The organism is Phocaeicola sp. RTP21198st1_B8_RTP21198_201120, assembly GCF_040929485.1.
Classification (GTDB): Bacteria; Bacteroidota; Bacteroidia; order Bacteroidales; family Bacteroidaceae; genus Phocaeicola; species Phocaeicola dorei.
This window is the reverse complement of sequence record NZ_JBCOCI010000007.1, coordinates 73,032-114,438: the sequence shown is the minus strand read 5'-3', so window position 1 is coordinate 114,438 and position 41,407 is coordinate 73,032. Positions and strand designations below refer to the sequence as shown.

36 protein-coding genes and 1 pseudogene are annotated in these 41,407 nt (G+C 47.7%); 11 read left to right on the top strand and 26 right to left on the bottom strand.

All coding sequences use genetic code 11. The annotated features are described in order from the left end of the window. Window positions 1-29: 29 nt before the first annotated feature. From AB5935_RS05840 to AB5935_RS05810, 7 genes and pseudogenes are all read right to left on the bottom strand, one after another. Window positions 30-2,786: a PL29 family lyase N-terminal domain-containing protein gene (locus AB5935_RS05840; RefSeq protein ID WP_368327361.1), complete on the bottom strand. Its 2,757-nt coding sequence runs from the start codon at window positions 2,784-2,786 to the stop codon at window positions 30-32. A gap of 64 nt (window positions 2,787-2,850) precedes the next feature. Next, complete coding sequence (locus AB5935_RS05835; protein ID WP_007855205.1) at window positions 2,851-3,321, bottom strand: helix-turn-helix domain-containing protein; 471 nt, start codon at window positions 3,319-3,321, stop codon at window positions 2,851-2,853. Between the two features lie 426 nt (window positions 3,322-3,747). Further along, window positions 3,748-4,521 carry an IS21-like element helper ATPase IstB gene (istB, locus tag AB5935_RS05830; RefSeq protein ID WP_368327360.1) on the bottom strand — a complete coding sequence of 258 codons (774 nt, stop codon included), beginning with the start codon at window positions 4,519-4,521 and terminating at the stop codon, window positions 3,748-3,750. Continuing rightward, a pseudogene (istA, locus tag AB5935_RS05825) lies at window positions 4,508-6,172 on the bottom strand (IS21 family transposase). Before istA ends, istB begins: the two are co-directional and overlap by 14 nt. 59 nt (window positions 6,173-6,231) lie before the next feature. Further along, the gene (locus AB5935_RS05820; protein ID WP_309296073.1) at window positions 6,232-6,459 is read right to left on the bottom strand and encodes a hypothetical protein; all 228 of its coding nucleotides are present in this window, start codon (window positions 6,457-6,459) and stop codon (window positions 6,232-6,234) included. Between the two features lie 226 nt (window positions 6,460-6,685). Next, the gene (locus tag AB5935_RS05815) at window positions 6,686-6,931 is read right to left on the bottom strand and encodes a hypothetical protein (protein ID WP_244058140.1); all 246 of its coding nucleotides are present in this window, start codon (window positions 6,929-6,931) and stop codon (window positions 6,686-6,688) included. Between the two features lie 8 nt (window positions 6,932-6,939). Further along, on the bottom strand, window positions 6,940-7,881 hold the full coding sequence (locus AB5935_RS05810) for an amidoligase family protein (protein WP_244058076.1): 942 nt from the start codon (window positions 7,879-7,881) through the stop codon (window positions 6,940-6,942). A gap of 615 nt (window positions 7,882-8,496) precedes the next feature. Here AB5935_RS05810 and AB5935_RS05805 point away from each other — a divergent pair. The 3 genes from AB5935_RS05805 to AB5935_RS05795 all read left to right on the top strand — a co-directional run bounded on the left by AB5935_RS05805 (window position 8,497) and on the right by AB5935_RS05795 (window position 11,318). Then, window positions 8,497-9,048, top strand: a complete 552-nt coding sequence (locus AB5935_RS05805) for a BfmA/BtgA family mobilization protein (RefSeq protein WP_368327359.1) — start codon at window positions 8,497-8,499, stop codon at window positions 9,046-9,048. Next, window positions 9,038-9,988 carry a DUF5712 family protein gene (locus tag AB5935_RS05800; protein ID WP_244058078.1) on the top strand — a complete coding sequence of 317 codons (951 nt, stop codon included), beginning with the start codon at window positions 9,038-9,040 and terminating at the stop codon, window positions 9,986-9,988. Before AB5935_RS05805 ends, AB5935_RS05800 begins: the two co-directional genes overlap by 11 nt. Before the next feature lie 286 nt (window positions 9,989-10,274). Beyond that, window positions 10,275-11,318, top strand: coding sequence for a fimbrillin family protein (locus tag AB5935_RS05795; RefSeq protein ID WP_368327358.1), 1,044 nt, complete (start codon window positions 10,275-10,277; stop codon window positions 11,316-11,318). A gap of 104 nt (window positions 11,319-11,422) precedes the next feature. Here the strand turns inward: AB5935_RS05795 and AB5935_RS05790 are convergent, their stop codons facing one another. The 3 genes from AB5935_RS05790 to AB5935_RS05780 form a co-directional block, all read right to left on the bottom strand. After that, window positions 11,423-11,806, bottom strand: coding sequence for a hypothetical protein (locus AB5935_RS05790; RefSeq protein ID WP_244058080.1), 384 nt, complete (start codon window positions 11,804-11,806; stop codon window positions 11,423-11,425). A 136-nt stretch (window positions 11,807-11,942) separates the two neighbouring features. Next, on the bottom strand, window positions 11,943-12,401 hold the full coding sequence (locus tag AB5935_RS05785; protein WP_244058081.1) for a DUF5119 domain-containing protein: 459 nt from the start codon (window positions 12,399-12,401) through the stop codon (window positions 11,943-11,945). A gap of 275 nt (window positions 12,402-12,676) precedes the next feature. After that, window positions 12,677-16,666 carry an ATP-binding protein gene (locus AB5935_RS05780; RefSeq protein ID WP_368327357.1) on the bottom strand — a complete coding sequence of 1,330 codons (3,990 nt, stop codon included), beginning with the start codon at window positions 16,664-16,666 and terminating at the stop codon, window positions 12,677-12,679. 289 nt (window positions 16,667-16,955) lie between these two features. Here AB5935_RS05780 and AB5935_RS05775 point away from each other — a divergent pair, with 289 nt between their 5' ends. Continuing rightward, window positions 16,956-17,849 (top strand): fimbrillin family protein, encoded by an 894-nt coding sequence (locus tag AB5935_RS05775; protein WP_368327356.1) that lies wholly within the window; start codon window positions 16,956-16,958, stop codon window positions 17,847-17,849. A gap of 209 nt (window positions 17,850-18,058) precedes the next feature. Here AB5935_RS05775 and AB5935_RS05770 read toward each other — a convergent pair whose 3' ends face one another. The 8 genes from AB5935_RS05770 to AB5935_RS05735 form a co-directional block, all read right to left on the bottom strand. Continuing rightward, entirely contained in the window at window positions 18,059-19,042 is a 984-nt protein-coding gene (locus tag AB5935_RS05770) for a DUF5119 domain-containing protein (protein WP_368327355.1), read from the bottom strand. Then, window positions 19,039-20,325, bottom strand: a complete 1,287-nt coding sequence (locus AB5935_RS05765; RefSeq protein WP_177795372.1) for a DUF3575 domain-containing protein — start codon at window positions 20,323-20,325, stop codon at window positions 19,039-19,041. Before AB5935_RS05765 ends, AB5935_RS05770 begins: the two co-directional genes overlap by 4 nt. Before the next feature lie 259 nt (window positions 20,326-20,584). After that, window positions 20,585-22,189, bottom strand: a complete 1,605-nt coding sequence (locus tag AB5935_RS05760; protein WP_177795374.1) for a type IV secretory system conjugative DNA transfer family protein — start codon at window positions 22,187-22,189, stop codon at window positions 20,585-20,587. A gap of 412 nt (window positions 22,190-22,601) precedes the next feature. Next, window positions 22,602-25,160, bottom strand: a complete 2,559-nt coding sequence (locus tag AB5935_RS05755) for a hypothetical protein (protein ID WP_177795377.1) — start codon at window positions 25,158-25,160, stop codon at window positions 22,602-22,604. Window positions 25,161-25,294: 134 nt separating this feature from the next. Continuing rightward, window positions 25,295-26,656, bottom strand: coding sequence for a hypothetical protein (locus AB5935_RS05750; protein ID WP_177795379.1), 1,362 nt, complete (start codon window positions 26,654-26,656; stop codon window positions 25,295-25,297). Between the two features lie 5 nt (window positions 26,657-26,661). Further along, entirely contained in the window at window positions 26,662-27,066 is a 405-nt protein-coding gene (locus tag AB5935_RS05745; RefSeq protein WP_177795381.1) for a hypothetical protein, read from the bottom strand. A 178-nt stretch (window positions 27,067-27,244) separates the two neighbouring features. Continuing rightward, the gene (locus tag AB5935_RS05740) at window positions 27,245-28,087 is read right to left on the bottom strand and encodes a DNA adenine methylase (RefSeq protein ID WP_177795383.1); all 843 of its coding nucleotides are present in this window, start codon (window positions 28,085-28,087) and stop codon (window positions 27,245-27,247) included. Between the two features lie 91 nt (window positions 28,088-28,178). Next, a complete protein-coding gene (locus tag AB5935_RS05735) occupies window positions 28,179-28,421 on the bottom strand; it encodes a hypothetical protein (RefSeq protein ID WP_177795385.1) in 243 nt (80 codons plus the stop codon). 474 nt (window positions 28,422-28,895) lie between these two features. On the opposite strand from AB5935_RS05735, the gene AB5935_RS05730 reads away from it, so the two are divergent. From AB5935_RS05730 to AB5935_RS05715, 4 genes are all read left to right on the top strand, one after another. Then, window positions 28,896-29,708 carry a ParA family protein gene (locus AB5935_RS05730; RefSeq protein ID WP_177795393.1) on the top strand — a complete coding sequence of 271 codons (813 nt, stop codon included), beginning with the start codon at window positions 28,896-28,898 and terminating at the stop codon, window positions 29,706-29,708. After that, entirely contained in the window at window positions 29,705-29,986 is a 282-nt protein-coding gene (locus tag AB5935_RS05725; RefSeq protein WP_177795387.1) for a hypothetical protein, read from the top strand. Before AB5935_RS05730 ends, AB5935_RS05725 begins: the two co-directional genes overlap by 4 nt. A 62-nt stretch (window positions 29,987-30,048) precedes the next feature. Beyond that, complete coding sequence (locus AB5935_RS05720; protein ID WP_177795389.1) at window positions 30,049-31,884, top strand: fimbrillin family protein; 1,836 nt, start codon at window positions 30,049-30,051, stop codon at window positions 31,882-31,884. A gap of 1 nt (window position 31,885) precedes the next feature. Further along, the gene (locus tag AB5935_RS05715; protein ID WP_177795391.1) at window positions 31,886-32,644 is read left to right on the top strand and encodes a Fic family protein; all 759 of its coding nucleotides are present in this window, start codon (window positions 31,886-31,888) and stop codon (window positions 32,642-32,644) included. A 203-nt stretch (window positions 32,645-32,847) separates the two neighbouring features. Here the strand turns inward: AB5935_RS05715 and AB5935_RS05710 are convergent, their stop codons facing one another. After that, entirely contained in the window at window positions 32,848-33,282 is a 435-nt protein-coding gene (locus AB5935_RS05710; RefSeq protein WP_177795395.1) for a polymer-forming cytoskeletal protein, read from the bottom strand. Between the two features lie 218 nt (window positions 33,283-33,500). On the opposite strand from AB5935_RS05710, the gene AB5935_RS05705 reads away from it, so the two are divergent. Continuing rightward, a complete protein-coding gene (locus AB5935_RS05705; protein WP_368327354.1) occupies window positions 33,501-34,259 on the top strand; it encodes a hypothetical protein in 759 nt (252 codons plus the stop codon). Between the two features lie 46 nt (window positions 34,260-34,305). Here AB5935_RS05705 and AB5935_RS05700 read toward each other — a convergent pair whose 3' ends face one another. Beyond that, entirely contained in the window at window positions 34,306-34,842 is a 537-nt protein-coding gene (locus AB5935_RS05700; protein ID WP_368327353.1) for a hypothetical protein, read from the bottom strand. Between the two features lie 70 nt (window positions 34,843-34,912). Between AB5935_RS05700 and AB5935_RS05695 the strand changes: the two genes are divergently transcribed. Both AB5935_RS05695 and AB5935_RS05690 read left to right on the top strand, forming a co-directional pair. Continuing rightward, on the top strand, window positions 34,913-35,803 hold the full coding sequence (locus tag AB5935_RS05695) for an Rpn family recombination-promoting nuclease/putative transposase (protein WP_244058090.1): 891 nt from the start codon (window positions 34,913-34,915) through the stop codon (window positions 35,801-35,803). Window positions 35,804-35,848: 45 nt separating this feature from the next. Next, entirely contained in the window at window positions 35,849-36,469 is a 621-nt protein-coding gene (locus AB5935_RS05690) for a hypothetical protein (protein ID WP_244062475.1), read from the top strand. 64 nt (window positions 36,470-36,533) lie between these two features. On the opposite strand, the gene AB5935_RS05685 is transcribed toward AB5935_RS05690, so the two are convergent. The 6 genes from AB5935_RS05685 to traN form a co-directional block, all read right to left on the bottom strand. Beyond that, window positions 36,534-37,694: a tyrosine-type recombinase/integrase gene (locus AB5935_RS05685; protein WP_244058088.1), complete on the bottom strand. Its 1,161-nt coding sequence runs from the start codon at window positions 37,692-37,694 to the stop codon at window positions 36,534-36,536. 264 nt (window positions 37,695-37,958) lie between these two features. Next, window positions 37,959-39,461, bottom strand: coding sequence for an InlB B-repeat-containing protein (locus tag AB5935_RS05680; RefSeq protein ID WP_244062476.1), 1,503 nt, complete (start codon window positions 39,459-39,461; stop codon window positions 37,959-37,961). A 2-nt stretch (window positions 39,462-39,463) separates the two neighbouring features. Then, the gene (locus AB5935_RS05675) at window positions 39,464-39,832 is read right to left on the bottom strand and encodes an HTH domain-containing protein (RefSeq protein WP_368327352.1); all 369 of its coding nucleotides are present in this window, start codon (window positions 39,830-39,832) and stop codon (window positions 39,464-39,466) included. Further along, on the bottom strand, window positions 39,775-40,104 hold the full coding sequence (locus AB5935_RS05670) for a hypothetical protein (protein ID WP_368327351.1): 330 nt from the start codon (window positions 40,102-40,104) through the stop codon (window positions 39,775-39,777). Before AB5935_RS05670 ends, AB5935_RS05675 begins: the two co-directional genes overlap by 58 nt. After that, window positions 40,076-40,639 carry a M23 family metallopeptidase gene (locus AB5935_RS05665; RefSeq protein WP_177795368.1) on the bottom strand — a complete coding sequence of 188 codons (564 nt, stop codon included), beginning with the start codon at window positions 40,637-40,639 and terminating at the stop codon, window positions 40,076-40,078. Before AB5935_RS05665 ends, AB5935_RS05670 begins: the two co-directional genes overlap by 29 nt. Next, window positions 40,636-41,407: conjugative transposon protein TraN (gene traN / locus AB5935_RS05660; protein WP_368327350.1), on the bottom strand; the 772-nt coding region annotated here is incomplete at its 5' end. The genes AB5935_RS05665 and traN, both read right to left, overlap by 4 nt.

The following is a 41,407-nucleotide window of genomic DNA, read 5'->3' as shown; positions in this document are numbered from 1 at the left end:
TGGCAAAATCCTGAGCAACTTTTTGTTGCTCAGGTACTTAAAAAGTTTAATTTATAATAGTGTTGCGGAATTAAGGTATTCAAAGTTGTCTTGATATCAACAGAGCTATTCAACGTGTAACCCCAGATATCTGTAATAGCAACTTTCAACTTAGCTGTGTTTTCAGAAACACCTTCTACTTCTATGTAAGAATCAGTTGTTACCTTACCACCAGTAATTACCTGATCAGTCGGAGTATCAATAACCATTTGGAATACATTTACATTTCCTGTGGCAAATTTCACATTTCTAATATCATCTCTAGACCACTTATTTGTATTCTTGAAGATATCATACTTCACATCGTTGTTGTAAGTTTTAGCCCAAATATCCTCTCTGTAAATCTTAGTTTTACCAGTAGCAGAAACTTCAACTACATTGTTAGCAGCCATAGCTTCACCTTCAAGAATCGGAGACATTACGCGGAATTGATAAGTTTCGCCATATTTATAAGAATCATCCTGTACGGCTAAATAATGACCTGTGAACTTGACATTCAAATCTCTCTTATAGCCATCCTTGATACCATCTCCGTTATCATCCACATTCTTCAACTCAACATAGCTTCTTACTGCATAGTCTGGTTGAACTATAGCAGTTTTTACAACTGTATTAGTTACAGCGTAATAGCTGCTTGGTTTAGAAGGATCATCATTAGTTACGATATCGAAGCTATAGTCACCAACTTTCTTCAAGTTTTCATACATATTGGTAAACGCTCTATCAATGTAGTAACGAGAAGTTGATGAAATTCCGCCTGTAGCCCATTTAGCATCCACTGCATTCATATAAGCATGAGCCAAATTATTACCATCAACAAATACACCACTTTCCTTAACCAAAATAGAATTCAATTCAGGTTTGCTCAATTCAAACGGAACTGTAATAGTATTTAGAACCACACTGCTTGTTTCCTTGCTCTTGAATGTCAGTCTAATATAATATTCTTTACCAATCTTAACAGGAGCGTTTACTGCAACTGTTGGAATATTGAAGCTGAAGCGAATATTAGCCAAGGTAGCAGGAGTTGCAATCTTATTATCTGAAGTCAAGAAAGCAACATGACCATTAGCTTGACCATTAGGAGCAACAGTATTGGCTACATCCAGAATACCATAGAAACTTGAATTACCTTCTGTTGCAGCAACCAAATCACCAGCAGAATTCTTTTGCAGTAACTCAAATTTAGTTTTGCTCAAATCTACAGATTCTTTCCAGTCATTAGCTTTACCTGCTAAAGAAGTAAATAATGGTTCAGCTGGAACTGCAAATGTATCGGTCAACTTAGTCAAAGGCTTTTCTTGTTTGTCGTATGCAGATTCACCCATCGTTCTATTTACTGTTACTGTAACTACCTTTGAATATTGCTGTCCAGCATTGTCCATAACTTTCACAGTCAAATCAAATGTTGCGTCAGTCAAGTCATCAGGGCTCTTTGTTGCAATAATTGTTCTCTTTTCATTGTCAATAAGCAAACCGAATTTATCTTTTGCCGCATCAGTTACCGTCATATACAAGTCATACAAATTGTACGGCTCTTTTGCAGTTACAGGAGCTTCCACACCTACTTTGATAGTTGCTAATCCACCTGATGTAGACAGACTTGAAGACCAATCATAAGAATTGGCATTATTATCCACACCAGTAATGATGATATGGGTTAGTGTTGCAGAAGGATTCTTTGTTGTGTTTACTTTAATTTGGTAGGGAGATCTTACGTTTGCTCCATCAACATTTGGAGTCAAAGCAAAAATAACATTTCCAGATGTTTTTAGCAACTGGCTAGTAAAATCACTTTCGTCATTGCTATATGTGAAAATTTTAGAACCTTCTCCTATTCCTGTAGTAAAAATACCGTTATTATAAGTTGCAGAACGTCTTGTTATCAATTCCTTATAATCTGCCGGTGAAACCAGTTCAAGAGGAGCGACTCCATCTTGAGAATTTATTAGGGCAAAACTCATTTCAGTCGCATCCACATTGGATGGATCCAAATTGAAACAGATATCAGCATCACCTGCTTTAGCAGAATACAAAATACTTTTCGCAGCAATCTTGCCTCTAGGACCAGCCCAATCAGCAGAAGCGTTTGAATGTACCCAATATTTAATGCTTAGTGCCTGATCTTGAGTTGTCGGTTTTGTATTTCCATCCAAAATATTGATACCAGAAATAAGGGATGCGGCAGTAGGCAATTTGATAGTCTGCATCACACCATTTGCATCTGGCATATACAGTGTAAACACACCACCGGCATTTACAGCATAAGCAGCTCCAATTGCTTTGTAAGGAGATTTTTCAGCCTCACCTTTATCATTGTAGAAATACCAGTAACCATCTTCTTCGCTAATGTAAGGTACTTTCACCTCTTTCAGGTCTTCGGAAGTAACAGCCAAGTAATCGGTTTTTTCACCGTCAATGTACCAATAACCGTCTTTTACTGCCACTTCGGTACCTTTTCCGTCTTCACCTTTGTCACCTTTCTCACCATCCTTACCATTTACAATGGTATAAGTGTTGCCATCTTTGAAAACTACGGTAAAACCACCTTCAGTAGGTGTCACGCTAGTAACCCAGTTACCGTTGGCTACTTCTGTTTGTAAAGCCGCAATCTGAGACTTCAGATCGTTCAACGTATTGTCGATACGATCAATGTCATCATCGTAGTCTTTACAAGACACAAATGTTCCTGTTGACGAAACCATTAAGGCTCCGAACAGAACTGCACTTAAAAACTTTTTGTTCATAATGAATTTAAATTTATAAATTTAAAAAAAATAAAAATTGGTTGTACATATTATTCAAAAGGACTTAATCGCTTTGTCTGAATTTTATCATATATTTTAAAGGTGTCATCCCAACCATTTTCTTAAAAGTCGCATAAAAAGGACTTCTGGATGCAAAGCCACATCGTTTCGGAATTTCGTCCAAAGAATATATCCCTACGTTTAACAGTTCCTTCGCATATTCTATCCTGTAGTTGTTTACCAGTTCTTTCAAATTACAATCAAAATACCTGTTCACCACATTGGAAAGATAGGTCTGGTTCGTATCAATCATAGCACACAGCTTTTTCAAAGACAATTCCGGATCCAAAAACACTTTCTTTATTTCCAACTGGTAAAGCAGATTCTTGTAGATCAGACAATCTATTTTCCTCTTGCATCTACCTTTCATGACAAATTCCTCCTCCCAGTGCTTTTCAGCAGCTTTGAAGAGCAAATTCTTCTGTCTTTGAGAAGTGGATCTGGTCTCCCTACGTCTTAGAAATAGATATTCCATACTGTCTTTATCCCTTTAAATTTCCTCCGCCATACACCATTGTTAAATGTTGTCTACGGATTCGTTTTTTCCTGTTTTTTAATAGGCTGAAACATTATTTCGGTGCAAATATACATGTTTTGTCGAAACTTTGTGCATTTTTCCTATAAAAAAATATAGAATCCCGTAAAATAATCGTTTTTCAGGTTGTTTTCAGGCTGTTATGTGAAACAGGATAAATACGACATATTAAGAATCCATACTTTATAAGCTGGTGCATCTTTCATAAAAATAAGGTAGATTTTTTCCTCATTTGTTATATAAAAATTGTATTTGTCTATATTTATATAGCTATTTCTGTACCTCGCAAATTTGGATACCACATTTTTATGTAATTTAATATATCCCACTTTTGTTGCATTGGTAGTTTACAGACATTAACTCTTTTTACGTCCCTATGTCCTGTTCATGATTGCTAAAAATTGTTTTCCTGTTCTCCATCCGGTAACTTGTTCCCGACAACCTGATTATCTCACAGCAATAAAGCAGTCTGTCAAGCAGGGCTGCCGTGACCGCTTCATCCTCCAAAGGTTCCAGCCACTGTACGAGTGGCTTGTTTGCCGTGATGACAAGTGATGTCCTTTCCTGGAATTCATTCACCAGTTTGAAAAGCAGCAGTGCGTCTTCTCTTTTCAGGGGAAAGAGTGTGGCGTCGTCAATAGCCAGCAACTGTGCCTTCATTATGCGTTTGTAAGTTTTCATGGCATGGCGGGAGAGCTCCTTTGTCTTCAGACAGGTGAGCAGTTCCTCCAGTGTCACCATGTATGCCTTGTACCCCGCCTTCACAGCTTCATGGACAAGCCCGGCGGCAATGAAAGTCTTGCCTGTTCCGGAACAGCCTGTCAAAAGAATGTTGTATGCTTGGCCCACCCATACCAGCTCACGCAATTCGCGCAGCCTTCTTGCGTCCATGCCGTCCGTCCTTTCAAAGTCATATGTGTCTAGGTCATACCTTGCGGGAAGCCCCGCCGCCTTGAGCCGGCACAGGTAATTTTTTCTCTCCCTGTCGCGGACCTCCCGTTCCAGACATGCAAGCAGGAACTCCGGATAAGTCGGCTGCTTTTCCTGCGCCTCGTGAAGTATCGCTCCCATATGTTCCGCCAGGTTCGGCAGCTTCAGGCGCCTTGCATATTCCACCAATTCCTTCCTACGCTTTGTCATGGCCCGCAAAGATTTCGTTATATGACCGCATCGCCCCGGACTGTACCCCCGGATAACCGTCCGGATATGCTGTTCCCTTATCCTGTCCCCGGCTCCTGCACACATGCTCACACAGGTTCCTGACAGACTCGCCGTTGTAGATGCCCTTGTCAAGACATATCCGAACAGCCTCTATCAGGGTACTTTTGTCAAATCCCGGAATGATCCGCAGGATCACTTCCAGGTTGTCCTTGTAATAGCGCTCCTTCCTTCTCTTGAGATTCTCCATCCATAAGGCGACTTCCCGGTTTCCGGACACATAAATAAGGATGCGTTCGGCCAGCTTGCCGGCCCCGGTATTTCTCGGTTTCCTGTGCTCCTCATCATAGATCGTCTTTCCTTTCCTGGTGCAGAGCTCGTGCCTGCCCACCAGCTTCCCCGTATTCTTGCTGTAAAGTTCCACATGCCCGTCAGTTTCCTGAAGCCAGAGCGTCGTCTCCCCGCTGCGGTAGGTTCCACACGGAACACTGTAGTAATTCCCCCGGTATTGCACGGTATTGTCCTTGCGCACATGGTATTCCCTCATCTCCTCCTGCGGCTGCTGCGGGATGCCGTGGTAAGGTGTGAGATACCCCTGTTCCACCGCGAACTCCTCATGCGGAACCAGATGTGTCGTTCCGTGCACCTTTCCGTTCCCCGTCCTTTCAAGCCACAGGAGAGCCTGCCCGTTCAGTGTGTCCACATCGTGGTACACACGGGCCGCCAGAAAGTTCTCCTTCACGTATTTCACAACGTTCTCGACCTTCCCCTTCGACTCGGGATCAGCCTTGTGGCAGAATACCGGCTGAAAATGCTGCTCCCTGACGAACGCCTGGAACTTCCTGGTCAGTATCAGGTCGCCCAGGTTCTCCCGCGCTATGAGCACCCTGTCCTGGTCATAGACGATCTTTTCGGGCTTGCCCCCGAAATATGCGAATGCCAGTTCGTGTGCATACACCGCCAGCTCCGTGTCGAAGGGCCTGCGGCTGAAATGTACAAACTTGTAGCGTGAACGTGCCAGCACGATGGCGAAAAAATACACCTTCGTGCTCCTGCCGTCCCGTGCCGGCATCCATTTTTCTCCGAAATCCGCCTGGGCGTACTCCCCGTAAGGGGTGTCCGGCAGTTTCTCATAATCACGGCGTATGCGCGCCTCCGACTTTTTCCCGATTCCGTACTTCAGGCGTACCCTCTCCACAAAATTGAATACGGTCTTGTCACACACAACCGGGAAATCAGGATAACATTCCTTGAGCCAGTCATGCATCCGGGCGGATGAGATGTACGGGTATTCTTCCAGCATGCCCCGTACGTATTCCTCATACTTTCCCAGTTTCAACTCGTACTTGCGGTGTGTGCTCTGCTTTCTGACGAGCTCTTCCCGGCTCATCTGCAGATACCTCCGTACGGTGCTCCGGTCCACACCCAGATATTTTCCGGTCTGTGTCTTGTTGAGTCCTTTGGACTGAAGTTCTCTTACCTTGTACCACATATACAGTTTGTCTTTAAAAAATCGGCTCATTGTTTCCATTACGATGTCGGTTTCTTTGTTGAGCCGGCAAAGATACAGACATTCTTACAGTGTGGGACAGTGCCGCCGTCTCCCGTGGAGGTGCGACACCGCCTTTTCCATTTTTCCACCGGTAAAGTTACAATTCACATGCCTTGCCGGACTTCCCCATGGCCGCAGTATTATGGTACGTTTTCTCTTCCGCCCCTACCGGCACGGAGAAGTCTTCCGATCCTGACGACGGCCCTGGGTGTCGTGTGGACTGACGTGTCCTTCCAGCGTACATTCCGGAGCGTGTTGTAGCTGGCTCCGACCCGCTGCGCGTCCAGATGGTCATAAATGGCGGCTATGCTGCCGAAAAAATAATCCTTCTTCTCAAAAATCAGATGTACATAAACCACTTTGTCCATATTTCATTGTTCATTTTTACAAATATATGCAATAATAAGTATATGCATTTTTCAAACGGATGTTTTACATTATACTTATAAAGTAACTTACTTAATTCTATATAAAAGTATTTTCCACATTCAAGTATCATAGAGAGTCTTCCTCCGTCACCCGCGGGAACAAAAAAATCCCCATTCCCTTGAAAGGAGAATGGGGACACGGTAATAATAAAGGAGATGCCGTCCGTTATATTTCCTTGGCATATCCGGTCCGGATGAGATCGGAAAGGAAATGTTCCGGAGTATCGGTGGCAATCCTCACCCCGGCCTGTATCACATAACGTTCGGCAAAATTGCACATGTACTGTTCGTCGGTACAGTCGGAATCCATCCAGCTGCCCGTACGGAGCTCATGCACAAACTCTTTGGCGTCACCGGCGACGATACGCTCGTCGCCCGGTAACATATATGTCTTCTTGTTCACATTATTCATACTGTCGTTCATATTGCTAATTTTTTTGTTCTTAATTTATAATACAACTTTTGTTTCTCTCCCAGGAAAGGAAAATTTTCCAGTCTGATTCCTGCAGGCAGAGAACCTACGGATGCAAAGGTAATCATTCTGTCGAGAAAACGCACCCAGTTTTCTATTTTTGTAAAACTGATGGTTCCCGAATGCTGTCTGAATTCCACCGTCCTGTGGCGTGAATAGGCTTGAAGGTTCACTTTCATGTACCTGCTGGGAAATATGCTTTGAAGCTCCCTGATATTCCGTGCCGAGCGTATCCGCTCATCGGGGAAGCATGTGAGAGAGGCGCAGTAGGTGTTCGCGCCGCCCCTGCGTGAGGCGGGCATGAACCTGTCTATTTCCGCTTCGGCATGCTTGTAGGAAAGCAGCAGATTCCGCCATGTGGTGATGTTGAAGTCCTCCGCATTCATGTGCACGTGCAATCCGCAGCTTCCATTAATCTTGACATTGCAGGAGTCCAGCACCCAGCAGACTTTCTCCAGTTCCTCCAGTCCGTCCTCTCCCTCCAGTATGGGACTTACGAGCTCGAATGTGTCATTCCCGTTCAGGCTGCTGTCCGTTACCAGTTTCCAGTGCGGACGGAGGTCATGGTTGTATCTTTCCGAGGCCACCTGGATTCCCGCTTCTGCCAGCTCGCGTACGAGCCGCTGGCATGTGCAGTTGTAGGCTTCTATCTCGACACCGAACTTTCTTCTGAAAGAATAATCAAGTTCGGGTGTGGCGGTGGTGGTTCCTGCGGATGCGATCAGCCCCTCGTCCCTCATTCTCTTGTAGACGTTCCATACAAACCCACGGTTTCCACGGGTTACAAGGTCGGCAATCTCACGATGGGTGAGTCCGAGCAGAAGAAGTTTCCGTATCTTTGAAGTCTTTGTGCCGTTTTCCGCCAAAATGTTTCTAACTTGTTCATTCATAAAATGTTATCTCCTTTATTATTATACTTCAAAGGTAACGATTTTTCTTCACTTATCCAAATATCAGCACGCTCTTTATCAGCATGTTAGCTTACTTTTGCTTCTGCTAAAAGTTGTATCCGGCTGCCCCCGGGAAGGCGTTTTTCTTCTTTCATGGGGGGGATTTGCCGTCTCTCCAACCGTCTTCCGCCCCTGGTACGTGTCCGTTGTTTTCATGGGAGGCACCTTCCGTTTTCCGGTAACTCTCGCCAATACCGCCGGACCGTCCTTACCCGGGAGGGCTAAGGGGGTCTCCCCCTTAGTGAATTCCTGATAAGGAAGAGCAAGAGGAGTTCCCGCACCCGGGAACATGAATCAACGCAGAGCGCTGATAATTAACGTATTACAAATATCTATTGTAAACTTGTCCGCAACAATCCGTTTACAAAAAACAGCTAACATGCTGATATATAATCGCTCCCATCGTTAACTTTGCGTCAACTTTTCCGTAACTGACGTGGCATTTTGCTAATTTTCAGGATATTATAATATCTTATCTCCCGAATCAAGGTGTGACACTTGACTCCGGTATGCTTTTGAACTATCTTTGTGCTAAAACTTTAAAGCGTGACAAAAATGAATACAGGTAAGGAAGTTTCGACCAAAGTGGTCCGGGTTTCCCCGAGCGTGAAGAAACGGCTGGAGGTCTTTCAGGGAGGCGACACTCCCAATGTTGTCATAGACAGAATGATTACTTTTTTTGAAGTGACCGGGTTCAATCCCCGTTATGCTTCGAGGAATCCTACGGCTCTGCTTGAAAAGCGGATGGAGGATCTCATCAGGATAGTCAAGTCCCAGGAGCGGGATATATTCAAGCCTATCCTTGAAAGAACCGCCGGCCTGGCCGGCGGCATCCATGAGTCCCCGGACTATGCCAGAATGATGAACGAGATGCGTGACCTGCAGGAAAAGAACAGGCAGCTCAGACAGCAGGTTGCGGACCTCGGACAGGCTCCCGCTATGGATGTGGAGAAGGAACGGGAAAGGCTCCGCAGGCTGGTCGACCTGGTGAAATTCCAGCTCGATCCGGAGAAGTTCCCCCGGGTGAAATTCAGCGACGAGGTGAAGGTTCCCGTCACCACCCTGCAGCTGCTCATCAAGAAGATCAACGAGGAATATGTACTGTAAGGCACACCGTCCGGTGAATACTCCGGGGGTGTCTGACAACAAGGGAAAGTGTGTCCAGCTGGTGGAATATCTCAGTAAGGAGTCGCAGGAAGAGCGTTCTTACTATGATAATTTTTTCTCACAAAGAGAGGAGTTCGTCACGCCGCAGGCAGTCAGACTCCATATCGATAACAACCACCGGACCCTGAAAAGGAAGGACGACAAGTTCTATATGCTCTCCGTCAATCCCTCCGGTGAGGAACAGACTCACCTGATAGAGAGGGTGACCGGAAGGAAGGTCGCAGAATTCTCCGGACTCTCGCCCCAGGAACAGGAGGATGTACTGGCTGAAATGAAACGGTTCGCCCGTGAGTGCATGGATGAGTACGCCAGGAACTTCTACCGTGAGAGGATTACCTCGGGGGACGACCTGGTCTGGTACGGACGCGTGGAAACGGAGCGGCACTACAAAAATGGCGATCCCGACGTGAGGGAGGGAAGGGCGAAGGCCGGGGGCAAGAAGCCGGGGCTGCAGCTGCACATCCATATAATCGTTTCCCGCATGGACAGGACACAGACCGTGTCCCTTTCCCCGCTGTCAAAGAGTAGGGGTAACCGCCAGACACTTGACGGCAGGGAGGTGGTGGTCGGATTCGACCGCTCCCAATGGTCCGCCCGGTGCGCCTCACAGTTCAACCAACTGTACGGCTATTTCCCGTATTACCATTCGAAGGATAAGAAGTTCAGAAAATATTCCGAGAACTGGCAGGCAGAGAACGAACTGAAGAATGAGGCGGTATCGAAACTCAAACGGGAGATCCTGCAGGGGGAACTGAAGGAGGAAAGGCGCATGTACACAAACACCTTCCGTCTTTACCGGTTTGTGGTGGACCCGAAAAAAGCGATCATTCGGGAACTGAAAAGACTTGGAGTGAACCTGCTTACCGGAAGGGACAGATAAGGGTGGCTCAAACTCTCTAATAAAAACAAAGATATTAGACATTGTATTGTCAGTGTCGTTCACTTATATTTTTTAATCTAAGAATCTATCCAACATGTCAGAAAACGAGAAAATGAAGGTCGCTCACAAGGTTTCATAAAAGGCGATATGTTAACTTGTGCAAAGTTACCCTCTGTTTGGTTAAAACATTGTTAATATACGCAGGGAATTATTAAGATTTTTGACGTCTTGTTACTAATTTTGCACCGCGATTATAATCATCAAATTATTATTAAATTAAACATAAATGATTAAAAGAAGTATTTTTTGTGTGGCAGCCGTTTTGTCACTGGCTGCATGTACAAACACTGATGTGATTGAAGAAAATGTAGAGTCAGGTGCTATGATTGGTTTTAACACGAATGTTACTCGTGCGCTGACAAATGACTCCTTTAACAAGTTCATGGTATATGGAGGCTATACGCCGAAGGATGTCAGTGAATATCATACTGTGTTCAGCGGAGTGGCGGTATCAAAGGAAACTGACAAGTGGACGTATGAGGGTGCCTCAAAGTATTGGGTGAAAGACGCTACTTATAAGTTTTATGCGTATAGCTGTGAAAACATAGCCTTAACCAAGGGTACTCCCGAATTCGCTACAACAGGTGTGGATGCAGGTACGTTCAAGATTACGGATTTCGTGTGCAATAAAGACCACCAGCATGACCTAATTTATGCGGAATCCGGAACTATTACCGGCAAGGAAACAGGTAATACGGCTGTTTCCTTCAGTTTCAAACATCTACTTTCGCGTGTGAAGGCTTCGTTCAAAAGCGGATTTGACCCGGACTTCACCATTGAAATCTCAGAGGTAGAATTACACAATGTGTATGACAAGGCTGATTTCTCATCCAAATCAGGAGCATGGAGTAACCAGTCACGCACAATAGAATACAATCTTGCCAATAGCGAGTGGACTATGGTACCTCTGAATATCGAAGGATCTGACAACGTGATTCAAGCTGCGAAACCTGCCGATGGAGATACTGAAGCTGTCGCTGCCAAGGAACTTACTACCCAGTCCGGATATGTACTTCCTGTTACCTATACCTCAAATAACGTCACGTTGAGTTTCAAGGTTACCGTCAAACAGGGTTCCGATGTCATAAAGAGCGATTATATAAAGGGTAACCTTCAACCTACATGGGCTATTGCGACATCTTATACGTACAACATTACCGTAAACGGCAGTGCTGCCGGAGTAGAAAAGATCGAATTCTCTGTTGAAGCCAGCAACGGTATTGAGGATTGGACAGAATCACCGGGAACAGACTTTAATGTAGGTAGCTAACCGAAAAAAGTGGCATTACCGAAAAGAAACGGGAACCAGACGATTTTGTCCGGTTCCCGTTTCTTTTATACTTTCCCCGCTAATACTATCAGGCATATTTCCTGTCATTGTTGTCCGCCTACCGGCAAATCTATCTCCTCGTTGTTGCCCCAGTCATCAATATCCGCATCAAAGCCGGAGTCACTGGAGCTTTCATTGTCTTCAATACGTAATCCCGAAACATGAATTACGCCACCACGAGGCTGGTCGGCAAGTTGGTTGGTGACATCAAACACGAATTCCTTGACTTTGCCATTAATAAGTTTCACCTCCAGTTGCAGCGTTTGACGACGGGAAGTGCGCGTAGCCGCACTGTTTTTCGGATGGCCCGGCACGCCGAATGAGAGAACCGAGGCACGGACATTCTGTCCGGTCAGATCGCAGTCATAGAGTAGCGTGGCTCCGCTTTGGGGTGTGGCACCATTATGCAGGAGGACTGTCTCCGCCATCCCCGCCAGTGCACCGCGCGCAAGGACAATCCGGTTGCCCCCATATTCGAATTCATAAGTGATTTCATAGGCATTCACCAGTTTTTTCATGTCGATGGAAAGGTCGATTCATGGGAACCAAACTCCGGCAATGATTCTATATAGGCGGTATAGAGCATGTCAGGGGGATTGAGAGCCGGTTCGTCGGGATGCAACTTGCGGATACTGCTAGAAACGGACCGACGACAGGAGTAGAGGTGGCGTATGCGGTAGTGGGCTGTGAGAAACCGAAAAAGCGAATGTTTTCGGTGTCATTGTTGTATATCAGTATAGACCGGGCTTTTCCGCTTCCAAAGCTCACATTGCCGCCTGTGGGCGAGATAAAATTTTCGGTGGGTTGGTCCGAATCGTCACCATAGACCAGCAGGGTCACACCTTCGGGGAAAACCTCTTCCGAAGGAGATGTTTCGGGCCATTGAAAGCAGACTTCCGCCTCGCCGAAGTGGTTGTAGCAAAGCTCCTCCCTGCACGAAACAAACGTTAAAAGTAAAACCGGCAGGATAACAGGCAGGGAAAGTTGCCTAAATGGTCGAAGGCATATGGAATAGTGTTTCATTTTCTTCCTCCTTCCTCTTTTTTATTGTAATGCACAACCGTTTCCAACAACCAAACGAGCGACGGTTTTAATCTCGCAACTATATACCATAAGCCATACACCACCTATTAAAAGTATAAAACAGCCTCTTGCTTACTGTATTTTTTCGGATTAAAATCTGACATCATACAAACAACAAAATATACTCTAGTTTTAGTTATAGCATACTTTAATGGTATGCTATAACTTTATCAGTTGTCACTTTATATCCTAACTCTAAAGGCTTTCTTCCGTTATTACCGGTTCCCTGCTGCCTCCTTACGATATTCGCTGGGGCTTACACCGTAACACTTCCTGAATACCTCCCTAAAATATTTGGCATCGCTGAATCCGGTGGCATCTGCCACTTCCGCTATCGGGCATCTTTCTTGTTTGAGCAATCTTGCCGCATGTTGCAGGCGTATGGAGCGGATGTAGTCCACCGGTGCATATCCTGTCAGCATCTTGAGCTTGTTGAAAAAACTTGTACGGCTCATGTGCTGAATTTCACAGAGTGTATCCACATTGAAATCCGGATCGCTAATATGTTCCATAACACATTCCCTTACAGCGGCAATAAATTTCCAGTCTACCACGTTGCTGCATCCCTCAGGCACAGGACCTGATCCGGATTCAAGGTTGGCATATGCCTTGCGGAGCAGTGCGCGGTTCGCCAGTATGCTTCGGATATTCGCCCTGAGCACATTTATACTGAACGGCTTGGTAATATAGGCATCCGCCCCCTTGTCCAATCCTTTGAGCATATTCTTCTCGTCGCTGAGTGCCGTCAGCAAGATGACCGGAATATGGGATGTTTCAATGTCCGACTTGATGTCCGCACATAGCTCGTCGCCACCCATTTCTGGCATCATGACATCCGAAAGGATCAGGTCCGGATTGTATTCCCGTGCTACAACCAGCGCATCCCGTCCGTTCATGCACGCCTGAACATGGTATTCCTGTGCCAGCAGCCCTTCCAGATATCCCCGCAAGTCATCGTTGTCCTCCACTACAAGTATGCGGTATGGACTTTCCCCGTTCCTTGCCGTTTCCTCCCGCATTCCGGCAGGAGCTGTTTCCAGCGGTACCGGAATGGTGTCTTCCACTTTTGCCACCGTGACAATGTGTGCCTTGCGCAAATGCCTGTTCCCCACAGGGAATGTAACCCGTACACAAGTGCCTTCCCCTTCCGTACTGGTTATAACAACCTTTCCTTTGTGCAGGCGTACCAATCTTTGGACCATCATCAGCCCGATTCCGCTTCCCGGCACTTTCTGGTTAACCGCATTGCTTCCCCTGAAGAACCTTCCACCAATATTCTTCCTGTCCTTGGCGGGAATTCCGATTCCTGTATCAGTTATCTCTATGCCCCATGTATGTCCTTCCGTAAAGGCACGGACCTGTACACTGCCATTTCGGGGAGTGTATTTCAAGGCATTCGAGAGCAGGTTTTTCAATATGGAATCCATCTTATCCCTATCAAACCACACATTCAGACGAGAGGTTGCGCCTGTACGGGTAAAACTGATATTTTTCAGTGACGCATATGTATGGAAAGCCTCACAAGTGCTTTCCAGATAGCTGTCCAGTTCATACTCACCGATATATAGCTGTGGAGTATACATGTCACTCCTTTCAAAATTGATCAGGTCGGTCACCAGCCGCAGTAGATTGTTCACGCTTCTCAAGGCCATTTTCAGATTATCTTCCCCTGCCTGTTTCACTTGTTGCCTCTCCACCATCTCTTCCAGCGGCGCCTTTATCAGAGTAAGCGGGGTACGGATATCATGGGCGGTACCGATAAAAAAACGGGTCTTTTCCTCCGACAGTTTTTTTTGCTTCCGCAGCATAATTATACGGAAAGCTGTTGTGGTAGCCGCTATAGCCAGCAGGATATACCCTGCTATAGCCCATGTCCCCAGCCATGGAGGACGGGCGACATGTACAATAACGTCTCTCTCTTCATAGACCTTGTATTTCTCCTCATTGGATATGGCGCAGATACGCAAATTATATTTGCCGGGGGGAAGATTGGTAATCTGTATCCTGCCATCCAGAGAGGGATGGCTCCAGCCATTATAGAAACCTTCCAGTTTCCATGAATACAGAATGTTGGAAGGATAGTCATAGTTGATGGATACTGCTTCTAGGGAGAATGTGTTCTGGCCATAACCAAGTTCAAGCTTGTATGTACCGTCAACATCCTTCGCTAGTGGCGAGCCTTCCTCACCGGAATAAACCGGTTGGGAAGCGACTGCAAAGTCCCTCAACTGCATCCGCGAGAACTGCGGCGCGGGAATCTGCAGGTCGGCCGGAAACACGATGACGCCATCATTGCTTCCGAATGCGAGGCTGTCCCTGTACCACGTCGCAGCACCGGCATTGAAGCATACGCTCATGAGTCCCTGCTCCGCCGTCCAGTTATGGAAAGTCCGTTCCTCATGCAGGAAAGTGGTAATACTGTTCTCCGTACCAAGCAGCAGGCTGCCGTCCGACCGGGGAATGATGATATAAATGTTGTTGGAGACAAGAGCACAGTTGTCCGTATGGTACTGTTGGATGAACCTTTCGTTTGCAATATCATATACAAGCAGTCCCGCCCCTCTCGTACCCACATACAAAGTGCCATCCGCCGCTTGGTACAGGGCGCTGACATGGACCGTCTCGACCGGAAAGTCTATACGACGGTAATCCCCCCGTTGCTTGTCAAGCAGATATAGGCCCATGGTGGTACCGATCCACATCCGATCCGTATCCTTCTCCTGTATGGTGGTGATCGAACCCAGCCCCGGATACAAGCGCATGGTACCGGTTTCGGGATTGATACGCTTGAGGTTGTAATAGCCTCCCGACCATACATCCCCTCGGGAATCTTTTTTTATGTCGTTGATATACTGGTCGGGGCGTATTCCGGCCAGAGAATAGGGAGAGATGTATTTCACCGTCTCTGTACGTTTGTCGATACTGTATATGCCCGAAGTATATCCTCCCGCCCAGATAATGCCGGGTGATATCTCGCACAGGGTCAGAAAAATATGGTTGTCATCGTCCGTTATGCGTTCGGAATTGCTGAGGAACGACCTCCATCGTCCTGTGGTGCTGTTAAGCATGCTGATTCCATTACAGGTAGCGAACCACAGGTCACCCTCACCGTCCCGAATGACATCATGCACCTGGTCATTAGCCAGCGAACTGCTATTACCGTGCGAGTGCTTGAGCCATTTGTAACTCCTATAACGGTCATTGCGTACAGTGACACCAGTAGGATAGTTGGCCATCCATATACGGCCATCCTCATCCACATATATATCGTTGATGTTGTTTCCGTTCATTCCGTTGTAGCTGCCGTAATCGGCGGTAATATATGGCTTGGCACCCAGTGAATCCACATCTAGTCTGTACACGCCTCTGCCTCCCGTAGCTATCAGCAGCTGTCTTTCACCGAAAGGCGCGATACGGTTTATACCCACGTTCTGCAGTGTGCCGTCCGCGACAACCGCCGGTGCGGCCTGCGTGTCATACATCAGTATCCCTTCCTTAAAAGTCCCGACAAACAGTTTCTTCGAACCGGTATGGAAATACAGTTCGCTTACCGGTGTGCGTATATTGTCAGTGCATGCGCCTGTAACCGTTTCCAGCACACCCTCCTTTTCCCGGACCTGCAGGAGCCCGTTTGATGTCCCGATGAAAAAGTACGTGCTGTCTTTCTGGGTGAAGGCGGTAATATTTTCCGTAGACGGGGAGTTCAGCCTCTCCGTGGTACCCGTACGGATGTCATAACGTACGATACTGTCACCGTGACAAAGCCAGATACGGTCATTATTGTCCATGCAGGCATAATGTAGCGTGGCTGTTTCCGTATCTTGTAGGCCGGGAAATTTGTAAACCATAAGGAAGCGGTCACAAACGGCATCATAACGGAAGACCCGCCCTTTTCTTCCCACGGTCCACAGCGTATGACTGCTGTCCGTATATAACCAATTCAGATTGACATGCGGAGCTACCTCCATGTTCCCGTCAAGAACGGTGTAATGTTTAACGGTCTTTCCGTCATAACGATCTATTCCTTCCTGGGTAAGGAACCACATGTATCCGCGCCCGCCTTTCTGGATGCGGAAAATTCTCCGGTTGTTCAGCCCGTCCTCTATGCCCAAATACTTGTATATTTGTCCCTTGCAGACACAGGGAATGGCTATCAGTAAGAAAAATATAAAAAGAGCTCTCCGTGAATTCTGAAAGTGTGTCATTTGTCGTAAAACTATGTTGACTTAAAAGTTTTCCGCAAAAATAATAAAATTATTTAAAGAAAAAAGTCAATGCAGGTCACTCATTGTCTTTTATAATGCAAATCCCGCGTGCAGAAAGACGAGAATGGCTTACAGGATGTGTAAAGGGCAGGTTTGTTACTGTCAATATGAAAATTTTAAATAATATTTTTGGTAGCACGTGCGCTATGTATTAAATTTATATTACAAATTGAATAAAAGCTAATTACTGATTAAAAAAGTTTTTTTTTATGTAGCGGTTAATTTGCTAATGGGCATATACACAAGCACCAACCCTATTGAAGAAGCTCTCGAATCCGGTGCTGCAATTGGTTTCAGCACGAATGTCACCCGTGTGCTGACTAATGATAACTTCAACAAATTCATAGGTTATGGTGGTTATACCCCAAAGGATGTTTCCGACTATCGTACTATATTCAGCGGAGTGGAAGTTTCGAAAGACGCCGGTAAATGGACGTATGAGGGAGCTTCCAAATATTGGGTAAAGGATGCCGCCTACAAATTTTATGCACACAACTGTGAGAATATGGCTTTGACCAAGTGTATTCCCGAATTCGCTACAACAGGTTCGGATGCGGGTGCTTTCAATATTACCGATTTCGTGTGCAACAAAGGTCACCAGCATGACCTAATTTATGCGGAATCCGGAACTATTACCGGCAAGGAAACAGGTAACTCGGCTGTTTCCTTCAGTTTCAAACATCTGCTTTCGCGTGTGAAGGCTTCGTTCAAAAGCGGATTTGATCCGGGCTTCACCATTGAAATCTCAGAGGTAGAATTACACAATGTGTATGACAAGGCTGATTTCTCATCCAAATCAGGAGCATGGAGTAACCAGTCACGCACAATAGAATACAATCTTGCCAATAGCGAGTGGACTATGGTACCTCTGAGTATCGAAGGATCTGACAACGTGATTCAAGCTGCGAAACCTGCCGATGGAGAAACTGAAGCGATTGAAGCCAAGGAACTTACTACCCAGTCCGGATATTTGCTTCCTGTTACCTATACCTCAAATAACGTCACGTTGAGTTTCAAGGTTACCGTCAAACAAGGTTCCGATGTCATAAAGAGCGATTATATAAAGAGTAACCTTCAACCTACAGGGCTATCGCAACATCTTATACGTACAACATTACAGTAAACGGCAGCGCTGCCGGAGTAGAAAAATCGAATTCTCTGTTGATGCCAGCAACGGCATTGAGGATTGGACGGAATCGACGGTACCGGATTTTAATGTAGGCAGTTAACCGAACAAAGTGGCATTACCGAAAAGAAACGGGAACCGGGCGATTTTGTCCGGCTCCCGCTTCTTTTATACTTTCCCCGCTAATACCTCAGGAATATTTCCTGTCATTGTTGTCCGCCTACCGGCAAATCTATCTCCTCATTGTTGCCCCAGTCATCAACATCCGCATCAAAGCCGGAGTCACTGGAGCTTTCATTGTCTTCAATACGTAATCCCGAAACATGAATTACGCCACCACGAGGCTGGTCGGCAAGTTGATCGGTGACATCAAACACGAATTCCTTGACTTTGCCATTAATAAGTTTCACCTCCAGTTGCAGCGTTTGACGATGGGAAATGCGCGTAGCCGCACTGTTTTTCGGATAGCCCGGCACGCCGAATGAGAGAACCGAGGCACGGACATTCTGTCCGGTCAGATCGCAGTCATAGAGTAGCGTGGCTCCGCTTTGGGGTGTGGCACCATTATGCAGGAGGACTGTCTCCGCCATCCCCGCCAGTGCACCGCGCGCAAGGACAATCCGGTTGCCCCCATATTCGAATTCATAAGTGATTTCATAGGCAGTCACCAGTTTTTTCATGTCGAAGGAGAGGTCGAGCTTTTCGTGGGAACTAAGGTCGGGTAATGACTCGACATAGGCGGCATAGAGTATGTCAGGGGGATTGAGAGCCGGTTCGTCGGGATGTAACCTGCGGATACTGCTAGAAACGGACCGGCCGGCCGGAGTAGAGGTGGCGTATGCGGTAGTGGGCTGTGAGAAACCGAAAAAGCGAATGTTTTCGGTGTCATTGTTGTATATCAGTATAGACCGGGCTTTTCCGCTTCCAAAGCTCACATTGCCGCCTGTGGGCGAGATAAAATTTTCGGTGGGTTGGTCCGAATCGTCACCATAGACCAGCAGGGTCACACCTTCGGGGAAAACCTCTTCCGAAGGAGATGTTTCGGGCCATTGAAAGTAGACTTCCGCCTCGCCGAAGTGGTTGTAGCAAAGCTCCTCCCTGCACGAAACAAACGTTGAAAGCAAAACCGGCAGGATAACAGGCAGGGAAAGTTGCCTAAATGGTCGAAGGCATATAGAATAGTGTTTCATTTTCTTCCTCCTTCCTCTTTTTTATTGTAATGCGCAACCGTTTCCAACAACCAAACAAGCGACAGTTTTAATCTCAGGGGGCCATAGAAATTTAAATTTTGAGTACGCACATACAAATGATGCCCTTCATAGGGGATATATTCCTTATAACGTGTCATCATCCAACCTCCTCCGCCCTCAGCTTCAATTGCAAAATGTTTGCCCACGGGCCACAAATAACCTATGCTTACTCCTGCAAGCACACCTTCGCCGCGGTATCCTTTCTTGCCATTTTCAAGGTCATACAGTCCTGCTCCCGCAAAGGCCCCCGTATAAAATCCTTTCCGCAGGCTTCCTTCCCGAAACCAGCGACGCACGGTAATGCCTGCCACGGCCAGTTGGAAACATTTATGTTCTTCCTGTTTTTTCCACCAAGCAATGCTACCCTCCAAGCCCATTGACCAGCGGTTGTTAAGCCTCCATTCCAATTCGATGGACGGCAACAACGCTGCAGCATAAAGTAGGTTGGTCTTCAGTGCCATGCGATGTGCCGTATGCTCTCCGTCCGGGATATGGGGAAACATCATTGGGTTCTTTATCCAATCCGCCTGCAGACCGGGATTTTTCATCTGTAAAAAGGTTGTATCAATAACATGCTCTGTTTGTAAATTTCCAATCGCAAGCGGTTTATCATCTTTCGGGATATGATTATTGTATTCCTTTTCCGGCTTCTTCACATAAAGTTCCACGACCGCATAATGCAATCCTTCGAAGAAGTGCTCTCTTAACCATCGGTACGTCTGTCCGCCCTGAAAATCCATAAGGCTTTTCTTGCGACTTCCGGAAATATTGCCTTGGGCATCATGTACCCATATCGGGGTATAATCTATAATGTCAAGCACTTCCCTGCGTCCCGGCACATGATGGTCGGAGGCGATCATACGTCTAAGTTTATCCCAGGCAATCCCACACGGATAGCTGTCAATCCGGTCCGCATCAATTTTAGCATTGGATATAATGTAGTCGGCGACAGACTGGCAACGGTCGGCACTGAGCTGTAAATTGGCCGTACTCACCCCGTCAGGTGAGGTATATGCCCGTACCACTAACCGTTCCAAACTTCCGTCACTGTCGCATCTGCGCACTTTCTTGGCAAAAACATACAACGCGTTGCCACTTGAACCGGGTTTTATCCGACTGCTTCCCGGCTGAAAAAGGATCCGCACGGAATCTGCAATTATCTGCGACATTGCCATGTCCACCATACAGGCATTCAATAACAAGAAAACAAATAACTTTTTCATCGTTTTGGAATATTACCTGCAAAATTACTGAAATGTTAGCAATTACGCAAGGGGTGAATAAAGTTTGTCAAAACGTATATTAGAAGAAAATATCCTTATATTTCCAAACAGAAATTTCTTCTAAAACTCCAAAATCCCCAATAAGGGCAAACATCAGTTTTACAGATAAAATAAAAACGCCCAACTTTACAGACAGGGTATAAGTTTGTATTTTTGATTATCAATACTTGGTCTAAGCTGGAGGATCCGCCAGAAACTTTTACTCACACGGGAACAGACTGCGGACTTCCTCAAGGATCCGCGCGAAGTTCCTGCTGACCTCCCCCGGCTCAAGAACCCTGACATCCGGCAGTGCGGTTTCCCGGCTGTCATCATACATGGCAAGTCTCACCCTGAAGTATCCGGCATTGGCGCGGGTGGCCGAACCGATGAACTCTCCCGGCTCCAGGTCGGTGAAGTCCTTTCCCTGGTAGATGTCCTCCTTCTGGGAGGACACCGTCACGCTCCGGTTCATGCTCCCCCCGCTTTTCCCCGTGCTCCGGGATTTTCTCTCCTTTTCCTCCTTTCCGAAAATCAGCGGATAATACTTCAGGGCTTCCACATCCTTCGTACGCCCGAAGAACTGGTTCCCGAAATTGGCTTCCACGGATGACCTATCAAGCTTCCCGTACAGGTTCTCCAGTTTGGATCCCGACTGGGTGAGCAGGACAAAGGCGGCCTTGTATTCACGCAGGACCGACGGCAGTGTCTCGAAATTCCTGATGTTGACCGTCGTCATCTCGTCCAGGAAATAGACGAAGGGCACCTTGTTCTGCATGGTGAACTGCCGGGAGGATATGCTCATGAGCATGCCTATCACCGGGGCGTAGACCGAATTCTTGGAGAAGTTGTTGCTGACGGCGAACATTTTCGGCTCCTGCGGGTCAATCAGGTTGAAATCGAAGTCGTCCCCTGAGAGGATGTACGCGATCTCCTCGTTCTGGGAGATGGTGGCCAGGTTGTTACATAATGTGGAGAGGTAGGAGGCCTGCGTCTTCTCGGATCCTTCCGCCTTCAGGTACGCGCCGGCCAGCATTTCCGACACGAGGTTCTGCTGCAGGAACATGGAGAGCTGCCGGGTGGACGCGGTCATGATGAAGGCCATGATATGCGGCAGCGTGCAGAATTCCGGAAACTCGTCCCAGAAGCGGAAGGCCACCCCGCGCAGGATTCCCAGCCCTCCGGATACCCATTCGTTCTGTTGTTCCTTCTTGGGGAGGAGCGCGAGCAGAATGTCTTCCATCAGCTGGATCAGTTCGGTGCGGTCCCTTACCACCTTGAGAGGGTTGAAGCGGTACGAGCGTTCCGGCTTGTCGAAACTGACATAATACAACTTGTGGGGATAGCCGTGTTTTCTGATCAGATTATAGGCCGTCTGTGTATAATCCGTGTCCTTGAAGTCATAGATGAACCCGGCGAATCCGAGTCTGACATATTCCTCCAGCAGCCATTTGCCTATGCTTTTTGTCTTTCCGGAACCGGCACCGCCATATACGAGGAAGTTGGCGAAATGATAATGGAATTCCAGGTGGGTGTGTGAAATCCCCGAGACCACCGGCAGCCGGACCGGTTTTCCGTCCCCTCCTTTTCCTGCGGACCCGGCATGCTCCCATATCCACAGAAAGGCGGCCACGGCCAGTGAGACGGCGGCGGGAAAGAACATGTACCGGGGAAAGAACAGGCGTGCCAGAAAGGTTTCCGCCGCCATGCAGCCGAGAAAAACGGGCAGGTTTACGTACCATTTCCGGCTCAGTGTCGAAACCCCTGTCATCAGGGAGGCTATGGCCAGAAGAACCAGCTTGATATAAATGATGTAGTGTTCCATTGTGATGATTTGCTTGATTACTTGATTTTGTTCTTTACTTTTTAAGTATAATAAGAGATATGTTTTTTATTTCCGGACGGATTTGCCACCGCCTCGTGCCGGTTCCAGAAATCCGGCCGTATAGCCGGACGGTGTTCCGGCTATGACAAACATCCTGTCACAGCCAGGAAGGACGGTAGGGCACCCCCGGAGCAGGGAGATCCATCTGGCCGGAGAGATTCCCCTCACCCTCACACCGGCGTGACGGAGCGCATCCAGCACCGGCTCCATATCATATGACACGCCGGCCACATGCAGGGTGGTCCTTTCCCCGCAGAACCGGAGCTCCCTGCCCGCCCAGGAGAAGGAACGGAGTCCGGCGGCTCCCTCCCGGCGGACAGTCTTGTCGAAAGAGTCATTCATGTCCATAGGCTTATATTTCCATTTCCGCCGTCTTCAGACTGCGGGCATCCATGCCGGATATTCTTATCCCGTATCCCGCCGGTTCCTTCACGGCCATGAGTGTCCGTCCGTCAGGCAGCGTCATGCCTTTTCCGCTGAAGACGGCCTTCCACCTGTCCCCGTCCAGAGAGGCCGGATCAATCCCCGCCTCCCTCATACGCGCCAGCAGGGAGGTCACATCCGTCTCGCCACCTTTCTCCCTGAGAAGCGCGTGGACGTACCCGGGTGAGAGCTCGAGCCCGCCCTTTGCCGTGAGTATCCTTTCCGGAACCGTGACAACGGCCATTCTCCTGAGATTCGCGCTGCTGGCCGCCAGCATGCCCCTGAGCTCCCTTCCGTCGATATCGACAGTGAAGCCCAGGTTCCGTAGAAGTTTCCGGAAGACGTTCGAGATCCTGTCCCACAGGGAAAGGTCCGTTCCGTCCTCGGCCATACGCGCCAGATATTCCTCCGTGGCTGTGCGTATGTCCATTCCCGTACCTACTAGCCGGTCGATCCCGTTCCTTGTCCTCCCGTCGCACCCGGTGTAGACGTCATCCAGAAACGTGTCCATGTGTCCGTCGCCCGCCAGTTTCCGCAGGCCGTAATGGGCGACTCCTTCATGCAGCAGCGTGCGCTCGATGTCCTCCTTTCCCCTGGCGGCGGGAAGATACAGGCAGATATGGTCCGAGGTGATATCATACCAGCCCCTTATGTCCTTTCCTCCCAGGATCCTGTCACGTATCCCGGGAGAGCCGACCTCGTTGATTGAACGAATGATCCTGACGGGTATGTGCCGTTTTTCCGCCAGGGATGAAGCATATTCGGAGAGGGCGGCCATCCGGTCATCCCCTGAAAGGGAGACATCCCACCCGTGTTCCGCTTCCCGGCTGCCGGTGAGGCGGAACCGCACGCCTTTGACATCGCAGGCCCTTTTTAACGCCCCGTTTCTGGAATCCCTGTCCCCCTCATTGTAAGTGAATACTTTCAGACCCGCCTTGTCCATGGCACCGGTTATCCTCGGGGACGTCCCTTCAGGAACCACGGCCGCCGCAAACTCCTCCAGATAGACGGGGCGTTCGAACTTGGTCTCAAAATACATGGCGGGATATTCATTGCGTATCGCCCCGATCATCTCCCGCAGTCTGGCAACATCGGTGTCGGAGAAGTCGATTCCGTATTCCCTCTTCACGTACTTCTTCGGGTTCCCGCTTTGTGCCGCCTCCATGAGTCTCGCCAGCCCGTAATCGTCATAGCCGGTGGCATCCGGCTGCAGCTTCATGCCCAGGTCGAAGAACACGTCGGACCATTTGTCCCTGAAGGCGTCCACATCTTCCTGGCTTGTTGTCAGCTTGCCTTTCTCCCGGCGTATGCCCTCCAGCGAGCCGTGCGCTTTCAACATGCCGGCGGCAAAATTGCTGAAGGACACGCCCAGTCCCGTGGCGGCGTTCCTTCCCAACCTGGTCATGAACCGGGATGCGTTCTCAAGGGTGTTGGGAATGTATTTTCTCATTCCGGAAGTGGTGAAGCCGTCAAAGATGACCTCCTTCACCTCATAGCGCTCGTTAAGACCGTCAAGCCAGCGGTCAAAATCTTTCTGCAACCCGTTCATTTCGATATATTCCCGGGCTTTGAGCGTGGTGCCCGCGTCATCCGCGCTGCCGGCATGCACGGCATCATTCAAAACGTTCTCCGTAAAATCAGCAAGCTCCCTGTAATCATATCCTGTTTCACGTAACGTGTCCAGCCTCTCCCGGGCGCGTCTTACGACCAGCGAGTCCGGATTGGCCCGGGAACCGATCTTCTCCTCCAGGCGGATCATCTTCCTCTGAAGCTCTTTCCCGTACGCCGTCCTGTCCCCGGAAAAGTTCTCACGGATATAAAGCCCGAGCAGCTCCGACCGTTTCCCTGCGCTGACGTCATCCAGGACGGAGTTGTCCCCCATGATATCCCTTACCGCCTTGTGGAGCGATTCCGGATACCTGGCCTCCCGGCGCACCAGTCCGGGCGCTTTTCCCTGTTCATGCAGGTACAGGTATGCCAGCCGGTCAGCGGAACGCCCGTCCATCCATGAGTTGATGCCCCGTCTTGTCTCATTCCGCATTTCTTCGGGTACGGACATGATGTCACCGGACGCCCTGTCACCGCCCGTGCCCCCGAACTGTCTCTCTATCTGTGGGTAAACGGGAGTCCATGCGTCCTGGCTCCATGTTCCGGCATTGCGTCCGCTATGCCTGTCTATCATGGAGGCGGGCAGTACCAGTGAGATCTCCCCGTATCCCTCGTGGGTCTGTCTGCTGATATCGATCACCGCCGCGCTCGGGTTGGCGAATCCGCCCAGCCTCAGGGCTTTTAAAAGACGCTCCTCGCTGATGTTGTGCAGTCCTACCAGGGATTTGTCCCCGCCGCTTTCCCCGGCCTCGCGGAAAGGTATGTCACCGGTCCGGACGGTTTCCCTTCCCGCACTCTTGTAACCGGCGGAAGGCTCCGTCCCGTGGAAGGAGGAAAGCCCCGTTTCCCCCTCCATGAAGTATTTGTCAGAAATGTTCATATGCCTTTTGAATTTATAATCGGGTTATGTCATTGGTTTGCAGTCTGCCGGGAATGTCATTAAAGAGATATTACTTGTTTACTTGGTTTGTTTTCCAGTAAACAAGTAATATTCATGAAATGCACATTTTACTTCTACATGTCCGCGCCGGCCTGGCGGCTGATGCTGTTCACAGAGTTCACGGCTTTCAGTGTGTAGCCGACGGGGGTCTTGGAGAGCATCAGCGTGCTCCCTTTCCCGGCCATGCCGGTAACGGTTGGCGGCTTCACGGCCTTTCCCTGCATGAGCGTGTTCCATTGCTCGGCCTTCATGCTCTCCACGGCGACACCTTTGGCACGCAGTTCCCGGATGATGTTCCCCATATCGCATTCTTTCTTGTCCAGAACGGCGGATGAGTTGAATTTTTCACAGGCCCCGGCGAGTTTTCTCTCCCTGCGCTCGCCGGCCTCCTCAAGTTCCCGGGCGCGTTCCACGCCGCTGTCCGAGTACTGTGCCTCAAGGCCGGCCTCGTGATACTCCCTGTTGATTTCCTGAATCTCCCTGTCCAGTTTCTCGACGGCCTCCTTTACCTGTCCGGCCGACGGCTTCTTTCCTGCGGCCTCCCCGGTCTTCCTCGCGGCTGTGCGTTTTACCGGGGCGGCGGAGCTTCCGCGTGTTCGGGCCTCCCTTGTTTTCTTTCCGGCATCCTTCCCGAGCTCCAGTCCGTACAGGCTTGCAGCCTGCCTCTTCACCTCCTCTGCCGGGGAGCTGATGAGCGTTGCGGCATTCCTGTCGGCATGCAGGACGGCAAGCTGCACCTTCTCCGTGGGATTCTCAAGATGACGGATATTCCGTGGATCGCTTCTGACGGCGGCGAGCTGGACGGCCTCCGGAGGATCCGCCAGGTGCACGACGGTCTCCCCCCTGGCCTGCACGGCTGCGAGCTGCACGCTTTCCGCAGGGGATTTTATGTGACGCAGGACATCCGGATTCCTCTGTATGGCCATGTGTTGCACTTTTTCTGCGGGTTCCTCGATGTGGCGGATGTATTCCGGATCCTTCTGTACCGCCGCCAGCTGCACCTTCATAGCAGGTTCCCGGATGGAGGCGATGTGCCGCGGATCCTTCAGCACGGCCATCAGCTGCACCCTCTCCGCCGGCTTCCGTATCAGGGCGACACATTCGGGCCTTCTCTCGACAGCCGCCAGCTGCACCTTCTCCGAAGGATCGGGTATGAAGCCGATGTAGGACGGTCTGGCACGTATGACGGACAGCTGGACCCGCTCGCTTGGCGAGGTGATGAAATGAATGTTGTGCGGCGCGTTCCTGACTGCGGCAAGCTGCACTTTCTCCACGGGTTTGTCGATGAAGCAGATGACACTCCTGTCCCTGCGGACCGCCGCCATCTGGACACGTGCGGAAGGATTGGCGAGCATGCTGATGGCGCGGGGGTTGCGGAGTACGGTTCTCATGTCCCGGCTGAACAATGCCGCCAGGCGTTCTGAAATGGTAGGCATGGGCATCAGTTTTTATAAGGTTTGACTTCGGTCAGGAACTCCTCTATGGCCGCCGTGTCCGGCTTTCCCTCATTTCTGTCCCTTTTCATCCGCAGGACCAGTTTCTCGGCCGCGTCCAGCACATTCTCTTCAGGAAGGAGGTCCAGGCCCAGCATTTTCTCCACGGCCATGAAGCAGGTCCTCCGCGAGGGGGCGTGCATGAGCAGGACGCTCTCGGCAGAGCGGAGAACCGCCACGAGCTGCACCTTCTCCGTGGCCGAGGGCAGGTGGCCTATCAGCTCCGGTTTTCTCTGTACCGCCGCCATCTGGGCCTTCTCGGACGGTGTCTTGAATTTCAGGATCATGTCCGGATCGGCCAGGACCGCTGCGAGCCGGGCATTCTCCGGCATCATCTTGTTTTCGGTTGACATGGTTGTTTTTTTTAGTTATACATAATGTTTATGGAACGTGCACTATGCCGCTTCCGGGGTGCAAGGTACAGCGGTTCGTCGCAATCATGTTGCGACGTTCTGTAACAGAAAACGCGGACAATCCGGATTGTAGTCCGGAAGTGTCCGCGGAAAAGAATTCAAGGTGATGTGATGTTTGTCAGGCTGCCTCAGGCATTTCCCTGTAGAGCATGATATCCGTATAGGATGAAGCGTAATTCATCCGTGCGGCGAACGTGGACTTACCCGCCCCCCTGAAAGGATTGCCGGTTCCGGGATGCTCCTCCATCCAGCTGCAGAGATCCAGTATGGGCGACTTGGACGAGGTGAAATAGACAAACGGGTGTCCCTTCAGGACAAGCAGAACATCCAGATAGTCCTTCAGTTTCCAGTCCATTTTGTATGTGCTGGTGTCCGTGGCCATGTAGGGGGGATCGACAAGGAACACGACGTCCGCCGCCCCGCCGTATTTGTCCGCCAGCACCTTGTAATCGCAACAGACCACTTCAAGGCCGTCAAGATACCCCCCGCAGCGGTAGTCGGAAAGGCGCAGATTGTTATAGAAGCTCTGCTTCCCGAGCTCCTCCAGGTCCAGGGCGTATTTCCCGGAAAACAGCAGGGAGGATGAGAGGGTAATGTAATCCACCGCGCCTGTTTGTTCCTCCTGTCGGATACGCTCGAGAAATGCCGTACGCAGGCTTCCGGTTATCATCTTATGGCGGGGATGTTCCCGGGCCATATCCCGCAGGTCCGCCAGCAGACGGTTGGTCCGGCCGATATTCTCCAGACGCCCGCGGTAGTTGTCGTGGTCATTGTAGATGACCCTCGCGTCAGGGCGTTCCCGTTTGGTGATGTGTGCCAGCAGGCCGGAACCACCGAACAGGTCGACAAAGACCGTCTTATCACCGAAGCGTTCCAGTACCTTTCTGAATTCTGACGCGAACATGCGTTTCTGCCCCACGAAAGGAAGCGGGGCCTGGCTGTAACTGTAAGTCTTTTCCATTATATAATCAGTTTGTCGTGAGATATAAGTGTTTGTATTTCCGGCACAAAGTTCCGCACTTCCTGCCGTGAAAACAAAAAACAGGCGCCACTTATACTGCAGGGAACGTACACTCCTTCTTGAAGCGTCCGATAATCTCGTAGATTTTCCGTTCCGAAACACCGTGCCTCACCGACAGGGCGGCGATGCAGTAGGTGACCTTGTCACCCTGAAGCCGCATACGTTCATACTCCTTATACAGGTCGATATACCTGCAGTCATCCGGTTTGAACCCCATCGTTCTCAGGCGTTCAAGAACCTCCCTGTTAAAATTTAGAATCTCAAATAATGTCATAGCGAATATTTTATTATATTTGCAAAGCCAATCATTTTTGTAACATAAAAAAAGCAGAACCGCAACAGAGGGTATTTGCCCCCGGTTGCGCGGTTCTGCGTGGTGTTACAAAGTGATTGGCGTTGCTTTTAACAGGCCGGGGGCTTTTTATTATCTCCATAACATCTTCCGGCAAGCTCCCTGACTTTTTTAGCTTTATATGTACGGCTATACTATTAAGGCCGCAAGATATATATTACGGTTGCATTATTTTTGCGATATACCTTTCCCGTGAAAAAATAATATTTTTATTCAAGTAAATTACTTTATTTATATTGTTCACTAATTAAGTAATATATAATAAATACATATTGTATTATATAAGTATAATATATGAAATATATTTAAAGTAAAATAGTATCTACGTAAAATACTTGGCGGTATGTATAAATTTTTGTATCTTTACACCGTAATAATCAAGGAGATATGAACATTATGAAGACAATTACAACAGCATGTGTCAATCACAAGGGTGGTGTCGCCAAGACGACCTCACTGTTGAATCTGGCTGCCGGGATCGCACGGTTGCACGGAAAGAAGGTATGTATTATCGATGCGGATCCGCAGGCGAATACGACGATGGCCGCATTCGGGGAGGAAATGGCAAGTCTTTCCACGGAGGTGCTGCTTGAGAGCGTGCTGCAGGACTGCATGCAGGACAAGCCTCTGGACCTGAAGCCGCAAAAATGGCTGGAGAAGGTGGACATATTGCCGGCATCTCTGGATCTGGCGGCAACGGAAGTGGTGATGAACACCACGCCGGGCAGGGAGTTCCTTTTCAGGGAGATCATAAAGGTACTGGCGGAAAATTATGAGTATATACTTATAGACTGTCCGCCCTCACTGGGGATCATCACGCAGAACGCACTCATGGCAAGTGACTTTGTTATCATACCCACGGACGGGAACTATTTCGCAATGAAGGGCATCGAGAAGATACATTATATCATCAGCCTGCTCAGAAGGAAGCTGGGCGCACAGGTACGCATACTCGGATACTTCATGACCAGGTTCAATGCGAAAAGAAAGCTGGATGCGGATATAAGGGAGAGTCTGAAGGAGGCCCTAGGGGAAGGAATGTTTGAAACAACGATCCGCAACAACGTGGCCCTGGGAGAGGCACAGTACAACGCGCAAAGCATTTTTGATTATGCACCCTCGTCAAACGGGGCCGAGGACTACAGGAAGCTGACGGAGGAATTTGTCGGGAGAGTGAAAAGGATGAATAAACAAAATACTGGAAAATGAAAGAGTTCAAGTCAAGAGGGATCTCCCTGGAAAACATGGTGGGAGAAAACCCGGTGAAAGAAAAAGGCACGACCGGAAAGCCTGCAGGAAAAACATACAACCAGACAATCGCATTGACAGAGGATCTTGTGTGGGAATTAAGAACATTCGCCGCGGATCACCGGTACAGGGGCGTCAAAACGATACTTGAAGCGATGGTAGGGTGCTTTCTCAAAGAGGACGGGACACTGGACCGAGAGAAACTGGAGGATTTCTGGAGAGAATATGTGGAGAAGTGAATTATGGGAATTACTATAAAAGTAGCAGTCGGATAAAAGTAAAATACTTAACTTGGAAAAACATGAAAAAGATATTTGGATACATATTAGCCGCCTCGCTTGCCTGTACGCTTGCATCATGTGAAAAGGACGGAATATTGCCGGAGCCCGAACCGCCGGTGGTGAATCCCGGCGGAAACCAGGAGGAAGAAGAACCCGGAGAGGAACCGGAAAAGACACGGCTGGGCGTCACCGCCACACTGCAGGGCATGCAACAGACAAGGGGGATCATTGAGGCGTTCGTGCCGGGACACGCCATGGGAGTGTTTGTCAATACGGACGGGACGGAAGCAGCAGGCACGAAAAACGCCTCATACGTCTTTGACGGGAAAGAATGGAACGCGGCCAGCCAGGTGCCGGTGGAAGGGGACGCGGAGGTGGTCGCATATCTGCCGTACGACAACGCGGTGACTGACTGCAAAAATGTGCCGTTTGATCTGGCGGACCAGGATGACATCCTGTACGGATCCGCCAGGGTGACAAAGGACATGCCCACCGCCGACCTGATGATGCGGCACGCAATGACGCTTGTATGTGTGCGGCTGATGAAAAACGAGTACATTGGCGCGGGAGTGGTTGCGGATATGACATTCTCGGAGATATACACTGCCGGAACAGTCGATGCCTTGTCCGGAACTGTGAAGATGGACTACAACAGGGGACGTGGTGCGATCAGAGTCGGAGGAAACTACGCCCTGAATGATGCGGATCCGGTCGTTGTCGATGCAATTCTCATTCCAAGAGCATCGCATGACCACCAGGCATGTGTCAGCTTTACCATTGACGGACAGAAGCACACTTATGCATTCCCGGTGCAGCATGAATGGAAGGCGGGCATGAAATACACCTATACTCTGAACATGACAGGGAATTACAACGCCCCGGTCAACAAGGAACAGGTGGATATCGATGTGGAATACTGGAGCAGGTACGGCAAGAGCGACGAGATTATACTCAATCCTGATCCGGACGATTATCCTTTCAAGATATGGCCGAACTATACGGAGTACGGATACGACTGTTACCAAAACGAAGGCAAGGTGTTCGGGACATTCTATACGCCTTTCTGTGATGACGGCGAAGGGGAGATGAGATTTGTATTCATGAGGCAGGGTACTAATGAGATTGTAGAGAAGTTCCAGCCGATAGACATCAAGACCAATGGAGGATGGGACGGCAAGCGCATCCAGTGTTATGTCACTTCCGCACCGGGGACCTACCAGCTTGTCCCATTGTTCCGCAGGAAAGGAGAAACAATGTGGTGCAGGGCCGTTGGATATTCTTATGGCAGCACAGACCAGGAATGGCTGTATGAGGTGAAAGCGCCTGCGTCAGAGAATTTGCCGGCATTGCGCATGATGGAGGTGGAAGGGCAGGGATATACTTCTATTCTTGCATATCCGGTGCCTGATGATACTCCATGGAACCTGGTATATATTTTGTCCAATAAAGGAGAAAAAGCATTGAGAGGCGAAATTAAAGCTGTCTGGGAGCGTGAGTTCAAGATGAATTCCAATTCATACAGACCAAGTATTAAAAGAAAAGGTGCGGTCAATGATGACGAATGGAGGGATGAGATTGGCACTGTGGCTGTTGATATTCCGGCAGGAATACGTTTCTGGAAAGGTATTATGGAGTGCCAGTTCCCGGTTAAACGATTGAAACCGGAATATAATGGTGTCGGATATGCGGGGCCACTTGTGCATCTATACTGGAAAGCGGAAGGCTCCAATGAATGGATATTGCTTCGGTGTGATGCAGACTATCTCTTCAACCGCAACTATACGGACGGATATATTTGGGATGAAACAACGAATTATATAAAAATAAATCCTCAAAATTGGAATAACAGGAATTGAAATGAATATATTTACCGATAAGCAATTACAGAAAGCAGAACAAATTCTATGCTCTCCATTGGCAAAGTTGTCGGATCTGACATCTTCCGATATACGCAATTTGGCTGTGGTGTGGAGTTATTATTCAGGAAAGATCGAAGGGAATACATATACATATGTGGAAACGGAAGCGCTTCTGAAAGACGGTATCACTTCTGAAAAAAGATATGAGGATGCAAAAATGTTGAAGAATCTGCATAACGTCTTTGTGTCGGAAATGGAATATATCCATAAGGGAGGTAATACGGAAATGATAGATGAACGTACATTGCTCCGGCTGCATTCCGGTTTGTCTTCCGGGTTGGTTTCCGATGAAGAAGCCGGGCAGTTCAGGACACGTCCGGTACGGATCAGCGGGACGGAATATATACCTCCGCGTGATGTGTATGAGATCCGCTTCAAGTTAAGCGAGGTCCTGTATCGCCAGACAGAATTGGACAACCCTCTTGAACGTGCCGTATATTTACATTGCAACATTGCAAAGATACAGCCGTTTATAGATTGTAACAAACGGACCGCACGCCTTGTGGAAAGTATTGTAATGATGAATGCCGGAATAATCCCGGTATATTCGGCCAGGGAAGCTGATATACTGAACTATCGAAAAGGACTGGTCAGTTTTTATGAAACCGGAGCATATGATCTGTATGCCGATTATTTTTTGGAAAGACAAATAAGCCGGATAAGGGAATTGGTAACTGATACCGGCATGGAAATATAATTCATTGGCATAAATAAAATGAATTTAAGGTGGAGAGGTCCTGCTGCAGTGATGCATCGGGACTTCATTTTTTGAAAGAAAAATGAATGGGAGGTTTTCTGGCTGCCTGTAAAAATAAAAGATCCATAGAAACATTGTTTTCTCTATGGATCTTCTTGTCATGATTATAATTCGGAGCGGAATAAGCGGACAGGATGCCCGCTTTATTTTTTCATTGCCTGATCTGATTTTGGTGCTTTTTCCATTGCTTCAGTCTGTATCTGTTTGGCCTCCTTAATGGTATTGCAAGTACCGTTAAAGCAGGCTTTGGGTTCGACTTCCAATTTACTGGTGTAGATATCACCATTTACCATACAGCCAGATTTCAGCATCAGTTCATCTGTAATATGTATGTCACCTTTCAATGTGCCTTGTAATATGGCGGAAACGGAAGTTACATTCCCTGTAATTTTCCCTTGAGGACCGAGCACCACTGTTTTACGACATGTGATGTCACCTTCTATTGTTCCATCCACCCGCAGGCTTCCCTCCACATCAATTATACCTTTCAAGACTGTACCGGCTGCTATGGTAGTCAGTTTTAAAGGTTCGGATGTTGCAATGTCATGCTCCTTGTTGTCTTTCTTTTTGCCGAACATAGTATCTTTGTTAACGTTCTTACTTTGTTTTTTTTTGCAAAAGTAGAAAAAATGCCGGAATACAAAAATGGACCTGTGAGGGAATCTGTTTTTCTTTTATCGCTCCATCTCGTTCCAACAGTACTATTACAGCCAATTTTGAACAGGGTATATCTATTTCTGATTACATTTTCGTAGGTGATAATGGCGTTATCCTTTCCCAAGAAAAAAAATATATATTGGGTGAAACAGATTGGTATTCAGTAGTACATGGTAATGGCCAATATATAGCAGTCGGCAAACGTGGATATATGACCACTTCAACAGATGGCATAACATGGACAGGACCGGATATCGTTGGATATTCATCAGACTGGTATTCCATAATATTCGCAGACGGTAAATATGTGGCTGCCGGTAATGGATATGTTGCAGTATCTACGGGCACCGGAGATTGGAACATTATCAAGATCAGCAACACCAAGAACCGTACATGGAACAACATACAATATTGCAATGGCCGGTTTATCGTTGTAGGCAATAACGGATATATGGCAACTTCCACAGATGGAAACGTCTGGCAGGAAACAAAAATCGGCTCCGGTGACTTGAAATCCGTAACTTATGGAAACGGTATTTATGTCATTGCGGAAAAAAGTGGTTATATTAATAATTCGACGGACCTGACAAACTGGAACAGAGTAAAAATAACAGCCACCAATTTGTATTCTTCAGCATTCGGAAATAATAAATTCATTGTAAGTTCCTATGGATATATGCACTATTCTACCGATGGTATAAATTGGAAAGAAATAGCTTTCGGGGATAATTCCTGGGAAGAAATTATATTTAAGGATGATAGTTTTCTAACTCTTGAGAATAACGGATATATCGGGAAATCCATAGATGGGATCAATTGGAAATCAACAAAAATAACAGATAACAACAGCCTTAAATTAGGCTTTCTGAACGGTTTTTGTGATATAGATAGAAAATAGTTTTGGTTTATATAAAAAGCAGGGGGGATATATCCCCCTGTCATTCCTATTCCCAATGCGTTGTGAACCGGAAGGTTATGTTATAGCCAGTGCCTGGTATTTCTTTGCCGTTAAACTCACCGAAATCAAGAGTTTGCTTGCCTGAAGGAGATTTGATGTTTGAGAGTACCTTAACATTATCTATCATAATATCAAAGGACTGCGGAGTGGCACTTTTTTCTCGTGTATCTCCATCCTGATTTATTGTTTCCCATTCTGAATACGCATACATAACCTTTTTGTTTGGCTCTATCTGCACAGGATAGCTCACTTCATCCATATTGTCCATATCATTCTTAGTCTGCCCGTATATTTTGCATATTATACCGGAACAATCTGTAGATGACAAGGTCAAATACTCATAATTCCTGCCACTATTCATGCTTGATGTGGAACTATAAAATCTATCTAAATTAATCGTGACGCTTCTTGTAGACTGCTTGAATTTGGCTGTAATAGTACTGTTGGGCTTATTATGTTTGTACAGAGAAGAGAATTCGTATTTTAAGAACATGAATTCTCTAGGAACCTGTGCCTGTTTCATTTCATTTTCATTCAATATTTTGTGAAATAGTTTTCTTTTGCTATCTTTGTTCTATTCAAAAACTTTAAGTATGACAGATAAATTGCTAAAAGACAAATATATTAATCCATACACCGATTTTGGTTTCAAGGTACTTTTCGGTACGGAGATGAACAAGGAGTTGCTTCTTAGCTTTGTAAACAGTCTCTTTAAGGGGAAAGAAATCATTCGCGACCTGACTTATCTCAATACGGAGCATTTGGGCAATTCCGAGGTTGACAGACGCGCGGTTTTCGATGTATATTGTGAGAATGAAAAAGGTGAGAAAATACTTATTGAGATGCAACGTGGAGAACAACAGTTCTTCAAGGACAGAAGCTTGTACTATTCGACATTCCCGATCCGGGAACAGGGTGAGAAGGGCGAGTGGGATTACCATTTGAAAGCGGTTTATGTTATCGGTGTCCTGAACTTCACCTTTGATCACAAGGATGAGGGTTATTTCCACCATGAGGTTCAGCTGATGGATATTCATACGAAGGAAGTTTTCTATGATAAACTTACTTTTGTCTATTTAGAGATGCCCAAATTTAATAAGAGGGAGGAAGAACTGGATGGTATGTTTGAGAAATGGCTCTTTGTATTACGTAACCTTTCCCGTCTAATGGAACGTCCCAAGGCATTACAGGAAAGGGTATTTACCAAGTTGTTCGATGCTGCTGAAATTGCCAAATTTACCAAAGAGCAATATGAGGCTTATGAAGAAAGTCTAAAAGTCTATCGTGATTGGCAGAATACCATTGCCACTGCTGAGCACAAAGGTGAGGAAAAGGGACTGGAGAAAGGCCTAAAGCAAGGTCGTGCTGAAGGTCGTGCTGAAGAAAGGATAGAGAATGCCCGTAATTTTAAAAAATTAGGTGTATCAACTGATATCATCTCGCAAGCCACCGGATTGTCTGCCGAGGAAATAAGCTCCCTTTAACTATAGTCATATCTAATGCGTGTGTTATGCTGAATTTAGTTCAGTATGGCACACGTTTTTATTTATCAGATCAAAATTTTACTCAATAATAGAAACTTTCATACCAACAGTACTATTACAGCTAATTTTAAAGAAGAGCAGCTGCCTGTTACGGTCACTTTCACGCTTCCTGCTGATGAATATATAATGAAAAATCAAACGGGAAATAAAATAAGGCTTACTCCATGGAACGGTTCTGCAAGTCCTCATACGACATACATTACCTATCATTTTGATAATGAGTCTCAAAAACATTCCATATCACTGAAAGGAGAAAACTGCAACCTGGAATCTGATGCTGTTGGAATACGGATTAAGAGCGCAGTTTCTGCAACAGTCACTATTCCGAAAGAAAAGAGCAGGCTTGTTATCGATCAGATATCAAGGCAGACAATCGTTAATGAGAAAGGGAGATGTATCGATTCGGAAAAGGGATATTTAATACTGGGAAATAATATAATATACACTAATCCCACCCCTGCAGAGTCATGGGAAAGTTATTCCCCCACTACATGGCAACATTATATCCCCCTGGCTGTCACTGGCATGGAACTGCTGAAGAAGGATTTGACAGACGGAGATGTCATCCGGATAACCGGTTATGCCGGAATCGTTGGTGACTTATAGCTGTCACAAATATATTCGTATATTCAGACCACTGTCAGAAGCAGTTTTTTCTGACAGTGGTCTTTCAGCTTTTGTCGGGAAAGCCCCGGGCTATCCTCCGCTCAACCTTTTCCAGTTCCTTGAACTTGATCTTGGATATCGAGTTGTAGATTGTCGCCTCGTTTATGTCCGCATAGATTTCCGTGGTGCGGATGTTGGTATGTCCCAGGATCTCCTTGATGGTCGTAAGCGGCGTGTCATGATAAAGCAGAAGGGTGGCTGTCGTATGGCGTCCTGTATGAAAGGAAATGTTTTTCCGGCTACGGAAAAGCTTCCTGTAAACACGTTTTATAACCCGGTTGCACACAGCATTGGAAGGCATGTGAAAGAGTTTCCCCCTTGTTCTATGGAACAACCTCATAATGCCGAGGGCCTTTCCGGAAAACATCTGCTCGATGGGGATCAAAACCTTTTGGGAGGTTTTCTGCATGGTAAGGAAAAGCCAGCGTTTGTTCCTGATCCGTTTGATATTCGAATATTCCACCGAGCAAATGTCAGAATAGCGCAGTCCCGTCAGGCACGAGAACAGAAAACCGGAAAGGATTTCCCGTTCCCTTTCCTCCATCGTGTCAAAGTTGTTCTCCAGGAATTGATAGAGTACGACCAGTTCCTTGGGCGTCAGGCTTTCCTTGAACGTTTTCTCCGGTTTCACAGTGCAAAGGCTGAACAGTTCATCTATGGACTGTTTGACATATCCTTTCAGACAAGCCTGTCGGAGTGCCTTTTTCAAGTGCTTCATATGCTTGACAATCGTGTTGGCTTTCATTCTCATGGAGCAAAGAAAGTGCTCGTAACCACATACGAATGTCTTGTCTATATCGCAGAAAGCCGCTTCCGGAGCATATCCGCCCAGTGTGTCCAGCGTCCGGAAATAGTTCTTGCGGGTGGAATCCTTGATACCGGTATCCCTGCATACGTCAGAGAAAAAGTCGGTGAAGGTGACATAATGCTTGTCAGACCCACCTTCAGGAAGCATCGCCCTGACCTTGTCATAGTATCCGCCCAGATATTTTTCTTTCCGGGGAAGTTCTTCGTCCCCTTCACACAGGTCGGATATCGAGAGGTTGAACTCGCTTCCTCCCAAGAATATATATATGTTTCCTTTGATATCACCCTTCCCAAATTGGAGAAGATGGCTTTTTATACAATCACGCAGCTGGGCACCCAGAATATTTAATGAATCCATTTTTAGAAACAAAAATAGTCTTTTTAATCGTGATTCCAATAAAAACGCCCTGAAGGTCATAAATTCCTTCTATAGCCTTCATCTATGAAATGAAAGGATATGTCGCACTTGTAGCCGTTTTGCCCTATACGGGGCTGAAAACGGGCAAAAAAACAGAGGCCATCTCAAGTTTGAGACAGCCTCTTTCATTTTCCGGATTTTCAGAATACCGTTTAATGTTCGCTTAAATCAGAATTGGGATATGACCGTTTTCGCATCCAGTTCTTATTGTATAGCACAGAGAGCGTTCAGATTAATATTTAATGCATTTCCCAAAGCATCTTTTACCTGCTCCGGATTTGACCAGACTATCCCGTCGGCAGACTGGGTTATCAAGCCATTGTCACCTATTGCGATAAATTTATTATTGAGACAAATGACATCGTTCCAGTTCTGTGTACCAATCTGTTTTGGGGAGTCCCAATCCTTGGATGAAACTATATACCCGTCTTTCCCAACGGCGACAATTGTTCCGTCATTGGAAACTGCAACCCGTGTAAAGGTCTTTGTAAGTGATATTTCCGCACTTTTGGACCAACCGAAATAACGGCTGAAAGCATAAACCTCACCCCATTCCCCAAGTGCTATGAATTTTTTGAGATCACCATTAAATGTTATATCTACGGGGGTAATCCCTCCAATTACTTTTCTGGTCCATGTTGTGGAATAGTCGTCCATTGTATAACTATATCCATAACCATCTTGTTTCCCTACCATAACGAACATTTTATCTCCATAAGCTACCGAATAAGGAATAAAGGTAGAATGTGGCTGACTGCCAGTAAAGTTCCAGTCGTTTGATACAAAATATGTTGCTGTCGAATAACTTGTAGAATATGATGTTATGAACTTGTCATTACCAAAAGCAACCCCAATCGGTTCATATCCTGTTCCCATCTTACTTGTCAGATTCCAATTTTCACCATCGGATGAAGTCATATATGGAGCGGTAAAAGATGAACTTTCCTCCATTTTACCACTTACAAAGTATCTACCATTGCCATAGGCCACATATTTCCAATCACACTGACCTGTCTGTTGTGCTCCTGAAGGAGTGATCACATACCCATTGTTCCCTACAATTATGAACTTACTACTTATAAATTTGGCTGTAATAGTACTGTTGGTATTATGCAGGGTTGCTGTGGTAGTCAAACTGCTTGGATCATTGATTGTTACATCCCCTTCAGTAATAGTCCAACCGGTAAATTCATATCCGTTGTCCGGTGTGGCTGTTATGTCAATCGGTTTCTTAACCCGATAGCTGTTTGTGCCGGAAGGTGAAACAGAACCGCCGGTTCCGGCATTAACAGTAAGGTTTCGTTTCTTCTCTTTGAATCCGCAATGAAAGGTATGATCCTGACCGCCTAAATCAACCTCAAAAAGACTTGTTCCTGATTGTGAATAGTCATATTTTTTAGGCTCATTTGTCGGGCCACCATAGAAATAGCTTACTTCATAACCACCGTCGGGGTGAGCTTCAACCACAGGCTGATCTGTCCCATTATACAGTCCCGCCCCTGTGGCATATCCTCCTTCGAATTCCACTTTTCCGTCTGTCGCCCTGGTTGCCGGGTTTGTCATACCTTCCCCCTTGATGGTGATCCGTATGTCACCGGTGGGAGTTGTCTTGTCATTTTCTGAACTCTTTTCCAGCATTTCCTCGCTCTGGCAGCCTGCGAATACCGCAACAAACGCTGTCAGAAATAAAAATTTTACTTTCTTCATAATTAGATGTTTTTTAATGATTTATTATAATTGCATACGTCATGCCCTGTTGAATCGTCCAGCACATCTGCATCGATGCGCGCCTCGAATGTTGCATACAGCACGAACCGGTTCCCGAAAAAATAAGTGTTGCGTGTCCTGCTGAAACTTATCTCGGCCCCCATCAGCCTGAGCTCCTCCAGATAGTTGCTCACGGTCCTCTCGCTCACCCTCAGTTTGGCCGCCAGCTCGTTCAGGCTGCCGGTATTCTCCATCCGGATGAGCCGGTACATCCGGTTGATCCGTTCTATATAGTTGATTGCTGAAAGACTTGTCATGGCTTGTCCTCCTCCAGGAATTCCCGGAAATACCTTTCCTCCAGATAGAGGCATTCCAGAAGCGCCTTCTTTCCCTCCCTCTCATACTTTTGCCGCAGGAGCGGGAAATCCGTCGAGTACAGGTTCCACCTGATCAGTCTTCCCGCCCTGCCGTCCAGTTCCGACGTGTCCACTCCCTCCATTCCATATTCCACGGAAAAGAAGTACAGTTTTTTCAGGCCGTATCTCTCGAGGAAGGCCAGATCTTTCGGACAGGCCTTCAGTCCGTCGGAGGCTATGCACCTCAGTACAAGCTGTTCAATCTCCTCCTGAATTGTCATATCCATACCAGTATGGTTTTATAGTTTTACCGTTCTTTCTTGTCTCATAATGCAGGTGGTATCCCGTGCTTCTGCCCGTACTCCCCGCAAAGCCGATTACAGCCCCTTTCACGACTTTTTGTCCCTCTGTGGTATAATACGCCGCCAGATGTGCATACAAGGTCTCAAAGCCGTAGGAATGCCGTATGACGACACATCTTCCATAGCCTCCCTTCCTTCCTGCGAATGAAACCGTGCCCGAGGCCGTGGCATGGACCGGTGCGGCCAGTTCCACCGCCATGTCGATCCCCGAATGGAAACCGCGTTTCCCCGTTATGGGATGAATCCTGCGGCCGTATGCGCTGCTTATCCGGAACTTGTCCCTCAGGGGACATGCCAGGGGTATCCTGTCTGCCACTCCGTGTCGGAGAAGTATGTCCCGGCAGTCCGCCAGGCTCTCCAGTCTTCCGCATTTTTCCAGTGCCATATCGAGCAGCTCCCTTCCGTTGTCCTCCCCGTGGAAGGAAAAAGGGAAAAACAGTATGAACAGCAGCAGTCTCATCGGGATATCCTCCTCAATATCCTGTCCGCTTCATCCTCCGTCCTCTGCTCCTTCAGGCTTCTGAACACTTCCTCCGCCGCCAGGAGCGACTTGTTCCTCAGCTTGTAGAGGAAGTGTCGGCCGCCATTCTTCTCCTGGATCTCTATGACAAGCCTCTTCTTGTCCGGAATGGTGAACTTGTTCATGGCCACGGTGAATGTCCTGCTTTCATGTGCCGGCACCTCCTCAGGGTAGTCGAATGTGAACAGTATGTTCTGCTCGACCTGTTGTACCGCGGTCTTCTTGCGTATCTTGGCATCCTGAATATAGAACCTCATGAAGTCCGTGGTGTATCCGATCTGCGTGCGGTTCGTCAGTGTCATGCGCAGCAACAGGATGTCCCCGTCAATGAAGATGTTCCCGACCTCGAACTCCACGCCGGCGTTCCTGTCCTTCAGTCCCAGATCCAGTGGTGTCCGTTTTGCTATGGCCTCCCGGATCCGCTCCTTCTGCCCGCTCGAGCGCTCCTTCTCGTCCAGTATGGCCACTTTCTGCGTGGCTTCCTTGTCGATCACGAAACTGGACCGCTCCGGAACCGGGACATAGTGCAGGCCGAAGGTGTAGAACTTTCCTCCCTCGACCACCGCCGATATGTTCGTGTCCTCGGTGAAGGCTCCGGTTGCCTTTACCGCCAGGATGTTGTCCACTCCCTCGGCCTTCTCCACCTCCACGTTGGTGCTGCCGTAGTCCACATAGGTGACTCCCGCTGGAAAGATCAGGAACGTCTGC

Excerpts from the sequence above, each read along its gene's own strand:
- AB5935_RS05840 (WP_368327361.1), bottom strand. The coding sequence starts at position 2,786 with ATGAACAAAAAGTTTTTAAGTGCAGTTCTGTTCGGAGCCTTAATGGTT.
- AB5935_RS05835 (WP_007855205.1), bottom strand. The coding sequence starts at position 3,321 with ATGGAATATCTATTTCTAAGACGTAGGGAGACCAGATCCACTTCTCAA.
- istB (WP_368327360.1), bottom strand. The coding sequence starts at position 4,521 with ATGACAAAGCGTAGGAAGGAATTGGTGGAATATGCAAGGCGCCTGAAG.
- AB5935_RS05820 (WP_309296073.1), bottom strand. The coding sequence starts at position 6,459 with ATGGACAAAGTGGTTTATGTACATCTGATTTTTGAGAAGAAGGATTAT.
- AB5935_RS05815 (WP_244058140.1), bottom strand. The coding sequence starts at position 6,931 with ATGAATAATGTGAACAAGAAGACATATATGTTACCGGGCGACGAGCGT.
- AB5935_RS05810 (WP_244058076.1), bottom strand. The coding sequence starts at position 7,881 with ATGAATGAACAAGTTAGAAACATTTTGGCGGAAAACGGCACAAAGACT.
- AB5935_RS05805 (WP_368327359.1), top strand. The coding sequence starts at position 8,497 with ATGAATACAGGTAAGGAAGTTTCGACCAAAGTGGTCCGGGTTTCCCCG.
- AB5935_RS05800 (WP_244058078.1), top strand. The coding sequence starts at position 9,038 with ATGTACTGTAAGGCACACCGTCCGGTGAATACTCCGGGGGTGTCTGAC.
- AB5935_RS05795 (WP_368327358.1), top strand. The coding sequence starts at position 10,275 with ATGATTAAAAGAAGTATTTTTTGTGTGGCAGCCGTTTTGTCACTGGCT.
- AB5935_RS05790 (WP_244058080.1), bottom strand. The coding sequence starts at position 11,806 with ATGGCGGAGACAGTCCTCCTGCATAATGGTGCCACACCCCAAAGCGGA.
- AB5935_RS05785 (WP_244058081.1), bottom strand. The coding sequence starts at position 12,401 with ATGAAACACTATTCCATATGCCTTCGACCATTTAGGCAACTTTCCCTG.
- AB5935_RS05780 (WP_368327357.1), bottom strand. The coding sequence starts at position 16,666 with ATGACACACTTTCAGAATTCACGGAGAGCTCTTTTTATATTTTTCTTA.
- AB5935_RS05775 (WP_368327356.1), top strand. The coding sequence starts at position 16,956 with ATGGGCATATACACAAGCACCAACCCTATTGAAGAAGCTCTCGAATCC.
- AB5935_RS05770 (WP_368327355.1), bottom strand. The coding sequence starts at position 19,042 with ATGAAACACTATTCTATATGCCTTCGACCATTTAGGCAACTTTCCCTG.
- AB5935_RS05765 (WP_177795372.1), bottom strand. The coding sequence starts at position 20,325 with ATGAAAAAGTTATTTGTTTTCTTGTTATTGAATGCCTGTATGGTGGAC.
- AB5935_RS05760 (WP_177795374.1), bottom strand. The coding sequence starts at position 22,189 with ATGGAACACTACATCATTTATATCAAGCTGGTTCTTCTGGCCATAGCC.
- AB5935_RS05755 (WP_177795377.1), bottom strand. The coding sequence starts at position 25,160 with ATGAACATTTCTGACAAATACTTCATGGAGGGGGAAACGGGGCTTTCC.
- AB5935_RS05750 (WP_177795379.1), bottom strand. The coding sequence starts at position 26,656 with ATGCCTACCATTTCAGAACGCCTGGCGGCATTGTTCAGCCGGGACATG.
- AB5935_RS05745 (WP_177795381.1), bottom strand. The coding sequence starts at position 27,066 with ATGTCAACCGAAAACAAGATGATGCCGGAGAATGCCCGGCTCGCAGCG.
- AB5935_RS05740 (WP_177795383.1), bottom strand. The coding sequence starts at position 28,087 with ATGGAAAAGACTTACAGTTACAGCCAGGCCCCGCTTCCTTTCGTGGGG.
- AB5935_RS05735 (WP_177795385.1), bottom strand. The coding sequence starts at position 28,421 with ATGACATTATTTGAGATTCTAAATTTTAACAGGGAGGTTCTTGAACGC.
- AB5935_RS05730 (WP_177795393.1), top strand. The coding sequence starts at position 28,896 with ATGAAGACAATTACAACAGCATGTGTCAATCACAAGGGTGGTGTCGCC.
- AB5935_RS05725 (WP_177795387.1), top strand. The coding sequence starts at position 29,705 with ATGAAAGAGTTCAAGTCAAGAGGGATCTCCCTGGAAAACATGGTGGGA.
- AB5935_RS05720 (WP_177795389.1), top strand. The coding sequence starts at position 30,049 with ATGAAAAAGATATTTGGATACATATTAGCCGCCTCGCTTGCCTGTACG.
- AB5935_RS05715 (WP_177795391.1), top strand. The coding sequence starts at position 31,886 with ATGAATATATTTACCGATAAGCAATTACAGAAAGCAGAACAAATTCTA.
- AB5935_RS05710 (WP_177795395.1), bottom strand. The coding sequence starts at position 33,282 with ATGTTCGGCAAAAAGAAAGACAACAAGGAGCATGACATTGCAACATCC.
- AB5935_RS05700 (WP_368327353.1), bottom strand. The coding sequence starts at position 34,842 with ATGAAACAGGCACAGGTTCCTAGAGAATTCATGTTCTTAAAATACGAA.
- AB5935_RS05695 (WP_244058090.1), top strand. The coding sequence starts at position 34,913 with ATGACAGATAAATTGCTAAAAGACAAATATATTAATCCATACACCGAT.
- AB5935_RS05690 (WP_244062475.1), top strand. The coding sequence starts at position 35,849 with ATGGCACACGTTTTTATTTATCAGATCAAAATTTTACTCAATAATAGA.
- AB5935_RS05685 (WP_244058088.1), bottom strand. The coding sequence starts at position 37,694 with ATGGATTCATTAAATATTCTGGGTGCCCAGCTGCGTGATTGTATAAAA.
- AB5935_RS05680 (WP_244062476.1), bottom strand. The coding sequence starts at position 39,461 with ATGAAGAAAGTAAAATTTTTATTTCTGACAGCGTTTGTTGCGGTATTC.
- AB5935_RS05675 (WP_368327352.1), bottom strand. The coding sequence starts at position 39,832 with ATGCCTCTATCTGGAGGAAAGGTATTTCCGGGAATTCCTGGAGGAGGA.
- AB5935_RS05670 (WP_368327351.1), bottom strand. The coding sequence starts at position 40,104 with ATGGATATGACAATTCAGGAGGAGATTGAACAGCTTGTACTGAGGTGC.
- AB5935_RS05665 (WP_177795368.1), bottom strand. The coding sequence starts at position 40,639 with ATGAGACTGCTGCTGTTCATACTGTTTTTCCCTTTTTCCTTCCACGGG.